This is a genomic window from Pseudomonas sp. W2Oct36 (genome assembly GCF_041060465.1).
GTDB lineage: Bacteria > Pseudomonadota > Gammaproteobacteria > Pseudomonadales > Pseudomonadaceae > Aquipseudomonas > Aquipseudomonas graminis_B.
In genome coordinates, this window is sequence record NZ_JAUERW010000018.1 from 1 (window position 1) to 56,756 (window position 56,756).

General features: G+C 59.3%; 55 protein-coding genes and 2 tRNA genes (1 of these 57 running past the window's edge). 42 read left to right on the forward strand and 15 right to left on the reverse strand.

Annotated elements, in window-relative coordinates:
* The first annotated feature begins 306 nt into the window (after window positions 1-306).
* Window positions 307-1,365: a DNA polymerase IV gene (dinB, locus tag QWI18_RS20295; protein WP_369319703.1), complete on the forward strand. Its 1,059-nt coding sequence runs from the start codon at window positions 307-309 to the stop codon at window positions 1,363-1,365.
* Window positions 1,366-1,382: 17 nt separating this feature from the next.
* Here the strand turns inward: dinB and QWI18_RS20300 are convergent, their stop codons facing one another.
* The 3 genes from QWI18_RS20300 to QWI18_RS20310 all read right to left on the reverse strand — a co-directional run bounded on the left by QWI18_RS20300 (window position 1,383) and on the right by QWI18_RS20310 (window position 5,658).
* On the reverse strand, window positions 1,383-2,339 hold the full coding sequence (locus QWI18_RS20300) for a hypothetical protein (RefSeq protein WP_296306194.1): 957 nt from the start codon (window positions 2,337-2,339) through the stop codon (window positions 1,383-1,385).
* Between the two features lie 83 nt (window positions 2,340-2,422).
* The gene (locus tag QWI18_RS20305) at window positions 2,423-4,138 is read right to left on the reverse strand and encodes a proline--tRNA ligase (RefSeq protein WP_369319704.1); all 1,716 of its coding nucleotides are present in this window, start codon (window positions 4,136-4,138) and stop codon (window positions 2,423-2,425) included.
* Between the two features lie 173 nt (window positions 4,139-4,311).
* Window positions 4,312-5,658 carry an OprD family porin gene (locus tag QWI18_RS20310; RefSeq protein ID WP_065989754.1) on the reverse strand — a complete coding sequence of 449 codons (1,347 nt, stop codon included), beginning with the start codon at window positions 5,656-5,658 and terminating at the stop codon, window positions 4,312-4,314.
* A 981-nt stretch (window positions 5,659-6,639) separates the two neighbouring features.
* Here QWI18_RS20310 and QWI18_RS20315 point away from each other — a divergent pair.
* Window positions 6,640-7,065: an HIT domain-containing protein gene (locus tag QWI18_RS20315; protein WP_369319705.1), complete on the forward strand. Its 426-nt coding sequence runs from the start codon at window positions 6,640-6,642 to the stop codon at window positions 7,063-7,065.
* A 2-nt stretch (window positions 7,066-7,067) separates the two neighbouring features.
* Entirely contained in the window at window positions 7,068-7,274 is a 207-nt protein-coding gene (locus tag QWI18_RS20320; protein ID WP_133772807.1) for a SlyX family protein, read from the forward strand.
* Window positions 7,275-7,349: 75 nt separating this feature from the next.
* Here the strand turns inward: QWI18_RS20320 and QWI18_RS20325 are convergent, their stop codons facing one another.
* Window positions 7,350-7,955: a cold-shock protein gene (locus QWI18_RS20325; RefSeq protein ID WP_065989747.1), complete on the reverse strand. Its 606-nt coding sequence runs from the start codon at window positions 7,953-7,955 to the stop codon at window positions 7,350-7,352.
* Window positions 7,956-8,380: 425 nt separating this feature from the next.
* Between QWI18_RS20325 and QWI18_RS20330 the strand changes: the two genes are divergently transcribed.
* The 18 genes from QWI18_RS20330 (at window position 8,381) to QWI18_RS20415 (ending at window position 23,705) form a co-directional block, all read left to right on the forward strand.
* Window positions 8,381-8,854 (forward strand): Dps family protein, encoded by a 474-nt coding sequence (locus tag QWI18_RS20330; protein WP_037014103.1) that lies wholly within the window; start codon window positions 8,381-8,383, stop codon window positions 8,852-8,854.
* A gap of 436 nt (window positions 8,855-9,290) precedes the next feature.
* On the forward strand, window positions 9,291-9,638 hold the full coding sequence (locus QWI18_RS20335) for a ribbon-helix-helix domain-containing protein (protein ID WP_065989744.1): 348 nt from the start codon (window positions 9,291-9,293) through the stop codon (window positions 9,636-9,638).
* Window positions 9,639-9,900: 262 nt separating this feature from the next.
* The gene (aspS, locus tag QWI18_RS20340) at window positions 9,901-11,676 is read left to right on the forward strand and encodes an aspartate--tRNA ligase (protein ID WP_065989742.1); all 1,776 of its coding nucleotides are present in this window, start codon (window positions 9,901-9,903) and stop codon (window positions 11,674-11,676) included.
* 138 nt (window positions 11,677-11,814) lie between these two features.
* Window positions 11,815-12,561: a YebC/PmpR family DNA-binding transcriptional regulator gene (locus tag QWI18_RS20345; RefSeq protein WP_369319706.1), complete on the forward strand. Its 747-nt coding sequence runs from the start codon at window positions 11,815-11,817 to the stop codon at window positions 12,559-12,561.
* 124 nt (window positions 12,562-12,685) lie between these two features.
* Window positions 12,686-13,210, forward strand: a complete 525-nt coding sequence (gene ruvC, locus QWI18_RS20350) for a crossover junction endodeoxyribonuclease RuvC (protein ID WP_065989739.1) — start codon at window positions 12,686-12,688, stop codon at window positions 13,208-13,210.
* A 61-nt stretch (window positions 13,211-13,271) separates the two neighbouring features.
* Complete coding sequence (ruvA, locus tag QWI18_RS20355) at window positions 13,272-13,880, forward strand: Holliday junction branch migration protein RuvA (RefSeq protein ID WP_065989737.1); 609 nt, start codon at window positions 13,272-13,274, stop codon at window positions 13,878-13,880.
* Window positions 13,881-14,936 (forward strand): Holliday junction branch migration DNA helicase RuvB, encoded by a 1,056-nt coding sequence (gene ruvB, locus QWI18_RS20360; protein ID WP_065989736.1) that lies wholly within the window; start codon window positions 13,881-13,883, stop codon window positions 14,934-14,936.
* 137 nt (window positions 14,937-15,073) lie between these two features.
* Window positions 15,074-15,544 (forward strand): tol-pal system-associated acyl-CoA thioesterase, encoded by a 471-nt coding sequence (gene ybgC, locus QWI18_RS20365; RefSeq protein ID WP_369319707.1) that lies wholly within the window; start codon window positions 15,074-15,076, stop codon window positions 15,542-15,544.
* Window positions 15,534-16,229, forward strand: a complete 696-nt coding sequence (tolQ, locus tag QWI18_RS20370; protein WP_037014076.1) for a protein TolQ — start codon at window positions 15,534-15,536, stop codon at window positions 16,227-16,229. The genes ybgC and tolQ overlap by 11 nt, the downstream gene beginning before the upstream one ends.
* A 23-nt stretch (window positions 16,230-16,252) precedes the next feature.
* Window positions 16,253-16,708: a protein TolR gene (tolR, locus tag QWI18_RS20375; protein ID WP_172613049.1), complete on the forward strand. Its 456-nt coding sequence runs from the start codon at window positions 16,253-16,255 to the stop codon at window positions 16,706-16,708.
* Window positions 16,708-17,799 (forward strand): cell envelope integrity protein TolA, encoded by a 1,092-nt coding sequence (tolA, locus tag QWI18_RS20380; protein WP_065989723.1) that lies wholly within the window; start codon window positions 16,708-16,710, stop codon window positions 17,797-17,799. The genes tolR and tolA overlap by 1 nt, the downstream gene beginning before the upstream one ends.
* Window positions 17,800-17,816: 17 nt before the next feature.
* On the forward strand, window positions 17,817-19,097 hold the full coding sequence (tolB, locus tag QWI18_RS20385; RefSeq protein ID WP_369319732.1) for a Tol-Pal system beta propeller repeat protein TolB: 1,281 nt from the start codon (window positions 17,817-17,819) through the stop codon (window positions 19,095-19,097).
* A 53-nt stretch (window positions 19,098-19,150) separates the two neighbouring features.
* On the forward strand, window positions 19,151-19,654 hold the full coding sequence (gene pal / locus QWI18_RS20390) for a peptidoglycan-associated lipoprotein Pal (RefSeq protein ID WP_065989719.1): 504 nt from the start codon (window positions 19,151-19,153) through the stop codon (window positions 19,652-19,654).
* A gap of 6 nt (window positions 19,655-19,660) precedes the next feature.
* Window positions 19,661-20,479: a tol-pal system protein YbgF gene (gene ybgF / locus QWI18_RS20395; RefSeq protein ID WP_065989717.1), complete on the forward strand. Its 819-nt coding sequence runs from the start codon at window positions 19,661-19,663 to the stop codon at window positions 20,477-20,479.
* 179 nt (window positions 20,480-20,658) lie between these two features.
* Window positions 20,659-21,306 carry a 7-carboxy-7-deazaguanine synthase QueE gene (gene queE, locus QWI18_RS20400; RefSeq protein WP_065989715.1) on the forward strand — a complete coding sequence of 216 codons (648 nt, stop codon included), beginning with the start codon at window positions 20,659-20,661 and terminating at the stop codon, window positions 21,304-21,306.
* Between the two features lie 15 nt (window positions 21,307-21,321).
* Window positions 21,322-21,996: a 7-cyano-7-deazaguanine synthase QueC gene (gene queC, locus QWI18_RS20405; RefSeq protein ID WP_167355802.1), complete on the forward strand. Its 675-nt coding sequence runs from the start codon at window positions 21,322-21,324 to the stop codon at window positions 21,994-21,996.
* 63 nt (window positions 21,997-22,059) lie between these two features.
* Window positions 22,060-22,135: transfer RNA gene (locus tag QWI18_RS20410), tRNA-Lys, on the forward strand.
* A gap of 658 nt (window positions 22,136-22,793) precedes the next feature.
* On the forward strand, window positions 22,794-23,705 hold the full coding sequence (locus QWI18_RS20415) for a DMT family transporter (RefSeq protein WP_192132114.1): 912 nt from the start codon (window positions 22,794-22,796) through the stop codon (window positions 23,703-23,705).
* A 396-nt stretch (window positions 23,706-24,101) separates the two neighbouring features.
* Here the strand turns inward: QWI18_RS20415 and QWI18_RS20420 are convergent, their stop codons facing one another.
* Entirely contained in the window at window positions 24,102-24,416 is a 315-nt protein-coding gene (locus QWI18_RS20420) for a hypothetical protein (protein ID WP_192132112.1), read from the reverse strand.
* A gap of 113 nt (window positions 24,417-24,529) precedes the next feature.
* Here QWI18_RS20420 and QWI18_RS20425 point away from each other — a divergent pair, with 113 nt between their 5' ends.
* The 4 genes from QWI18_RS20425 to QWI18_RS20440 all read left to right on the forward strand — a co-directional run bounded on the left by QWI18_RS20425 (window position 24,530) and on the right by QWI18_RS20440 (window position 30,130).
* Complete coding sequence (locus QWI18_RS20425) at window positions 24,530-25,351, forward strand: NADPH-dependent oxidoreductase (RefSeq protein WP_192132110.1); 822 nt, start codon at window positions 24,530-24,532, stop codon at window positions 25,349-25,351.
* A gap of 385 nt (window positions 25,352-25,736) precedes the next feature.
* Complete coding sequence (locus QWI18_RS20430; RefSeq protein ID WP_065986019.1) at window positions 25,737-27,764, forward strand: FIST N-terminal domain-containing protein; 2,028 nt, start codon at window positions 25,737-25,739, stop codon at window positions 27,762-27,764.
* Between the two features lie 53 nt (window positions 27,765-27,817).
* Window positions 27,818-28,627 carry a helix-turn-helix transcriptional regulator gene (locus tag QWI18_RS20435; RefSeq protein ID WP_192132108.1) on the forward strand — a complete coding sequence of 270 codons (810 nt, stop codon included), beginning with the start codon at window positions 27,818-27,820 and terminating at the stop codon, window positions 28,625-28,627.
* Window positions 28,628-28,732: 105 nt separating this feature from the next.
* Window positions 28,733-30,130: an NAD-dependent succinate-semialdehyde dehydrogenase gene (locus tag QWI18_RS20440; RefSeq protein ID WP_369319733.1), complete on the forward strand. Its 1,398-nt coding sequence runs from the start codon at window positions 28,733-28,735 to the stop codon at window positions 30,128-30,130.
* A gap of 114 nt (window positions 30,131-30,244) precedes the next feature.
* On the opposite strand, the gene QWI18_RS20445 is transcribed toward QWI18_RS20440, so the two are convergent.
* From QWI18_RS20445 to QWI18_RS20460, 4 genes are all read right to left on the reverse strand, one after another.
* On the reverse strand, window positions 30,245-31,738 hold the full coding sequence (locus QWI18_RS20445; RefSeq protein WP_192132104.1) for a M10 family metallopeptidase C-terminal domain-containing protein: 1,494 nt from the start codon (window positions 31,736-31,738) through the stop codon (window positions 30,245-30,247).
* A gap of 281 nt (window positions 31,739-32,019) precedes the next feature.
* A complete protein-coding gene (locus QWI18_RS20450) occupies window positions 32,020-32,709 on the reverse strand; it encodes a type 1 glutamine amidotransferase domain-containing protein (protein ID WP_065986742.1) in 690 nt (229 codons plus the stop codon).
* Between the two features lie 224 nt (window positions 32,710-32,933).
* A complete protein-coding gene (locus tag QWI18_RS20455; RefSeq protein WP_065986744.1) occupies window positions 32,934-33,536 on the reverse strand; it encodes a TetR/AcrR family transcriptional regulator in 603 nt (200 codons plus the stop codon).
* A 141-nt stretch (window positions 33,537-33,677) separates the two neighbouring features.
* Window positions 33,678-35,537: an ABC transporter ATP-binding protein gene (locus QWI18_RS20460; RefSeq protein ID WP_296312397.1), complete on the reverse strand. Its 1,860-nt coding sequence runs from the start codon at window positions 35,535-35,537 to the stop codon at window positions 33,678-33,680.
* Window positions 35,538-35,796: 259 nt separating this feature from the next.
* Here QWI18_RS20460 and nadA point away from each other — a divergent pair, with 259 nt between their 5' ends.
* Complete coding sequence (gene nadA, locus QWI18_RS20465; protein ID WP_369319709.1) at window positions 35,797-36,855, forward strand: quinolinate synthase NadA; 1,059 nt, start codon at window positions 35,797-35,799, stop codon at window positions 36,853-36,855.
* Between the two features lie 172 nt (window positions 36,856-37,027).
* Here the strand turns inward: nadA and QWI18_RS20470 are convergent, their stop codons facing one another.
* The gene (locus QWI18_RS20470) at window positions 37,028-38,464 is read right to left on the reverse strand and encodes a M48 family metalloprotease (protein WP_065986750.1); all 1,437 of its coding nucleotides are present in this window, start codon (window positions 38,462-38,464) and stop codon (window positions 37,028-37,030) included.
* A gap of 146 nt (window positions 38,465-38,610) precedes the next feature.
* On the opposite strand from QWI18_RS20470, the gene QWI18_RS20475 reads away from it, so the two are divergent.
* Window positions 38,611-38,862 (forward strand): sulfurtransferase TusA family protein, encoded by a 252-nt coding sequence (locus QWI18_RS20475; protein WP_065986752.1) that lies wholly within the window; start codon window positions 38,611-38,613, stop codon window positions 38,860-38,862.
* A gap of 37 nt (window positions 38,863-38,899) precedes the next feature.
* A complete protein-coding gene (locus tag QWI18_RS20480; RefSeq protein ID WP_065986753.1) occupies window positions 38,900-39,970 on the forward strand; it encodes an AI-2E family transporter in 1,071 nt (356 codons plus the stop codon).
* Between the two features lie 113 nt (window positions 39,971-40,083).
* Here QWI18_RS20480 and QWI18_RS20485 read toward each other — a convergent pair whose 3' ends face one another.
* Entirely contained in the window at window positions 40,084-40,557 is a 474-nt protein-coding gene (locus QWI18_RS20485) for a peroxiredoxin (protein WP_192132097.1), read from the reverse strand.
* Between the two features lie 10 nt (window positions 40,558-40,567).
* Window positions 40,568-41,131: a glycine cleavage system protein R gene (locus tag QWI18_RS20490; protein WP_037014004.1), complete on the reverse strand. Its 564-nt coding sequence runs from the start codon at window positions 41,129-41,131 to the stop codon at window positions 40,568-40,570.
* A gap of 313 nt (window positions 41,132-41,444) precedes the next feature.
* Between QWI18_RS20490 and dapA the strand changes: the two genes are divergently transcribed.
* The 6 genes from dapA (at window position 41,445) to QWI18_RS20520 (ending at window position 46,065) form a co-directional block, all read left to right on the forward strand.
* Window positions 41,445-42,323, forward strand: coding sequence for a 4-hydroxy-tetrahydrodipicolinate synthase (dapA, locus tag QWI18_RS20495; protein ID WP_192132095.1), 879 nt, complete (start codon window positions 41,445-41,447; stop codon window positions 42,321-42,323).
* 17 nt (window positions 42,324-42,340) lie between these two features.
* A complete protein-coding gene (gene bamC / locus QWI18_RS20500) occupies window positions 42,341-43,456 on the forward strand; it encodes an outer membrane protein assembly factor BamC (RefSeq protein ID WP_296311001.1) in 1,116 nt (371 codons plus the stop codon).
* Window positions 43,457-44,215: an MBL fold metallo-hydrolase gene (locus QWI18_RS20505; protein ID WP_065986758.1), complete on the forward strand. Its 759-nt coding sequence runs from the start codon at window positions 43,457-43,459 to the stop codon at window positions 44,213-44,215. It begins immediately after the preceding gene.
* A 60-nt stretch (window positions 44,216-44,275) separates the two neighbouring features.
* A complete protein-coding gene (gene purC / locus QWI18_RS20510) occupies window positions 44,276-44,989 on the forward strand; it encodes a phosphoribosylaminoimidazolesuccinocarboxamide synthase (RefSeq protein ID WP_065986760.1) in 714 nt (237 codons plus the stop codon).
* A gap of 104 nt (window positions 44,990-45,093) precedes the next feature.
* Window positions 45,094-45,183: transfer RNA gene (locus tag QWI18_RS20515), tRNA-Ser, on the forward strand.
* Window positions 45,184-45,387: 204 nt separating this feature from the next.
* Window positions 45,388-46,065 (forward strand): class I SAM-dependent methyltransferase, encoded by a 678-nt coding sequence (locus QWI18_RS20520; RefSeq protein WP_192132091.1) that lies wholly within the window; start codon window positions 45,388-45,390, stop codon window positions 46,063-46,065.
* Window positions 46,066-46,110: 45 nt separating this feature from the next.
* Here QWI18_RS20520 and QWI18_RS20525 read toward each other — a convergent pair whose 3' ends face one another.
* Entirely contained in the window at window positions 46,111-46,341 is a 231-nt protein-coding gene (locus tag QWI18_RS20525) for a DUF6555 family protein (RefSeq protein ID WP_065986976.1), read from the reverse strand.
* 396 nt (window positions 46,342-46,737) lie between these two features.
* Here QWI18_RS20525 and QWI18_RS20530 point away from each other — a divergent pair, with 396 nt between their 5' ends.
* Both QWI18_RS20530 and QWI18_RS20535 read left to right on the forward strand, forming a co-directional pair.
* A complete protein-coding gene (locus QWI18_RS20530) occupies window positions 46,738-48,426 on the forward strand; it encodes an NAD-dependent malic enzyme (protein ID WP_192132089.1) in 1,689 nt (562 codons plus the stop codon).
* 129 nt (window positions 48,427-48,555) lie between these two features.
* Window positions 48,556-50,217 carry a GMC family oxidoreductase gene (locus tag QWI18_RS20535; RefSeq protein ID WP_369319710.1) on the forward strand — a complete coding sequence of 554 codons (1,662 nt, stop codon included), beginning with the start codon at window positions 48,556-48,558 and terminating at the stop codon, window positions 50,215-50,217.
* Between the two features lie 40 nt (window positions 50,218-50,257).
* Here QWI18_RS20535 and QWI18_RS20540 read toward each other — a convergent pair whose 3' ends face one another.
* Together QWI18_RS20540 and QWI18_RS20545 are read right to left on the reverse strand one after the other, a co-directional pair.
* The gene (locus tag QWI18_RS20540; protein ID WP_192132085.1) at window positions 50,258-50,575 is read right to left on the reverse strand and encodes a DNA-binding transcriptional regulator; all 318 of its coding nucleotides are present in this window, start codon (window positions 50,573-50,575) and stop codon (window positions 50,258-50,260) included.
* Window positions 50,572-50,916 carry a toxin gene (locus QWI18_RS20545; protein WP_192132083.1) on the reverse strand — a complete coding sequence of 115 codons (345 nt, stop codon included), beginning with the start codon at window positions 50,914-50,916 and terminating at the stop codon, window positions 50,572-50,574. The genes QWI18_RS20540 and QWI18_RS20545 overlap by 4 nt, the downstream gene beginning before the upstream one ends.
* Window positions 50,917-51,174: 258 nt before the next feature.
* Between QWI18_RS20545 and QWI18_RS20550 the strand changes: the two genes are divergently transcribed.
* The 6 genes from QWI18_RS20550 to QWI18_RS20575 all read left to right on the forward strand — a co-directional run.
* Complete coding sequence (locus QWI18_RS20550) at window positions 51,175-52,824, forward strand: phosphoethanolamine transferase (RefSeq protein ID WP_192132491.1); 1,650 nt, start codon at window positions 51,175-51,177, stop codon at window positions 52,822-52,824.
* Complete coding sequence (locus QWI18_RS20555) at window positions 52,817-53,476, forward strand: class I SAM-dependent methyltransferase (RefSeq protein WP_192132081.1); 660 nt, start codon at window positions 52,817-52,819, stop codon at window positions 53,474-53,476. Before QWI18_RS20550 ends, QWI18_RS20555 begins: the two co-directional genes overlap by 8 nt.
* A gap of 140 nt (window positions 53,477-53,616) precedes the next feature.
* Window positions 53,617-54,750: a ribonuclease D gene (rnd, locus tag QWI18_RS20560; protein WP_369319711.1), complete on the forward strand. Its 1,134-nt coding sequence runs from the start codon at window positions 53,617-53,619 to the stop codon at window positions 54,748-54,750.
* Window positions 54,747-55,040 carry a YcgL domain-containing protein gene (locus QWI18_RS20565; RefSeq protein WP_369319712.1) on the forward strand — a complete coding sequence of 98 codons (294 nt, stop codon included), beginning with the start codon at window positions 54,747-54,749 and terminating at the stop codon, window positions 55,038-55,040. Before rnd ends, QWI18_RS20565 begins: the two co-directional genes overlap by 4 nt.
* A gap of 131 nt (window positions 55,041-55,171) precedes the next feature.
* Window positions 55,172-56,104 carry a D-2-hydroxyacid dehydrogenase gene (locus tag QWI18_RS20570; protein ID WP_369319713.1) on the forward strand — a complete coding sequence of 311 codons (933 nt, stop codon included), beginning with the start codon at window positions 55,172-55,174 and terminating at the stop codon, window positions 56,102-56,104.
* Between the two features lie 352 nt (window positions 56,105-56,456).
* Window positions 56,457-56,756, forward strand: the 5' portion of a protein-coding gene (locus QWI18_RS20575; protein WP_369319714.1) for a YcgN family cysteine cluster protein. The gene runs 150 nt beyond the window's last position; the window shows 300 of its 450 coding nt (coding positions 1-300); it begins with the start codon at window positions 56,457-56,459; its stop codon lies off the right edge, out of view.

The window sequence follows — 56,756 nt, forward strand, 5'->3', positions numbered from 1 at the left end:
GGAGCCGGATTTGAACCGACGACCTTCGGGTTATGAGCCCGACGAGCTACCAGACTGCTCCATCCCGCGTCTGTGTGGCGGCATTCTACAGAGGATCGCCGGGGTGTCAAGCAATCGGCAGAAAAAAATGCTTTTTCTTCAAGCGGTTAGCGTGGCGGGTGGGACGGATATCGGTGGCGCGCCTCGGTTTAGGGGTATTTTGGCTGGTTGGGTGGCGCGCACATTCCGTGGGGAGCGAGGCTTATTAAGTGTCAGAAAGTCGCGTGAATGAGATACTGCGCGACCGTTTTCCTACGACCCCATGTGATGCCGCAGCGCAAAATCATCCATATCGACTGTGATTGCTTCTACGCCGCGATTGAGATGCGCGATGACCCGCGCCTGGCCGGCAAGCCCCTTGCAGTGGGTGGGTCGGCAGAACGGCGGGGTGTGATCGCCACCTGCAACTATGAGGCCCGGGCCTACGGCATTCGCTCCGCGATGTCATCCCGTCATGCGCTGACACTGTGCCCGGACCTCACCATCGTCAAACCGAGGATGGACGCCTATAAAGAAGCATCGAAAGAGATCCAGACGATCTTCCGCGACTACACCGACCTGATCGAGCCGCTGTCGCTGGATGAGGCTTATCTGGATGTCACGGAATGCGAGCACTTTGCGGGCAGCGCGACGCGCATCGCCCAGGACATTCGGCGGCGGGTCTCCAATCAGCTGCACATCACGGTTTCCGCCGGCGTTGCCCCGAACAAGTTTCTGGCCAAGATCGCCAGCGACTGGAAAAAGCCCAACGGTCTGTTCGTGATCACGCCTGATCAGATCGAAGACTTCGTCGCCCAGTTGCCGGTGTCCAAATTGCACGGTGTCGGCAAAGTCACCGCGGACAAGCTTGGCCGCCTCGGCATCATCACCTGCACCGATCTACGCGGCTGGAGCAAGTTGTCGCTGGTGCGGGAATTCGGCTCGTTCGGCGAGCGGCTGTGGAATCTGGCCCATGGTGTGGATGAGCGTCCCGTGCAGAACGACAATCGGCGGCAGTCGGTCAGCGTCGAAAACACCTACGACACCGATCTGCCGGACCTCGCCAGTTGTTTGCTGATGCTGCCGGCGTTGCTGGAAACGTTGAACGACCGCATCGGTCGGATCGACAGCCTCTACCGCCCCGGCAAGCCGTTCGTGAAGGTCAAGTTTCACGACTTCACCCAAACGACGCTGGAACAGGCGGGGGCAGGGCGCGACTTGAACAGTTACGAGCAACTGCTGACCCAGGCGTTCGCACGCGGTGGCAAGCCGGTGCGATTGCTGGGAATCGGCGTGCGTCTGCATGACCTTCGGGCTGCCCATGAACAGCTGGAGTTGTTCAGCTGAGGCTGGTTCAGGCCAGGTTATTCGCCGCCCGGCGGCACTGCGACCAGTCGACCGGCGTCTTTTGCCAGTGACCGAAGGAATTCGTGCTGCAGCTGCGGATCGTTGCGGGTCAGCTCGATCAATGACTGTTCCAGCTCACTGGCTTCTTCTTCCAGGCCCAGCTCTGACAGACGCTTGACGCGATGCACCCACTGGCTGACTTCGTCGTCTTCCAGATCGTCGTAAATCAGGTCGTGGGCTTCAATCAGCTTGCCGCGCAGTGATTTGCTCAACGGCAGCGTGGCAGTTGCCTGGACGTTGCTCTGATCATCCTGAACCTTGATGTTCAACTGGGTGACATAACTCAGGTTCTGCTCGGCGAACGGGCTGTCCAGCAGATTCACCCGCAGCACGCCGTTTCGGTCCGTATTCAGCTCGTGGGCCTCTTTGCCCGCAGTGACTTCAACCGGCGCTTCACTCCACGGCAGGCTCGAATGCTCGACGCGATGATCGCGCTGCACCTCGTCGATACCGGCCAGGTTCTGTTGAGCGCGTCCATGGGAGGGCGCATTCATGAACGGGTTGACGCCCGCGACCCCGTAAGTGAGCCAGTCCTTGGTGACGCTGTCCGGCAGGCTGCCGAACGTCAGTACGTTGACCACGTTGGCGCCGACGCCCGCGACGATGGCCACGGCGCCCAGGGGGATTTCATAGACTTCCCGCCAAGGCTGATACGGCGTGTACCGGTCGTAGTGGCGGGTGACTTCGAATTCAGTGATGTCGAAGGTTTTCAGCTCGTGGACGCGTATCCGGCGCTGGGGCAATTCCAGCGTCTTGGGCTCGCCAAGGTCGACCTGAAAACTGTGGTCGAGCAATTTGCGCTCGACACGTTCTTCATGCTCGCTGCGCTGGGACAGATGATTGGCACAGCCGCCGAGAACCAGGCTGGTGCACAACACAGTGCCCGCGAGACGTGAGGTATTTCGCTTGAACATGAGATCTCTAGGTGCAGGTAAGGCGCATCGCAGAGGCGTGGCGGATGAAAGCGCGCCTGCACAATCGCAGGCGCGCCATCCGGTCAGCGCTTGATCCGGTCCTTGATGAAAGACAACACATCGGCAACAGGCAGGGCCTGCGCTTCGGCTTCGGTGCGGCTCTTGTATTCGAGGTTGCCCTCGGCAAGGCCACGGTCACTGACCACGATGCGATGCGGAATGCCGATCAGTTCCATGTCGGCGAACTTGATCCCCGGGCTGGTCTTCTTGTCGCGATCGTCCAGCAGCACTTCGAAGCCCGCCGCCGTCAGTTCGGCGTACAGCTTGTCGGTTGCCTCTTTGACCGCATCGGTTTCGTAGCGCAGCGGCACGAGGGCGATCTGGAAAGGCGCGAGCGCGTCGCTCCAGATGATGCCGTTTGCGTCGTTGTTCTGCTCGATCGCAGCCGCCACAACGCGGGACACACCAATGCCGTAGCAACCCATGGTCAGGGTGACCGGCTTGCCGTTCTCGCCCAGCACCTGGCACTTCATCGCGTCGCTGTACTGGGTGCCCAGCTGGAAGATGTGCCCGACTTCGATGCCGCGCTTGATGATCACGTTGCCCTGACCGTCAGGGCTTGGGTCGCCGGCGACGACGTTACGCAGGTCAGCCACGGCCGGAACCGGCAGGTCCCGTTCCCAGTTGACGCCGAAGTAGTGCTTGTCATCAATGTTCGCGCCAATGCCGAAGTCGCTCATCAGTTCCACCGAGCGGTCGATGATGCACGGCAGCGGCAGATTCAGCGGGCCGAGGGAGCCCGCGCCGGCGCCGATGGCGTCACGCAGTTCGGCTTCGGAGGCCATGACCAGCGGGCTGGCGACTTGCTCCAGATTGGACGCCTTGATTTCGTTGAGCTCGTGATCGCCACGGATGATCAGCGCAATCAGCTTGCCTTCCTCGGCAGCATGCACAACGAGGGTCTTGACGGTCTTTTCGATCGGCAGATTGAACTGCTCGACCAGGGCCGCGATGGTCTTGGCGTCGGGGGTGTCGACAAGGCGCAGTTCTTCAGTCGGGGCAGGGCGGCTGGCCTCGCGCGGAATGGCTTCGGCTTTTTCGATGTTGGCGGCGTAGTCGGAGGTGTCGCTGAATACGATGTCGTCTTCGCCGGACTCCGCCAGTACGTGGAACTCATGGGAGCCCGCACCACCAATGGAGCCGTTGTCAGCCACCACAGGGCGGAAGTTCAGGCCCAGGCGGGTAAACACGTTGCAGTACGCCTGATGCATACGGTCGTAGGTTTCCTGAAGGGAATCCTGGGTCGCATGGAAGGAATAGGCGTCCTTCATGATGAATTCGCGGCCGCGCATCAAACCAAAGCGCGGGCGGATTTCGTCACGGAATTTGGTCTGGATCTGGTACATGTTGATCGGCAGCTGTTTATAGCTGTTGAGCTCGTTGCGGGCCAGATCGGTGATGACTTCTTCGTGGGTCGGGCCCGCGCAGAATTCGCGATCATGACGGTCTTTCAGGCGCAACAGCTCAGGGCCGTACTGTTCCCAGCGGCCCGATTCCTGCCAAAGCTCTGCCGGTTGAATGCCCGGCATCAATACTTCCAGCGCGCCCGCTGCGTTCATTTCTTCACGAACCACCGCTTCGACCTTGCGCAATACCCGCAGGCCCATGGGGAGCCAGGTGTAGAGACCGGAGGCAAGTTTGCGAATCATGCCGGCACGAAGCATCAGCTGATGGCTGATCACGACCGCATCGGATGGCGTTTCTTTCTGTGTGGCGAGCAAATATTGACTGGTACGCATGGTCGGCCGTTGTCGGTTGCGGTGACTGGGAAATGACCCGGCATTGTACGGTGGTGGTATCGCTGAGTACAGGCCGGACGGGCGCCGCAAGGGGAGGGATTGTCAACCGTGCGCCCATGAAAAAGCCCGGCGCGAAGGCCGGGCTTTTCGATAACGAGTGTCAGACAGTGCGATTACAGGACCGAAATCGGGTAGTCGACGATCAGACGGAACTCGTTGATATCACCTTCGCCTTCGTCGGCATTGGCGCGGTGCCACGCTTGACGAATACGGAACGACAGGTCTTTGGCCGGGCCAGCTTGAACGACGTATTTGGCCTCGACGTTGGTTTCATGGTGGCTGCCGTCAGCACCATAAAGACCGGTGTAAGAGCTGTTGGATGGAGTATGAGTACCATCAATGTTGGTACCGCTGACGTAACGGGCCATGAAGCTCAGGCCGGCCACACCGTAGGGCGCCATGTTCAGGTCGTAACGACCTTGCCACGATCTCTCGCCCGGGGCGTTGAAGTCGGAGTATTGAATCGAGTTCGCAAGGAAGATCGAGTCGCCGCCTTTATTATTGTCGCCGATACCGATGTAGTCGAACGGCGTATCACCGTTAACTTTCTGGAACGCCAGTGTCAACGTATGCGCAGCCAGGAAGGAGTAAGCAGCCGAGCCCGACCATGCGGTGTTGCTGATAGTGCCAGCTTTGGCACTGCCGGTATCTTTTGTGTTGTAGATGTTGAAGTCGAACGCCAGGGCTTGGTCGTCAGTTAAAGGCAGCGCGTAGTTGATGTTGCCGTAGTACTGGTTCCAAACGTCTTCCAATTTGGCGTAGTAGAAACCAACGCCCAGATTGTCGGTGATGGAGTATTTACCACCGCCGAAGTCGGCAGTTTTCGCTTCCACCGCTGCGTAAGTTGCAAAAATGCCGCCATCATGGCTGGTATCGTTCTGGCTGGTGCCCGAATAGAAATGCCCGGCTTCAACATCGAGACCTTTGATCTCGCTGCTCTGCAGGCTCAGGCCGCTGGCAGTCTGTGGCAACAAGCGAGAGCCACCCACCGCGAACACTGGGTTCTGAGGCTGCATGTCCCCGATCTTGAGTTCGGTTTTGGAAATCCGGAACTTGGCGGCGGCACCGGCTTTGCCGAAGCTGTCGTGGTTGTCGCGGAAGCCGTCGGAATTGGGTGTGGTGTCCAGCGTCAGGTTGCCAGAACCCGAGTGCTTGTCGTCGCCGCTGAGTTTGAAGCCTGCGTAACCAAAGGCGTCGACACCTACGCCGATCAGACCCTGGGTGTAACCCGAAGTGAAGTTGCCCCAGAATCCCTGAGTCCAGTCACGTTGGTCTTTGCGACCTTCGTCGTGCAGGATGTGGCGGTTGAAATAGTAGTTACGAGCCTTAACATCCAGCTTGCTCCCCTCTACAAAACCAGTTGCTTCGGACTGATCGCTTACGAATGCCGCAGCCGATGCCAATTGGGTGCTGGCTGCAGTAACTGCCAGTGCGATTGCGCTCCACTTCATCACTCTCATCGTGACTTTGCTCCTTTGGTTTTTAAGAAGAGTACTGCCGTCCACCTGTTTTTTTATCTGGCCGGCTTCTTTCTTTTTGGTGTCGGCGAAATCTACAACACGCTGACATTATTGGCGATAGTGACAAACCTATCCTTTCAGTTTCTTTACGGCCTTGTCGCCGCCAGCTTTGTCCATGTCGCTACTGAACAGCTCCTGTTTATTCAACCGTGCGCTACCGGGTCACCGTGGACGCTGAATTCATTCAACACTCATCGAATCCAGCCGCTCCAGCTACCTTGTCAAACGACGCTGAGTCCGTTCGGGTCCGGCCTGTCTTTCGACGCGCTCGTCTTCAAGCTTGTGTGTGACAGAGCAACAACCGTGCACAAAATTTCGACGAACATGAAAAAAATGTCGAAAGCGGTGAGGAAACATTCGATGTAGCCCTTAACCCACTGAATTAAAACGATAAAAATATTTTAGATAGCCTGCTTTGTAACATCAGTTGCCTTGAGGATAACGCGCGCAAATGTCACTGGCGTTACCTGTTACCCCTCCGGAGTGGGTAAATCGCGGATAGCTGTCACATATTCGCGCCTCATCTGAGTCTTTTTGGTGCGTCGTCCGGCGAAGTTGCCTGCGTTTGGTTCTCTCGGATCGGAGTCGGCTTGATGCCAGGCGTTATGCCGGTAGGGTCAGTGTCTAAAATTGAGCGTGAGGCCCGAGTTCAAAGGGTTCGTCCGAAATCCGGTGCTTGATTTGCAGCGATCAACGCGGGCCTTGATCTGCTTCATGAGCGTGCGCTGCGGTTTTTTATGCGCGCTTATGGTGCGAGGCGGGGGCGTACTGCTCGCCGATCAACACCAAATCCGCAAAATGCCTTGAACCGCACTGCCAGATGAATCATGCGGAATTCACGAGTATCCTTCCGTCTCCCACGACCTCCATCGGGCCGGTGACTTGGCTCGATAAATCTAATCGGCGATCAGGAGTATCAACGTGTTTGATCTGGATCCGCGCTTGCTGCAAGACACACTGCCGATTGGCGATTTCCCGCTGTGCACGCTGCTGCTGTCCAATGATTCCAATTACCCATGGTTCATCCTGGTGCCAAAGCGTCCGGACATCAGTGAAGTGTTTCAGCTTTCAGAGACGGAGCAGGCCCAGTTGTGGAGGGAAACCACCTACCTCTCGGCCATACTTGATCGTACTTTCAAGGCTGACAAAATGAACGTTGCTGGCTTGGGTAATGTGGTCAATCAGCTGCATATGCACGTCATTGTTCGCCGGGTCGGCGACGCGGCGTGGCCTGCGCCGGTGTGGGGCAAGCACCCCGCCAAGCCTTACTCGGCGGAGGAGGTGGCCCGGATTACCACGCTGTTGAAGCCGGAATTGACCGAAGCATTCACCTTTAAGGAGGACTGACCATGGATCTCGAATCTCGGGTCATGGAGCTGGAAAGTCGACTGGCTTTTCAGGACGATACGATTCAGGCCCTCAACGACGTATTGGTTGCCCAGCAGCGCAGCCTTGATCGTCTGGAATTACAGATCGCCGCCCTGATCAAGCGTCAGGAGGAAATGGGCGGGCAGGGCGACGGCTTTGCTGAAGACTCGCGTCCCCCTCACTATTAAGGGAAAGGGCGCTAAGGGCAGGAATTTCAGCCAAAAAAACCGCGCCTGTGAGCGCGGTTTTTTTTTGCGGCGACGTTAACGGCGCGGGAGCGCAGCGATGACGTCTTCCGCTTGCAGGCCTTTGTCGCGGTTCATCACCGAAAACTCGACACGCTGGCCTTCGACCAGAACGCGGTGACCTTCACCGCGGATAGCGCGAAAGTGCACGAAGATATCATCGCCCGAATCACGGGAAATGAATCCGAAGCCTTTGGATGTGTTGAACCACTTTACCGTGCCGGTATCGCGGTTGCCCAAGTCCTGAGACTGCGCGGCGGGCGCGGGAGAGGAGCGATAAAAGCTGACAGCCAGGTGCAATGCCACGGCAACCACGACAGCGAGCAGACTGACCAGAACGGCCGGTTGGCCGGCGATGGTTTCAAGTGGAACGACCAGCGTGAGGATTTGAAGCACGACGGCCAGCACGAGCAAGCCGCTGACCAGGTTTTGCAGTTGATGACGTGGACCTTTATTCCAGTAGGGAATCACTGGCGCGAGCACCAGGTTGATGAGGCCGAAGAGCGCCAGGTACAGCGCATCCGGTTGGGACAGGTAAGAAGACAGCGCTTCACTACGCAGGCTGGGGATGAAAGACAGCAGCAGGGCAGCTGCGCCCGTTAGCAGGTGGACTATTTTCAACATTTCGATGACTCACATTAAGATGGATCACAAGGAAATAGCGGGTGACCTTCGGTACGCTTCGGGAAAAAAGGGAGGCGTGATGCACGAGTGTCGGTCCTGCCTATGCACTGCCGCCGGACGGCACTTTGGTGGCAGCGCGTCTGTATTTAACAGCAAAGCCGAGAGCTACTCAAATCAAGCGCTTAGCGCCCGTGCAGGCGGATGATTGCCGCCGTATGCCGGTTTTTTTTGATTGCGATCAAAAGCTCGTTCCAGAGCGGCCGCCATAAACAAACCGTTACGCCCATCGTTGCTATTAAATGAAGCGGGTCTGACCGCGGCCGTCGTGGCCGAACTAATCCCGACAGATGGCTGCGCAGGGTCAATGGTCTTGGTAGAGTGGTCGGCAGTCGTTTGAAAAAAACCATCATAGAAGAGGGCTGAACATGGCAATCGATATCGGCATCAGCGAAGAAGACCGCAAGTCCATCGTGGACGGTCTTTCCCGCCTGCTGGCAGACACCTACGTGTTGTATCTGAAAACCCATAACTTTCACTGGAACGTGACTGGCCCGGCTTTCCGTACGCTGCACCTGATGTTTGAAGAGCAATACAACGAACTGGCGCTGGCGGTGGATCAGATCGCTGAACGTATCCGCGCACTGGGATTCCCGGCCCCGGGTACCTATTCGACCTATGCACGTTTGTCGTCGATCAAGGAAGAAGAGGGCGTACCTGCGGCCGAGGACATGATTCGTTCGCTGGTTCAGGGGCAGGAAGCGGTCACCCGTACGGCACGGGGCATCTTTCCGTTGCTGGACAAAGTGAGCGACGAGCCAACGGCGGACTTGCTCACCCAGCGCATGCAAGTGCATGAGAAAACGGCCTGGATGCTGCGCTCGATGCTGGAAACCCAGTAACCAGACACGCAGTAAGCGACAACTGATCAACGAAACACAGGCGCGGGCAACGTAACGAGTGCCCGCCCCGCACTGCCGCTACCCGCCTCGCACGACTGTCCCCTCCTGATTCATCCTCTGTGTCAAATCCATCCGCTCATCGCGCTCATCTGTATAACGCATTCGCCGGGTTTTTCGAGTCGGGCTGACTGCAGTCGTCGGCTAAACGGGACGAAATAAATCGGCAAAAAATACATATCTAACACCCCGAGGGAGATAGGGTCTGGGCCGTTTGCCGCCTCTCGAAAATCACCCCTGCAGCGTGGCGATCTCCTACAGGTTCAGAGTGCTCCTTCTGCTGGTTGCGCCTTTTGGAATACGGCTTGATAGACACCTCTTTTCAACTGATTGCGAAGGTGCCGATGCCAAATCCGTAATCGCAACAAGGGGGACCTGCATGAACCTGAATACTGCCCGAGAGGGATGGGAGCCGACCCAGTGTCTGAACGCCCGGGGCGACCCTTTTATCGAAAATTTCAACATGAGCCTCGCCCAGCCGCACGCCAGATCGGTGAGGCTCAATGGGCTGGCCACGTGCCTGCGACTTGAGGAGGTGTACTGGAATATTCTGTCCGAAATGGCCCGATTCAACGATTGCTCCATCAATGCCGTGCTGTCCTACGTCGATCGCGAGGTTCACCTGCGTTACGGCGGCGTCAAGAACTTCAGCGGTCTGATCCGCGTCGTGTGCGTAGCGCACGTATTGAGTGCCGAGGGCTTGCGGTTGACGCCGTCCCCGACATGACCTGATTTCAGCGGGCCCGTTGCGGCGGGCCTGCATTCGCTGGCGGCACCGCGCCATCCACGCGCCGCGCCGACATCTTCTTGCCCGGTATCGGGCTGCGCGGCTGCACAGCGATGATTATCCCTATATAATCCCCCGCCTTACTGTGGAAGGCAGGAACTGACCGTCAGGTCGGACTGCATGCCAAAGCTTGCGCACCCTTGCACCGGCGACGGGCGAAAGCTCCATCGAATTCCGAATTACGAGAAGTGAACACACGATCATGATGCGCAGCCATTATTGCGGCCAACTGAACGAGAGCCTGGAAGGTCAGGAAATTACCCTTTGCGGATGGGTCCATCGCCGTCGCGACCACGGGGGGGTGATTTTCCTCGACATTCGCGATCGTGAAGGTCTGGCCCAAGTGGTTTTCGATCCGGATCGTGCTGACACCTTCGCCATCGCCGACCGTGTTCGCAGTGAATACGTGGTCAAGTTGACCGGTAAAGTGCGCGCGCGTCCTGCCGGCGCCGTCAACCCGAACATGGCGTCGGGCGCAATCGAAGTGCTGGGCTACGAGCTCGAAGTGCTCAACGAGTCGGAAACCCCGCCGTTCCCGCTCAATGAATACTCCGACGTCGGCGAAGAAACCCGCCTGCGTTATCGCTTCATCGACCTGCGTCGTCCGGAGATGGCTGAAAAGCTGCGTCTTCGCTCGCGTATTACCTCGAGCATCCGTGGCTTCCTGGACGGCAACGGCTTCCTGGATGTCGAGACGCCGATCCTCACCCGCGCCACGCCCGAAGGCGCCCGTGACTATCTGGTTCCAAGCCGCACCCATGCGGGCAGCTTCTTCGCCCTGCCGCAATCGCCTCAGCTGTTCAAACAACTGCTGATGGTTGCCGGTTTCGACCGTTACTACCAGATCGCCAAGTGCTTCCGCGACGAAGACCTGCGTGCCGATCGTCAGCCTGAGTTCACTCAGATCGACATCGAGACCAGCTTCCTCAACGAAGAGGACATCATGGGCATCACCGAGACCATGATCCGCAAGCTCTTCAAGGAAGTGCTGGATGTGGAGTTCGACGACTTCCCGCACATGACCTTCGAAGAGGCCATGCGCCGCTACGGCTCCGACAAGCCGGACCTGCGCAACCCGCTGGAGCTGGTTGACGTTGCCGATCAGCTTCAGGCTGTGGACTTCAAGGTGTTCAGCGGCCCTGCGAACGATCCGAAGTGCCGTGTCACGGCGCTGCGCGTTCCCGGCGGCGCAAGCATGCCGCGCAGCAAGATCGACGAGTACACCAAGTTCGTTGGCATCTACGGCGCCAAAGGTCTGGCCTACATCAAGGTCAACGAGCGCGCCAAGGGCGTCGAAGGCCTGCAGTCCCCGATCGTCAAGAACATCCCGGAAGCCAACCTCAACGTGATCCTTGATCGCGTGGGTGCAGTGGACGGCGACATCGTGTTCTTCGGCGCTGACAAGTTCAAAATCGTCAGCGAAGCACTGGGCGCTTTGCGCATCAAGCTGGGCCACGACCTGAACCTGCTCACCTGTGAGTGGGCACCGATGTGGGTCGTTGACTTCCCGATGTTCGAAGAGAACGACGACGGCAGCTTCTCCGCGCTGCACCACCCTTTCACCGCGCCGAAATGCTCCCCTGAAGAGCTCGAAGCCAACCCTGCGACGGCGCTGTCCCGCGCCTACGACATGGTGTTGAACGGCACTGAGCTGGGCGGCGGTTCGATCCGTATCCACCGCAAGGAAATGCAGCAGGCCGTGTTCCGTCTGTTGGGTATTTCCGAAGACGAACAGCAAGAGAAGTTCGGCTTCCTGCTCGATGCGCTGAAGTACGGCGCGCCGCCCCACGGTGGTCTGGCGTTCGGTCTGGATCGTCTGGTCATGCTGATGACCGGCGCTCAGTCCATTCGTGAAGTCATTGCCTTCCCGAAAACCCAGAGCGCTGCGGACGTGATGACCCAGGCGCCGGGCGTGGTTGATGCCAAGGCATTGCGTGAGCTGCACATCCGCCTGCGCGAGACGCCGAAGGCCGAGTAAGCCGTGTAGACAAGGGCTCGGCGGACCGACCATTCGGTCCGCCCTGATCCCCGCCCATTCCGGGCACAGATTCGAGTGAAGCGTCTGCGTGTGAGCGATCAAGCGCGGGCGTGCGTGTTTCAAGGTTTGGAGCGTGTTATGGCTGGTCATTCCAAGTGGGCGAACATCAAGCACCGCAAAGAGCGTCAGGATGCCAAGAAAGGCAAGATCTTCACCAAGTGGATCCGCGAGCTGACCGTCGCTGCCCGTCAGGGCGGTGGTGATCCGGCGTCGAACCCGCGTCTGCGTCTGGCGCAGGACAAGGCCCTCGGCGCGAACATGAGCCGCGATATCATCGACCGCGCCATCGCTCGTGGCGCCGGTGCGGCCGATGCCGATGACATGATCGAACTGGGCTACGAAGGTTACGGCCCCGGCGGCGTCGCGGTCATGGTCGAAACCATGACCGATAACCGCAACCGGACCGCGGCTGCCGTACGCCATGCGTTCAGCAAATGCGGTGGCAACCTGGGGACTGACGGTTCGGTGTCCTATCTGTTCGAGCGCAAGGGGCAGATATCCTTTGCACCGGGCGTTGATGAAGACGCGCTGATCGAAGCTGCCATGGAAGCGGACGCTGACGACGTGGTGACCCACGAAGACGGCTCCATTGACGTGTTTACCTCGTTCTCCAGTTTCTACGCTGTGCGCAATGCGCTGGAAGCCGCTGGTTTCACGCCCGCCGATGCGGAAATCGTGATGCAACCGACCACCAGTGCGGTGCTCGATCTGGAAATGGCGGAGAAGGTCCTCAAGCTGATCGATATGCTGGAAGACCTGGACGACGTGCAGAACGTCTATTCCAATGCAGAAATCCCGGACGAGGTACTGGAGCAGCTTGGCTGATCCTTCGCCCGCTCGGACTTGAGGCCGGAGCGCACGAAGCGTTGATGATCAACGCTATCGGCCTCCGGCTTCTGCCTTTATGCTGCGTCCAATTGTTCGCGTTACCTCTCAAGCTGCAGGCGTTATGACTCTTATTTTAGGTATCGACCCCGGTTCACGAATTACCGGGTTTGGCGTGGTGCGTGATACCGGGCGTGGCTGCGAGTACGTGGCCTCGGGTTGCATTCGTACGGGCACAGGCTTGCTTCATGAACGGCTGCAGATTGTGTACCGCGGCGTGCGCGAGGTCATTCAGACGTACGGCCCGGTGACCATGGGCATCGAAAAGGTGTTTATGGCGCGTAACCCCGACTCGGCCTTGAAGCTGGGTCAGGCCCGCGGTGCCGCTATTGTTGCGGGCGCCGAAGAGGGGCTGGAGATCGCCGAGTACACTGCGACCCAGGTCAAGCAGGCCGTCGCCGGAACAGGCGGTGCCAACAAGGATCAGGTGATGATGATGGTGATGCATCTGCTCAAGCTGACCACCAAGCCTCAGGTGGATGCTTCGGATGCACTGGCAATTGCCATGTGTCACGCGCATACCCGATCCAGCCTCATCCCTCACGGCCTGAACACCGCGCGCAGTCGTGGCGGTCGTCTGCGGCTCTGATGGCATTATTTGCGTTAGCACGGCCCGTCGCAGCGACGGGCATCTGGAAAGGATTTGATTCGTGATTGGACGTCTACGCGGTACGTTGGTCGAGAAGCAGCCGCCGCATCTGGTACTGGATGTCAACGGCGTGGGTTATGAAGTCGAAGTGCCCATGACCACGCTTTATCGCCTGCCTCATCTGGGCGAAACCGTGACGCTGCACATCCATCTGGTGGTCCGCGAGGACGCGCACCTGTTGTTCGGGTTCTACGAGAAGCGTGACCGCGAGATGTTCCGCGAGCTGATTCGTCTGAACGGGGTCGGACCAAAGCTGGCGCTGGCCCTCATGTCGACGCTGGAAGTGGATGAGTTGGTGCGCTGTGTCCAGGCGCAGGACACCTCCGCGCTGACCCGCGTCCCGGGCGTTGGCAAGAAGACCGCCGAGCGTCTGTTGGTTGAACTGAAAGATCGCTTCAAGGCGTGGGATTCGCTGCCGGGCACCTTCGCCCTGGTATCGGACGGACCAGGCGCGCCGATGGCAGTGGCGACGGCGGAGTCGGATGCAGTCAGCGCCTTGATTTCCCTGGGCTACAAACCCCAGGAAGCGAGCAAGGCAGTGACCGCGATCAAGGACAAGAATCTCAGCAGCGAAGACCTCATTCGCCGCGCATTGAAGGGGATGCTGTAAGTGATAGATGCCGACCGTCTGATCGCCGCCACCGGGCGTGACCGTGACGAGCAACTGGACCGTGCCATCCGGCCGCTGAGCCTGGCCGACTACATTGGTCAGCCTACCGTGCGTGAGCAGATGGAGCTGTTCATCCAGGCGGCGCGCGGGCGCAGTGAAGCGCTGGACCACACGCTGATCTTCGGTCCGCCGGGCCTGGGTAAAACCACGCTGGCGCATATCATCGCGCAGGAAATGGGCGTTTCGATCAAGAGCACGTCGGGGCCCGTGCTCGAACGGCCGGGTGATCTTGCGGCGATTCTCACCAATCTTGAGCCGCACGACGTGCTGTTCATCGACGAAATCCACCGTCTGTCTCCCATTGTCGAGGAAGTGCTGTACCCGGCAATGGAAGATTTCCAGCTAGACATTATGATCGGTGAGGGCCCTGCGGCACGCTCCATCAAGCTCGACCTGCCGCCGTTCACGCTGGTGGGGGCGACCACCCGTGCGGGCATGCTGACCAATCCGCTGCGTGACCGCTTCGGTATCGTGCAGCGTCTTGAGTTCTATAGCACCGCGGATCTGGCCACAATCGTGTCGCGCTCGGCGAAAATTCTCGGGCTGTACATTGAGGACGAAGGCGCATTCGAGATTGCCCGCCGTGCACGGGGCACGCCACGGATCGCCAACCGGCTGCTGCGTCGGGTGCGGGATTTCGCCGAGGTGCGCGCCAAAGGCGAGATCACCAAGGCGATTGCGGACCTCGCGCTGAACCTGCTGGACGTCGACGAACGCGGTTTCGATCATCAGGACCGGCGCTTGCTGCTGACGATGATCGAGAAGTTCGATGGCGGGCCGGTCGGGGTGGACAACCTTGCGGCGGCGATCAGCGAAGAACGACACACAATTGAAGACGTGCTGGAGCCCTATTTGATTCAGCAAGGCTATATGATGCGCACACCTCGCGGCCGCATGGTCACGCGGCATGCGTACCTGCACTTCGGTCTGAACATTCCCTCGCGGATGGGCGACCGGGCAGTGATGGATGAACCCGTCGAAGACCCTGACGAATAAATGCACAATTGACCGATTTATTCGGGTGATTGAGGGTCTGAAGGGCAGTCACCGCTAAGTGATGTGACGCGGGCAGTAAAAACGATGAAAAACAGTTGCCTGGCCGGATTGGCAACCTGGGGAGTAAGCACTAGAGTATGCGCGCGCAAAACGGGGCTCAGTCGTTCGCACATCGTTGTCGCGTTTATTACGAGGACACCGATGCCGGCGGCATCGTTTACTACGTCAATTACCTGAAATTCATGGAGCGGGCTCGAACCGAGCGACTGCGGGAACTGGGCTTTGCCCAATCCGCAATGGCGGGTGTCGATAACCTGTTGTTCGTCGTGCATTCAAGCGAGGCTCGATACCACAAGCCCGCGCGGCTGGACGACGAACTGCTGATCAGCGCCGAAGTAATCGAATTGAACCGCGCCAGCCTGCGCTTTCAGCAACAGGTTAGGCGGGCTGCGGATGATGTACTGCTCTGCGAAGGGCAGTTTTTGGTGGCGTGTGTGCGCGCCGACAGTTTGAAACCCCGGGCCATTCCCGAAGCTCTGCGCACGGCCTTTGCCGGGCAGGGCGGCGCGGGTACACATTCAGAGCAGGAGATACAGCGTGGAAGCTAACGTCGTCGACCATTCCTCCATGTGGAGTTTGGTCAGCAATGCCAGCGTGGTTGTACAGTTGGTGATGCTGATCCTGGTGGCCGCCTCGGTCACCTCGTGGATCATGATTTTTCAGCGCAGCGCCATGCTGCGCGCCGGTCGTCGCGCATTGGACAGCTTCGAGGAGCGCTTCTGGTCAGGTATCGATCTGTCCAAGCTCTACCGTCAGGCCGGCAGCAATCCGGACCCGGACTCCGGCGTAGAGCAGATCTTCCGCGCGGGCTTCAAGGAATTCTCCCGTCTGCGTCAGCAGGCTGGCGTCGATCCGGATGCCGTCATGGAAGGTGTTGCACGTGCCATGCGCGTCGCGATCTCCCGTGAAGAAGAGAAACTCGAGCAGAGCCTGCCCTTCCTGGCAACCGTGGGTTCCACCAGCCCGTACATCGGTCTGTTCGGTACCGTCTGGGGCATCATGAACTCCTTCCGCGGCCTCGCCACTGCGCAACAAGCCACTCTGGCCACGGTTGCACCGGGTATCGCCGAAGCGCTGATCGCCACTGCCATCGGCCTGTTCGCCGCGATTCCTGCGGTCATCGCTTACAACCGTTTCGCCGCTCGTGGCGAGAACCTGATCGGTCGTTACTACACATTCGCCGACGAGTTCCAGGCGATCCTGCACCGTAAAGTGCACACCAGCGAAGAATAAGCAGGTATTTCCCAATGGCTTTAATCGCTCGCGGCCGACGCAACAAGCGCAAGCCGGTCGCCGAAATGAACGTGGTGCCGTACATCGACGTGATGCTGGTGCTGCTGGTTATCTTCATGGTGACGGCTCCGATGATCAACCAGGGCGTGAAAGTTGATCTGCCCAAGGTCTCCAGCGAGGCTTTGCCGCAGGACAACAACAATCAGGTTCTGACGATCTCGATCAAGGCTGACAAGACCTATTACTGGAACCTTGGCAGCGAAGTCGACACCGACAAGCAAATGGACAAGGCAATGACCTTGCCCCAACTGACCAGCGCCGTGACCAAAATCATTGCAGCCGGTCGTGACGCGGGCAAGCAGACCCAAGTGTTCATCCGTGGCGACAAGACGGTCGACTACGGCGCTGTCATGGGCACGATGGGCGGGTTGCAGAAGGCCGGGGTCGGGAACGTTGGTTTGATTACCGAGGCCCCCTGATGCAGCCGATTCGAGAGCCGTCCGCCTCGGAAAGCTACTTCTGGCCGTCCGTCTGGGCGGTAGGACTGCACGTCCTGATTTTTGGTTTGTTGTTCGTCAGCTTCGCAATGACGCCCGAGCTTCCTGAAGCCAGGCCGATTGTTCAGGCCACGCTCTATCAGTTGAAATCAAAAAGTCAGGCAACCACCCAGACCAACCAGAAGCTTGCCGGTGAGGCGAAGAAGTCCGCTGCGCGACAAACCGAAGTCGAGCAGATGGAGCAGAAAAAAGTTGAGCAAGAGGCGGTGAAGGCGGCGGAACAAAAGAAAGCCGATGCCGCTCAAAAAGCCGAAGAACAAAAGGCCGAAGAAGCGAAAAAAGCTGACGACGCCAAGAAAGCCGATGACGCCAAGAAAGCTGCGGACGACGCTAAGAAGGCCGAAGCCAAAAAAGCGGATGACGCGAAGAAAACCGCTGAAGAGAAGCAATTGGCTGATATAGCCAAGAAGAAAGCCGAAGACGACGCGAAGAAGAAAGCCGAAGAAGACGCTAAGCGCGCGGCCGCCGAGGAAGCCAAGAAACAGGCTGCCGAGGACGCGAAGAAGCAGGCTGCAGACGACGCCAAGAAAAAGGCTGCCGAAGACGCGAAGAAAAAAGCGGCTGAGGACGCCAAGAAGAAGGCTGCGGAAGACGCGAAGAAGAAAGCCCAGGACGCGGCTCGCAAATCAGCGGAAGACAAGAAGGCGCAAGCACTGGCCGACCTGCTTTCCGACAAGCCGGAACGCCAACAGGCGCTGGCCGATGAGCGTGGCGACGAAGTGGCTGGCAGCTTCGATGATTTGATTCGCTCTCGGGCGGCTGAAGGTTGGGCACGTCCCCCTTCCGCGCGCAAGGGCATGACGGTCGTCTTGCAGATCAACATGTTGCCGGACGGCACCGTGACTTCGGTCAACGTGAGCAAGTCCAGCGGCGATGGTCCTTTCGACAGTTCAGCAGTAGCGGCGGTCAAGAACATTGGTCGTTTGACAGAGATGCAGGGAATGAAGCCTTCGGACTTCGCACCTTACCGTTCATTCAAGATGACATTCACACCTGAGGACCTAGCCTTGTGATTAACCTTCTTCGAGGAATGCTTGTCGTTCTGTGTTGCGCAGCGGGTTTCGCCGCTGCCGACGAAAAGAACATTCTGGTAACAAGCGGCAGTGACCGCGCCACGCCAATCGCGGTGGTGCCGTTCGGCTTGCAGGGCGGCAGTGTGCTGCCGGAAGACATGGCCAAGATCATTGGTAACGACCTTCAGAACTCGGGCTACTACTCGCCGATTCCAAAGGAAAACATGATCAGCCAGCCACGCCAGGCCAGCGAAGTCATCTTCCGTGACTGGAAGGCGCTGGGTGCCCAGTACGTCATGGTCGGCAGCATTGTTCCTTCGGGCGGTCGCTTGCAGGTCCAATACGCGCTGTTCAATGTGGCCACCGAGCAGCAGGTCCTGACCGGCAACGTTTCGGGCACCACAGACCAATTGCGTGACATGTCGCACTACATTGCCGACCAGTCATTCGAGAAGCTGACCGGCATCAAGGGTGCGTTTTCGACCCGCATGCTGTACGTGACTGCGGAACGTTTTTCGACTGACAACACGCGCTACACCCTGCAGCGTTCGGATTATGATGGCGCCCGTGCTGTCACGCTGTTGCAGTCACGTGAGCCGATCCTGTCGCCTCGCTTTGCGCCCGACGGCAAGCGTATTGCCTATGTGTCGTTCGAACAGAAGCGCCCACGGATCTTCGTTCAGCACATCGACACCGGTCGTCGCGAGCAGATCACCAACTTCGAAGGCCTGAACGGCGCCCCTGCGTGGTCCCCGGATGGCACTAAGCTGGCCATGGTCTTGTCGAAAGATGGCAACCCGGAAATCTATGTGATGAATCTGGCGTCGCGTCAATTGTCGCGAGTGACCAACGATTCTTCCATTGATACAGAACCGTTCTTCGGTAAAGACGGCTCCACGCTTTATTTCACGTCTGACCGCGGCGGCAAGCCACAAATCTATAAAACCAATATTAATGGCGGAGGGGCAGAGCGCGTTACTTTCATCGGTAACTACAATGCCAACCCTAAGTTATCGGCGGATGAAAAGACTCTGGTGATGATCCATCGTCAAGATGGCTTCACTAACTTCAAGGTGGCAGCTCAGGATTTGCAGCGCGGTAGCGTAAAAATCCTCACAGACAGCAACCTTGATGAGTCGCCTACTGTTGCGCCTAACGGCACCATGGTAATCTACGCCACCCGCCAGCAGGGCCGGGGAGTCTTGATGCTCGTGTCCATTAATGGACGCGTAAGGCTCCCGCTTCCTACCGCTCAAGGCGAAGTCAGAGAACCTTCCTGGTCCCCTTACCTGAACTGACGCGGCGCTTTACGTTGTACTTAACACACTTGGGGTTCATTAGGAGTTTTACGATGGAAATGCTGAAGTTTGGTAAATTTGCTGCGCTGGCTCTGGCCATGGCTGTAGCTGTAGGTTGCTCGTCCAAAGGCGGCGACAATGCCGGTGCTGGCGGCGCTGCTGTTGATCCTAACGCTGGTTACGGCGCTAACTCTGGCGCTGTTGATGGCAGCCTGAGCGAAGAAGCTGCTCTGCGCGCTATCACCACTTTCTACTTCGAATACGACAGTTCCGACCTGAAGCCAGAAGCCATGCGCGCTCTGGACGTTCACGCCAAAGACCTGAAAGCCAACGGCGCTCGCGTAGTTCTGGAAGGCAACACCGACGAACGCGGTACTCGCGAATACAACTTGGCCCTGGGCGAGCGTCGTGCGAAAGCCGTTCAACGCTACCTGGTTCTGCAAGGCGTTTCGCCAGCTCAGCTGGAACTCGTTTCCTACGGTGAAGAGCGTCCAGTTGCTACCGGTAACGACGAGCAATCGTGGGCTCAAAACCGTCGCGTCGAACTGCGTAAGTAATTTGACATGCGAACGTGCCGACGTGCTTTAACCGTTTTGGCTCTCACCCTTCCTCTTGCAGCGATGGGTGCGGTTCCTGTGGTCGATGACAACTCTGGCTCTGCTGGTAGCAGTTATCCGCCATCGGGTTATGGCACGTCTGGCGCCTACGCCGGGGGTGCGGCTACGGCCGCGCCTTCGGCGCAAGGTCAGCTGTTCATGCAATTGCAGCAAATGCAGGACGAAATTTCGCGCTTGCGCGGAATAGTGGAAGTTCAGCAGAACGATATCCAGCAGATGAAGCAAGAAGCGCTGGATCGTTACAAAGATCTCGATTCCCGTATCGGAGCTGGAGGCGCATCTGCCCCATCAGCTACCAACAATTCCGCATCCGACGGTGGCAGCAATGCCGGCGGAGCACCCGCGTCATCAGCCGCTCAAGCGCCTCAGGCGAGCAGCGAGCCCGGTGACCCAGCGAAAGAAAAGCTTTATTACGACGCTGCTTTCGACCTGATCAAGGCGAAAGACTTCGACAAGGCCAGTCAGGCTTTTGCGGCGTTCCTGCGCAAATACCCGAACAGCCAGTACGCGGGCAATGCTCAATACTGGTTGGGCGAAGTCAATCTGGCCAAGGGTGACCTTCAAGGTGCCGGTCAGGCCTTCGCAAAGGTCAGTCAGCTTTACCCAAAGCACGCCAAAGTGCCTGATTCCCTGTACAAGCTGGCGGACGTTGAACGTCGACTGGGTCACACTGACAAAGTGAAGGGTATCCTTCAGCAAGTGGTTGCTCAATATCCGGGCACCTCAGCCGCTCAGCTGGCTCAGCGAGACCTGCAGCGTCTCTGATTGCTACTCAATCTGACCGCTGATTCAAGAAAGCCGCGCATTGCGCGGCTTTCTTCGTTAGAATTCCGCCCCCGAAATTCCGGTATTGATTACGCTTCTGTGGATTCTGCGTGCGCAGGGTGTACAGAAGTGCCTGACGGAGGCGGATGGCCTGTTTAGCCGTTACGCCCGTGGCCCCTATGCAAGACACATTACGCATCACCGAAGTTTTCTACTCTCTGCAGGGTGAAACGCGCACGGCAGGCTTGCCTACCGTTTTCGTGCGACTCACCGGCTGCCCATTGCGTTGCGGTTATTGCGATAGCGAATACGCCTTCACCGGCGGAACCATCCAGACCCTCGATTCACTGATGGAGCAGGTTGCCAGCTATCGCCCGCGCTACGTCTGCGTCACAGGCGGCGAGCCCCTTGCTCAGCCGAACGCTATTCCTTTGCTTCAGCGGCTGTGTGACGCGGGCTACGAGGTTTCTCTGGAAACCAGTGGCGCGCTGGACATTTCGAAAGTCGATCCCCGCGTGAGCCGCGTCGTCGACTTGAAGACCCCAGGTTCAAAAGAAGTGGCACGCAACCGATACGAAAATATTGACCTGCTCACGCCCAACGACCAGATCAAATTCGTGATTTGTTCGCGGGAAGATTACGACTGGGCCGTCTCCAAGATCATTCAGTACGGTCTGGACCGTCGCGCCGGCGAAGTGCTTTTTTCCCCTGTGCACCGCGATTTGAACGTCAGAGACCTGGCCGACTGGATCGTTGCCGACAACCTCCCGGTGCGTCTGCAATTGCAGTTGCATAAAATCCTCTGGAACGACGAGCCGGGGCGCTGAATGAGTGAGCAATCGATGACTGAGAAAAGAGCGGTAATCCTGCTGTCCGGCGGCCTGGATTCGGCCACCGTGGTGGCAATGGCCAAGGCCGATGGTTTTAGCTGCTACACCATGAGCTTCGACTACGGCCAGCGGCATCGCGCCGAGTTGCAGGCGGCGGAGCGGGTAGCGGCGGATATGGGCGTCGTTGAGCACAAGGTCATCGGCCTTAACCTCAACGGCATCGGCGGGTCTGCGCTGACTGACAGCAGCATCGCGGTGCCGGAGACGCCGGGCGAAGGCATACCGGTGACATACGTGCCGGCGCGCAATACCGTTTTCCTCTCTCTCGCGTTGGGCTGGGCCGAAGTGCTCGGCGCACGGGATATCTTCATCGGGGTCAACGCCGTGGATTACTCCGGCTACCCGGATTGCCGTCCGGAGTTTGTCGAGTCGTTCGAGCGCATGGCCAATCTCGCCACCAAGGCTGGCGTTGAAGGGCAGGGATTCAGGATACAGGCGCCGCTGCAGATGCTGAGCAAGGCCGATATCGTCAAAACCGGTACGCGTTTGGGTGTGGATTACGGGTTGACGGTTTCCTGCTATCAAGCCGACGAGCAGGGGCGTGCGTGCGGAAAATGCGACAGCTGCCGCTTGCGCGCTGAGGGCTTCGCGGCGGCGGGTGTGACGGACCCGACGCGTTATTTTTAAATTATTTTCGCTTGGGTGTTGAATTACTGTGAAATATCAGTAATATACGCGCCACAACGAAGCGGGTCGTTAGCTCAGTTGGTAGAGCAGTTGGCTTTTAACCAATTGGTCGTAGGTTCGAATCCCACACGACCCACCATTTCGAAAATCTGGAAGGCCCATGAAAATGCGGATTTCCAGATTTTTTTTTGCCTGTCTGAAAAGCAGTAGGGCGTGAGTAAAGCTGCGAACTGAGGCGATGCAACTGGGAACTGGGCACGACTATTCCCTCAGTTTCGCTGTGTGCCAGGCGACTGCAGCTTGTTGAAGTTGTCCACCTCCTTTCGCCCTGTGCATCCAATCACCTGATGCGCGCCGCATCTGACTGGCCGTCTACCGAAGCGCGATGTGATGCTTTTGTGGGTCACCCCTTCCAGCGACATCCGGATAGCTCAGCTGGCCTCGCTGGAAGTCGCAGACGTGCGGTATCCCATCGGAGCCATCAAGCCTGAGGTGTAGTCACGCGCAGACTTCACCACGGGCCGTCGGCCGCGCATTGTCTACCTGACCCCACCTACGATCCCTTCCTGCCTTGCTCCAACGATCGACCCAGTGAGAATTCGGCACGCCTTCGCGGTTGCGCTCTCATGGCGACATCAGTAATGATTGTTGGATCCAAGTGTGCGCAAGAATCGTAGTTGCCCCCTCAGCCTGCTTAAACGGCGGGCTTTGGCAGCATCTTCACATCCTCGAATTTCGCCCCGTCAATACGGGCCAACATCTCCTCGGACGACAAACCAGTACAGGGAACGACATCAATGCAATCTAATTTCAGCAAAGGCGTTATTTTCGCGCTCTCCGCTGCCGCACTGAACGCAACCATTGGGGTGCTCAGCAAGTTGCTCATGAGCAATGGCTTCACTTCCAGCAGCGTTGCCGTCATCAAAACGATAGTGGGGTGCATCCTGCTCTCGATCGTGCTGCTTTTTCTCAAGCGTCCGACCTCAGCCGCCAAATGGAGCCAGGCGGCGATCTGCGCGTTCCTTGGTATTTTCGTGCTGTTCCATTTCGAGACTTCCGCCTACCGGCATTACGCCGCCGCGGGTGTCGTCGTCGTACTCATGGCCAGTGCCTCAATTTCGTCGATCATTCTGGGGCGCCTGTTCCTGAAGGATCCCATCACTGCAAACGCAACCGTGGGTGCCGCACTTGCCATCTCAGGGATTGCAGTGATATTCGGCGCTGATTTGCAGCAGGGTTTCACTCTGGAAGGCGCAGCGCTGGCCTCCGTCGCAGGCTGTGGCTACGGAGCGTTTTCAGTTGTGATGAAAAAAATGGGTGTTTCAGGTGGCTTGCATTTCACTCGTCAACTGCTCTTCTTCGGCAGCCTGTACCTGCTGATGCCTGCCGCTGGCGATGGCTTCGTGATAGGCGAGCTGTCATCCATGGCGATTGCCGCACTGCTGGCGCTGGCCGCGCTGCCGACCATCCTTGGCTTTTTCTGCACGACCAAGGCGATCGAATACCTCAAGCCATCCCAGGTGCAAGCGCTTGAACTGACCGAACCGCTCTTCGCGGCACTGCTGGCATTTGTCGCCCTCAATGAAGTACCGCGCGAAAGCCTTTATCTGGGAGCGGCCCTGATCATCGCTGGTTTGTGTTTCTCCAACGAACTGATACGTCTGGGTCACAAAGCGTCGGCCCAGGCGGAGCGGGTCAGTCGCATTTAATGGGGATTCATTAGGGGCTGCGTTGCCGAATGCCTTGGGCTAAGCGCGTTATGTCACGGGGGCTTGGAGCGAGTCTTACGCCCGCTTGTCTCTAACAATGGGTCGTAGGTTCGAATCCCACACGACTCACCATTTGAAAATCTGGAAGGCCCATGAAAACGGGTTTTCCAGATTTTTTTGCCTGTCTGAAGGTAGGTGGTCGGGTTGAGTCAGTAAGTCAGAGCCTTCCAGCCCATCTCACGCCTTGCCTTGCGCACTGCCACTGCCTTGAGAAGACGCACCCGTATCGCTCCGGACGTTATACCGCTTGAGTGGCAACTGATCCGCTTTGGTTCCGTCATCCCACGCTATGGGGCCGAGCCCGTTTCTTTTGACGCGCGGTGTATGAGCGTTCGCTTAGATGAGGGAGAGCAGCGTTTCCAGCTGACCGCGTTCCCACGTGCTCAGCAGCTCAAGGGGATCAGTGCCGTAACGCTGGCGGGCGTCAAACATATAAGTCCGGCCTTCGGGGCTGAGGCAGCGGTCGCAGTGGTCCAGGGCGTTGTGCTCTTTGTAAAACGTGATCAGCCAGCCATCGGCATCGACGGTCATCAGTCCGCTGTCGGTCTGGACTTGAGCGTTGCCGTCCACCCGACGCATCACCCGAATGCCGAGGGCAATGTCACGCAGGACCTGACAGGTGTCACGCGCAGTAAGAGGCTCTGCTGACAAATGGCTTTCCTCGGATGGCTCAGTTTGAAGGGCGGTCGCATGAAAATGCCTACCCAAGGCATGCGCCTGTGGCATCGATTTGGTAGCCTCGCATCACTTTTTTGGAGAGATTTATGACCACAACCAGCCAATCCAGAATGGCGGCGCGGTACGGCGAACCCGATGCGTCTGCGCTCACCACCTGGAACGATACCATCGATCAATTGCTCGACCATCGCAGCGTTCGCGCTTTCAGCACCGAGCCTCTGCCGGATGGGCTGGTGGAAACACTGGTCGCTGCTGCGCAGTCTGCAGCCACCTCTTCAAACCTGCAGGTCTGGAGCGTGGTCGCGGTGCGGGACACGGATCGCAAGGCGCGCCTCTCGGCGCTGGCCGGCAACCAGGCTTACATCCGACAGGCGCCGCTGTTTCTGGTATGGCTTGCCGACCTTTCTCGCGTCTCCCGTGTAGCCGAGCAGCAGCACGCCGAACTGCACGCGCTTCCCTACCTCGAAAGCCTGTTGCTGGGCACGATAGATGCTTCGCTGGCGGCTCAAAACGCCGTTGTGGCACTCGAATCGTTGGGGCTTGGCAGCGTTTACATCGGCGCCATTCGCAATGACATCGAGGGGGTCGCCAAGGAGCTAGAACTGCCTCCACACGTTTACCCCGTATTTGGCCTCTGCGTCGGCTATCCCTCCAGCGAACTGCCCGCGAAGGTCAAACCGAGGCTTCCACAGGCCGCGGTGCTTCACCACGAAACCTACGCGGCGGAGCCAGAGCCGGCCGCAGTCGCCGCGTATGATCAGCGGTTGGGGGCTTTCTACCAGCGCGAGGGGATGAGGGCAAACGGTTGGTCTGAACAAGTCGTCAACCGACTTCGTGACACCTCCAACCTCCATGGCCGTGAACATTTGGTTGAGCAATTGATCCGGATGGGGTTTGGCCTTCGCTGACGACGGGGCTCCAGGATTCAGCGATGGGATGAGCGCGCCTTGATTGCGCATGACAGATGCAGGCCTCAGCATCAGTGCGGCGGGCAGGACGTCGTTTTGATCGTCGAAGCAATGAGGTCGCGCCGCCACAGGTGGGCGTCGACAGAACGCCGGAGATTATGAAATCCCGGCGCTCACGCTAAAGCCCCCTTCGCGGCGGGCGCCACGGCTTTCGCATCCATCGCACCGACGGCGATTGAAACTGAAGCAATCATGCGGGCTTAGGTTCGCCCCCCCCGACCAATCCCGCGGGTTGTCCTTCAAGTCAGATTTTCCACGGCCGATACAGAGGAAAGCTGCCGCGTATGCAGTCATGCGCTCAGCGATCCCTTCTAGTGAGCCGACGATGAACCCACTCAAACTCTTCAACCGATCCCGCGCGAACCGTCAGGAAGCGATCAGCATTAACTGCACCGCTGGTGAACTGGATCGTGCCTTGGCAGGCGTGCGTTCGGTTCCCGTTCTGGTGACGGGTTTCGTCTCTCCCCATCTGGACATCGATCAGGTCGCGGCGCGTATCAAGCAGCGCTTTCCCGGCAGCGCGCTGAGCCTGTGCACCACCTCCGGCGAGCTGTGCAACAGTGCGACCGGTTTGTATTGTGCGACGGGCGATCGCTGGGACCGCATCGTCTTGCAGCTTTTCGAAAAAAGCGTGATTGCCTCCGCTGAAGTGGTGATGGTGCCGCTGGAATGCGAAGACATCCGCAGCGGCGGCAAGCGCATGGAAATGCGTGAGCGTATTGAAAAACTGGTCAACAATATCAAGCGTGCCCAGGTCAGCACGGCCATCGACCACCGCGACACCCTGGCCTATGTGGTGTTCGACGGCTTGTCGGCGTCCGAATCGTTCTTCATGGAAGCGCTGTACGAGTCCGGTCGCTTCCCATGCCTTTTTGTCGGCGGTTCGGCTGGTGGCAAGTCGGATTTCAAGAAGACGCTGATCCACGACGGCCAGCGCAGCTATCAGAATCATGCGCAGATTGTCTTCATCAAGACCGCTGCCGACATACGGTTCGGCGTGTTCAAAAGTCAGAACTTCAAACCCGCCGGGCTGACCTTCAGTGTCCTGACTGCGTCGGTCGAAGACCGCACCATCGACCAGGTGATCGACAGCCAGGGCAACATCATGAGCATGGTCCAGGCCCTGTGTAACGCCTTCAGTTGCGACGCTCACGCCCTGGAAAAGAACCTCGCGGAGTACTCCTTCGCCATTCGCGTGGGCAGCGAACTGTTCGTGCGATCGATCGCGCGCATCGACCATGCACAGCAAATCATTCAGCTGTTCTGCGACGTGGCCCCCGGCGAGGAGCTGGTGATGGTCAAGCGCACCCCGTTGCGCGAAGCCACCCAGGTGGATTACGAGCAATTCCTGCGCGGCAAGGGCGGGCAGCCCGTGGCGGCGATCCTCAACGACTGCATCTTGCGTCGGGCCAACAACGGCAAGGACCTGGGCAGCATGACCGGATTGTTCGGTGACGTGCCGGTGGTGGGGTTCTCGACCTTCGGCGAAATTCTCGGCCTGAACCTGAACCAGACGCTCACGGCGATCTTTTTCTTCCGGGTGGCAAAAGGCGCGTCATTCACTGATGAGTACGTGGACAATTTCATCGCCCACTACGGAGAGTTCAAGGCGTTTTTCCTGCGCCGCCAGCTGAAAAAGATGGTGGGTTTGAACCACGTCATCGTGAAGCAGATCGAGGCGTTCAAGCTCAACGATTTCAACAATGCGCTGGACACTCGCGGGCTGGATACCAAAGTGCTGCCCGTGTTCGAGGGCCTGGCCGCACTGGGTAGGGTCCTTGCCCAGGCCGGTCAGCAGCAGGAAGAGATGTCCACGCAAATCAAGCACTATTCCGGCGAGCTGCACCTGTCCATGGACGATCTGGCCGGAACGATTGACCAGCAGAACACTGTCTCGACAAACGCCGGTAATACCGTGGTAGCGCTGGTCAGCCAGGCGGACGAAGCGGTGGTCGGCGCACGAGCCCTTGCGGAATCGAGCCTGCGGATCCAGTCCATCGTGCAGGTGATTCAGCAAATCGCCGGACAGACCAATCTGCTGGCGCTCAACGCCGCGATCGAGGCCGCGCGGGCAGGGGACCTGGGCCGAGGCTTCGCCGTGGTCGCCGACGAAGTGCGCAAGCTGGCGGAAATCACCCGCAAAAACGCAGCGGAGATTGGCGTCGACATCGACCTGCTCTCCAGCGAGATTCAGCGGGTGGCGCAGCAGATCGAGGACCAGTCCACCGGCGTCGGCGCGTTGCGCGAAATGCTCGATTCCCTGGAACACTCGAACCAGGCCACCGAAGGCACGGCGCGGCGTACTAAAGCCATCGCCGATACCTTGACCGGCTTGACCCACGCCAGACCATGACCCACGATGCCTGATTGTCGGCGATAAACGACAGCATGGATCACGAGTGAGTTATGGCGAAAAGACCGTCGATAGAGCAGCGCCGCGAGTTCGGCAATTTCCTGTCCAGCCGGCGGGCGCGCCTTGATCCGAAGGACTTCGGTCTACCGGAGGGGCCCCGGCGCACGCCGGGATTGCGCCGCGAAGAAGTGGCGGCGCTCGCCGGGGTCAGCGTCAGTTGGTACACCTGGCTTGAGCAGGGCCGTGACATTCAGCCCTCGCCGGACGCGCTGGAACGGATATCCAAAGTCCTCAAGCTCGACCGTGTGGAGTCCGCGCACCTGTACGCGCTTTCCGCGCTGGAAGTGCCGGTTGCTGCGACCGGCGGCGGGGTGACGGCCGGGCTGGAAATGCTGGTGCGCGCGATCAACCCGATTCCGGCGTATGTGCGCAACGCCCGACTCGACATCCTGGCGTGGAACGACGCCATCGCCGAGCTGTTCGTCGACTACGGTTCGTTGCAACCCCATGAGCGCAACACGCTGCGTCTGCTGTTTCTGTACATTCCGTACCGAACCATCATCCTGGATTGGGAGCAAATGGCGCGGGGCATGATCAGTGCGTTTCGGGCATCGCGCGCGTTGGCTCAGGACAAGGCACCGTTTGATAGCCTGATCGAAGAACTCTCGGCCGTGAGCCCCGAGTTCAAAGAGTGGTGGCAGGACACCGAGGTCAAAGGCTTCGAAGAGGGTCGCAAGCGCCTGCTGCACCCCATCAGCGGCCATATCGATTTCACCTACGTCGCATTGACGCCAGAAGGGCGGCCGGACCTGTCGCTGGTGACCTACATTCCCCGCCACACTGCCTATGACTCACGGTCATAGGATAACAACACGCCTTCCTGGCTATTTCGGGCTTGCCTAGAGTGACGGTCATCGCAGCGCACATGTGCTGCACCGATCGCCAACGAGGTAATCACGATGTCTGACCTGAGCCCGATCTCCACCGCAAACGTCGCCACATCACGCGACCCGGCCACCGGTGAGCTGATCGCCACTTATCTCTTCCAGACGCAGGCTGAAGTCGAGCAGTTGCTGGACGTGAACGCTGCGGCGTTTCGTCTGTGGCGCGCCACTCCAATGGCTGAGCGAGTGTCGGCTTACCGTCGTCTGGCAGCCATCCTCCGTGAGCGGTCGGAACCCTTCGCTGCGCTGATCACCGCTGAAATGGGCAAAACCCTGGCGGCGGCCCGTGGTGAAGTGGAGAAGTGCGCGGCCACGATCGAGTGGATTGCCGACAACGGCCCGGCGATTCTTGCCGATGAGCCGGTCAATGTAGACGGCGACGATGAAGTCCATGTGTCCTTCCTGCCGATCGGCACCGTGCTGGCGGTGATGCCCTGGAATTTCCCGCTGTGGCAGGTGATTCGTGCCTCCGGGCCGATCATGTTGTCGGGCAATGGCTTCATGCTCAAGCACGCGCCGAACGTCATGGGCTCGGCTTACGCGCTGCAAGAAGCCTACGAGGCGGCGGGCTTTCCAAAAGGGCTGTTCACCAACCTTATTGCCGACAACGACACCGTGGCCCGCACCATTGAAGACCCGCGCATCGCTGCAGTGACGCTGACGGGAAGCATGCGCGCAGGTTCTGCCGTCGCCGCCACCGCAGGCAAGGCACTCAAGAAGAGCCTGCTGGAGCTGGGCGGTTCGGACGCCTTTATTGTGCTGGCCGACGCGAACATCGACCTTGCGGTGAAAGCCGCCGTCGAAGCGCGTTTCCAGAACGCCGGCCAAGTCTGTCTCGCGGCCAAGCGCTTCATTCTCGAGGCGCCGATCGCCGAGCAATTCACCCGTCAATTCGTTGCGGCGGTCGAACAACTGAAAGTGGGCGATCCGTTGGACAGCGCCATCAATGTCGGCCCGATGGCTCGGGCTGATCTGCGCGATGAGCTGGATGGTCAGGTTCAACGCACTGTTGCAGCCGGCGCGACGTTGCTGCTGGGCGGGAAGAAAATCGACGGCCCCGGCAACTTCTACGCGCCTACCGTGCTGGCCGATGTGAAGCCAGGCATGGCCGCATTTGATGAAGAAACCTTCGGGCCGGTGGCCGCGATCACCATCGCCGCCAACGCCGAAGACGCTATCCTGCTGGCGAACACCAGTGACTACGGACTGGGCGGCAGCCTGTGGACCCAGGACATTCCGCGCGCGCAACGCATCGCCCGGCGTCTGGAAACCGGCGGCGTGTTCATCAATGGGTTTCCGGCCACTAACGCGCGCATCCCGGTGGGAGGCGTCAAAAAGAGTGGCTACGGTCGCGAGCTGTCCCACTTCGGGTTGCGCGAGTTCACCAACGCCCAGGCGGTGTGGGCCAAAAGCGTTGACTGAGAGTCAGTGAGCAGTACCCGCATGGGAGAAGCTGTGTCACCGCCCATGCTGCAAAAAGCCGTCGCACCTGCGACGGCTTTTTCGTACCTGCCATTTGGAAGGGCGCTTCTCGATTCAACCGATCGGGTGCAGGTCAGCGGGTGCCAGGCCCACAAGCTCGATATGCGCAGCGCTCGCGTCAGCCACGATCAGGTTATCGGCGGTGAAAGTCTTGGCGACGTTTTTGTCGATACTGATCTCGAATCGGTTACCGTCAGCGTCCGCTTCGTAATCCTTGAGGTAGGTGCGGTGCAGAGCCGTGTCATAGATCACCTTGAGCGTGCCATCGGTGCCATCGCCAAGGCCTGTGTAACCCAGCGCTGAAACATCGATGCGGTCCTGAGTGGCGTCGAAGTTTTTGATGAAGTCCGAATTGCCCCGGAAGCTGTCGCTCTTCTCGACATATCGGAAGGTGTCGACCCCGGTGTTGCCCACCAACAGATCATCATCACCGCCTCCGACGAGGATGCCGCCCGCGGTCGAATTGGTGAACGTGTCACGGTGGTTATCGCCAGTCAGCGTCTGGTTGGCGCGGTCTGCTGCGTTGTCCCCGGCAAAGGTGAAGCGATCCATGTCCTGCAGGCCGGTAAGCGGATCCCGGTCGTATTGCGTCAGGTGCACGGCGAATCGGTTGCCGTCCTCATCGGCCTCGAAGGATTGGGCAATCGCGTAACCAGCTTCATTGTCGTAGCTGTAATTGAGCGTGCCGTTGTAGCCATTGCCAAGGCCGGTGAACCCCAGTGCCGAAACGTCCAGCAGATCACCGTCACCGAGGCTGAAGCTGTGGATGAGATCAACGCTGGACTGGCCTGTGCCGTCGTTCACGAAGCTATCGGTGAGATGCTCGAAGACAAACGTGTTACGGGAGCCGCCGCCATACATCTCGTCCGCTCGGCCTCCACCGGTCACGATGTTGCCGGAGCGGGGAACGACCAGAATGTCATCGCCATCGGTCCCGGTGATGACGTATTGCTTGTTGCTTAGCCCATGTTCGCGGCCATTGCTTTCTGCAGTCAGGTCGTAGCGCAGGGCGAAATTTTGCGTGCCAAGCTCAGCGGCGTGATCGCCTTCAAGTCTGACTTCGAATGCCTGGCCTTGGGCGTTTTTATCCAGAGAGCGAACATAGGTAATGTCCTCGTCGGCGTTGTAGGTCACTGCCAGATCGCCGTTGTGGCCATTACCAACGCGCTCCAGCCCGAGGGCTGTCAGGTCAAGTACGTCAGTGGATTGGAAGTTTTTGATCAGGTCCGAGTGGGAGCCCTGTTTGTCGAAGTAACTGTCCGTCACCGAGGTGTAGACGAACGTGTTCCCGTAGACATAAGCGGAGTGGCTGGTGATCGTATCGACGCCCGCGCCGCCGTTGTAGCGATCCTGCGCGTTGCTGAACGGGTCGGGATCCCCTTCCTGACCGATGAGGATGTCGTCGCCATCGCCGCCAGAGATGAAGTCCCGCTTTGTGGTGCCCGTGATGGTGTCGTCATCCGCCGTGCCCACGTAGCTGTCATAGGTGCCATGAGCAGTCATGACAACCGCTTCACTCTGCAATGCCGCTTTCGTTCCCTGAGCCATTTTTTCTCTCGCGATAGAGGGGTTGGTACTGCGATCGCCGTAAACGACAGATCCAGTTGCAATGGGCACCATGGGTGTTCATCAATGCCCGCCACTACCGTGGTAGACCCGTTAAAGCCGTGTTTGTTTGGTTATTCGCCTTCGCCCAGAAACGACAAAGCCCGACATAAAGTCGGGCCTGGGGTCGGGTTGAATCCGTTCATTACCAGTTCATGGCAGTTATCTCGTTGCGAAGGTGAGAAGCGGGGAGGGGTGCGAACACCCCTCGCGCTGGGCGGTGATCAGGCCGATTTGTTCTGCAGTGCTTCGATCAGCACGTCTGCCGCAGGACCGGAGGAAGCAGGGTTCTGACCGGTGATCAACAGACCATCGGTGAGGACGTACGAGCCCCAGTCCGGACCTTTGGAGTAGACGCCGCCGAGTGATTTCAGCTCGTCTTCCACCAGGAAAGGCACCACATTGGTCAGGCCGACCGCTTCTTCTTCGCTGTTGGCAAAGCCGGTGACCTTCTTGCCTTTCACCAGTGGCGTGCCGTCGGCGCTCTTCACGTGGCGCAGCACGCCAGGGGCGTGACAGACGACAGCGACGGGCTTGCCGGCTGCGATGAACGACTCGATGAGCTGAACGGAATTTTTGTCTTCGGCCAGATCCCACAGAGGGCCATGGCCGCCTGGGTAGAACACAGCGTCGAAATCTGCCTGGGACACGCTGTCCAGGCGAACGGTGTTGGCGAGCAGGGCTTTGGCGGTTTCGTCTTTTTCGAAACGACGGGTCAGGTCGGTCTGGAAGTCGGGCTCGTTGCTCTTCGGGTCCAGCGGAGGTTGGCCACCTTGTGGCGAAGCCAGAACGATTTCAGCGTTGATGTCGCTGAATGCGTAGTAGGGCGCGGCCAGCTCTTCCAGCCAGAAGCCGGTAGGACGGCCGGTGTTGCCAAGGGTGTCGTGGGAAGTCAGAACCATGAGAACTTTCATCGGGTGTATTCCTTGTGACGGGCTAAAGTAGGTACACCATAGCCCTGAGTAGACCAGTCGTCTAGAGTTAATTCAAAAAATTATTTGCGCGTTGATTGAGCGATGGAGAGGTCCGCGCAAATGAGGTGCATGGGCTGGGCCGCACGAGGCCGGCAGGCGTCATGGCGGCGTGAACCAGGGATGAGGGGTTGCAGATGGTGCGGCGCACGGTTGCCGTGCGCCAATCAGGCCAGGCGCAGAATCACACGCGTGGTCGCCATGGCTGTTTCAAAAGGGGCAAGGCTTCTTTCAATCTTGACCATCACGCTGGCCCCTACCCACAGTTGATACAGGCTTTGCGCAACGGCGAAAGGATTCTCGCAGGCGGGCAGCGAGCCGTCGGCAACGCCAGCCTCGATCGCGCTGCCAAGCCGGTCGGTGATCCCGGCAGTGCCTCGCTTGAGAACGGCGCGCATGGTTTCCGACAGATCGGCCACTTCAACGCCGAGCTTCACGGCGAGGCATTTGCCCTGGCATTCCTGAAACGACTGCGTGTCCTGCCAGACGCGCCAGTAGTTCATCAAGCGCTCGCCCATGGGCAGGCCGGGCTCGCCGAGGATGCGATCAATGTCAGCGAGGTAGTCGTCGAAGTAGTGCTCAAGCAACGCTTCCCCGAAGGCATCCTTGGAGCCGAAATAATGATAGAAGGAGCCTTTCGGCACGCCCGCAGCGGCCAGAATTTCGTTCAGGCCAACGCCGGAATACCCCTTGGCGGCCATGATGCGCTGGCCGACGTCGAGGATGCCTTGACGAACATCAGATGAACCACGTGTTTGGGGAGTATTCATAGCGTCGGAGAATACATCCTAGTAAGTCGGTCTACTAGAGGATTCTGATGGACGATGCTGTCGTGGGTCGGCGCGGCCCGCGTCGAACGACGGCTGCGCCCCAAGCCGTCGTTCAGCGCGTTTATACCGCGAGTCTGCCCGCTATACCTGATCCACCGCTTCAGGCACGCCCTGATCCTCACCCAGAAACCCACCGCTCTGGTGATGCCACAGACGCGCGTAAGTACCGTTCTTGGTGAGCAGTTCAGCGTGGGTGCCTTGTTCGATGATGCGCCCGTCGTCCATCACGATCAGCCGGTCCATGGCTGCAATCGTCGACAGCCGGTGGGCGATGGCGATCACGGTTTTGCCTTTCATCATCTCATCGAGGCTTTCCTGAATCGCCACTTCGACTTCCGAATCCAGCGCGCTGGTGGCTTCGTCCAGCAGCAAAATCGGCGCGTTCTTCAGCATCACGCGAGCAATGGCAACCCGCTGGCGCTGGCCGCCCGAGAGCTTGATGCCACGCTCACCGACCAGCGTGTCATAGCCGCTGTGGCCATGCTTGTCGCTGAGCTGACTGATGAACCCATCCGCCTGGGCATTGACCGCAGCGGTGTGGATTTCCTCATCGGTGGCGTCAGGCCGACCGTACGCAATGTTGTCGCGGATGGACCGATGCAGCAGCGAGGTGTCCTGAGTCACCATGCCGATGGCGCTGCGCAGGCTGTCTTGCGTGACCTGCTTGATGTTCTGACCATCGATGCGAATCTCGCCGCTGTCCACGTCATAGAAGCGCAGCAGCAGATTGATCAGCGTGGATTTACCGGCGCCTGAACGGCCGACCAGGCCTATCTTCTCGCCCGGGCGGATGGCCAGATTCAAACCCTCCAGCACCTGGCGCTCGCCGTTGTAGTTGAAGCTGACGTTCTCGAAGGTCACCGCGCCGCCGGTGGTTTTCAGCGAGTTTGCATTCGGCGCGTCCTGTACTTTAGGGCCCTGAGTCAGGGTCGCCATGCCGTCCTGCACCGTGCCGATGTTCTCGAACAGCGAGGTCATCTGCCACATGATCCAGTGGGACATGCCGTTGATGCGCAGCGCCATCGCGGTAATCGCCGCCACCGCGCCAGTGCCGACGTCACCCTGATGCCACAGCCACAGGGCGTAACCGCCTGCGCCCAGAATCAACGCGACGACCAGCGCCTGATTGACGATTTCGAACTGGCTCACCAGACGCATCTGGCGAAAGCCCGTGTGCTTGAAGTCCTCCATCGCCGCGCGGGCAAACTGCGCTTCGCGTTTGGAGTGGGAGAACAGCTTCACGGTGGTGATGTTGGTGTAGGCGTCGGAAATTCGCCCGGTCATCGACGACCGCGCGTTGGCCTGCTCCTGACCGACTTTGCCCAGGCGCGGCACGAAGTACACCATCGCCAGGCCGAACAGCACGATCCAGGCAAGGAACGGCAGCATCAGCTTCAAGGCGAAACCGCCCGCCAGCGCGATGATCGCAATGAAATAAACGCCGATGCCGGGCGCGATTTCAATCAGGGTGAACAGCACGTCCCGCACCGCCAGCGCGGTCTGCATGACCTTGGTGGTGACCCGGCCGGAGAATTCATCGGAAAAGAACGACAGGCTCTGCCGCAGCATCAGCCGGTGAAAGTCCCAGCGCAGCCGCAACGGCAGGTTGATCGCCAGCACCTGATGCTGAACCATCGTGCGCATGGCCACCAGCCCGACGCTGATCACCAGCACAATACCGATGCCCCACAGCGCTCGGCTTTCTTCGCCTGCGGTGGCGCCGCCGTCCTTCCAGGTCGACAGCAGATCGACCACTTGGCCGAGAAACGAGAAAAGCCAGGCTTCGTAAATCGATACACAGGCGCTGAGCACTGCCAGGGCGAGGATGTAGCCACGCGCACCCCGGGTGCAGGCCCACAGAAAACGTACCAGACCCACAGGTGGCGGCGGCGCTTCGTCGGGTGGGAAGGGGTCGAGGCGTCGTTCAAATACGCGCAGCATGAGGGTCTCCAAAACTGTCCAGTGACGCAGATTCTGCCATTGAATGGCGGGCTTGAGGGTTTCGGTGCTTTTTTGACTGACTCGTTCCAACCATTGCGGACGTGTTTTTACGATGCCCTCGCTTGAGGCGATGGCGATGGCGCTAACATTGAGGGCGGGGACTGCCGGTAAGTGATCGCTCAACAGAACCCGTGCTAACTTCCCGGGCGTTTTCTACCCTGCGGACTTTTGCTCCGTACGCGCATTCAGGTTCATCGACATGACACACATCTCCGAACGTCTTCTGGTCCAAGCGCACCTGGACGCCAAACAGCCCAAAACCCTGAGCCCTGACGAGGAAGCGGAATACCGCCGCTTGATCGCCGCCGAGCTCAAGGCCCAGGACGCCGTGCTGGTCGCTCATTACTACTGCGACCCGGTGATTCAGGCACTGGCGGAAGAAACCGGCGGTTGCGTCTCGGACTCTCTGGAGATGGCGCGATTCGGCAAAAACCATCCGGCGAAAACCGTGCTGGTGGCCGGGGTGCGTTTCATGGGCGAAACCGCAAAAATTCTGACCCCTGAAAAACGCATCTTGATGCCGACCCTCGAAGCGACCTGCTCACTGGACCTCGGTTGCCCGGTCGATGAGTTTGCTGGGTTCTGCGATCAGCATCCCGAGCGCACCGTGGTGGTTTACGCCAATACGTCGGCCGCCGTAAAAGCCCGTGCCGACTGGGTGGTGACGTCCAGTTGCGCGCTGGAGATCGTCGAAAGCCTGATGGACAACGGCGAGAAAATCATCTGGGCGCCCGACAAGCACCTGGGCCGTTACATCCAGCGCGAAACCGGGGCGGACATGCTGTTGTGGAACGGCGCCTGCATCGTGCACGAGGAGTTCAAATCCCGGCAGTTGGAGGACATGAAGGCCTTGTACCCGGACGCGGCCATTCTGGTGCATCCGGAGTCGCCCGAGTCAGTCATCGACCTGGCCGATGCTGTGGGCTCTACCAGCCAGTTGATCAAAGCGGCGCAAACGCTGCCGAACAAAACCTTCATCGTCGCCACCGACCGCGGCATCTTCTACAAGATGCAGCAGCTGTGCCCGGACAAGGTCTTCATTGAGGCGCCCACTGCGGGCAACGGCGCCGCCTGCCGCAGTTGCGCGCACTGCCCGTGGATGGCGATGAACACCCTGGCACGCACGCTTCAATGCCTGCGCGAAGGCACTAACGAGATCTTCGTTGACCCGGCGGTCATCCCTCACGCCGTCCGGCCGTTGCAGCGCATGCTGGACTTTACCCAGGCGGCGCGGATGAAAAACTCGGGTAATGCTTGAGTAACAGCCGCAAGCCGCAAGCCGCAAGCCGCAAGCTTCAAGCTTCAAGCTTCAAGCTTCAAGCGAAAAGCGAAAAGCGAAAAGCGAAAAGCGAAAAGCGAAAAGCGAAAAGCGAAAAGCCAACTCGCCGCATTTCAGCTTGCAGCTTGCAGCTTGCCGCTCGTAGCTCGCTTCAGTTCATCATGTCCTTCACCGCCCGCTCCTGAGCGATGATTTCCTGCTGCCGCGCGTCGATGCGTGAGGCCAGCTGGAAGTTGTTGTTCGCCCGTCGCTTGGCAAATTCGAGCTGTTGAATCGCCTGCTTGAAATCGCCCATCAGCGCAAAATATTCCGCACGGGCCTGATGCAGGCCGATGGTGTTGCCGGACAGGCCGCGGGTGTCGGCCACCTGATTCCAGATGTCTGGATCGTCGGGGCGGCTCTTCAACAGAATCTCCAGAGACTTCAACGCCTCGGGCGCCTTGGACTGCTTGAGCAAGACGTCGACTTTCGCCTGATTGAGCGGGTAGTTGTCGGGATACAGATTCAGCATTCGGTCCACCCGCTGTTGAGCGTCAGGCAGGCGATTGTTGGAGATGTCCAGGTTCACGGCGGCGAGGTTGTAGGGAATATTGTCCGGCGCCTTGTCGAGCAAAGGCTTCAGCGTCTCACGGCCTTCGTTGAGCTGACCCGCCTTGGTCTGGGCAAGCGCCAGACCGTAGCGAGCCGCGTCGTTTTTCGGGTTCTCGGCCAGTTGTGCACGGAAACGCTTGGCGGCCATGCCGGGGGTTTCTTCGTAAATCAGCACGGTGCGTGCGCGCATCAATTGATACGCCGGGCTGTCTTCCTTGCCGCCGGGCTTGGCTTGTTCGGCGCGGTTGCGCGTGTCGGCGATACGGGATTCGGTCACCGGGTGGCTCATCAGGAATTCCGGCGGCTTGGCGTCATAGCGATACTGGCGTGCCAACCGCTCGAACATGGTGGGCATGTTGCGCGGGTCGTAGCCGGCCTTTTCCAGATTGAGGATGCCGATGCGGTCGGCTTCTGCTTCGTTCTGCCGGGAGAATCGCGCCTGCTCCTGAATCGCGGCAGCCTGGGTGCCGGCGATCGCGGCAATCCCCGCATCGCCCGCGCCCGCAGCGGCCATGACGATGCCGGCAAGCATCGCCGCCATTACCGGCACTTGCATGCGCTGTTGCGCCTGTACGCCCCTGGCAAAGTGCCGCTGCGACAAGTGAGCCAGTTCGTGGGCGAGGACCGCAGCGTATTCGCCTTCGGTTTCAGCGTGGAGGAACAACCCGCCGTTGACCCCGATGATCCCGCCGGGCGCTGCAAAGGCGTTGATCTCCGGGGTGTTGATCAGGATGAACTCGAGACGGCGGTCCTGCACCTGGCTGGTTTCGGCGAGCCGGTAAACCGACGATTCGACGAAGTCCTTGAGCAGCGGGTCGGACAGCTGTGCCACTTCAGAGCGCAGCAGCCCGAGCCAGGCACGCCCCAGGTCGTGTTCCTGCTGCGGAGAAACGATGGATGAACTCGCGTCGCCGAGGGAGGGCAGGTCGTCTTCTGCGAAACTCGGCGCTGCCAGCAGGCAGGCGAGGGTCAGCAGCGTGGGGCGCAAAAAATTCATGCACGAAACTCTGGGGCAGAAAGGCGTCACTGTAGCTGGCTCAATGGCTTGCTGACCAGAGTGGGGTATTCTGGAAAACTTGTAAGAATGTTCTTCCGCCCGTTGGCTTTTATGCGGGGGCGGATGTGTCTATCCGGAGAGAAACGATGTCTGACGCTGTAGGACACCCCGCGGCCTGCGATGCAGAGCTGGACGCCAGCGGCCTCAATTGCCCGCTACCCTTGCTCAAAGCCAAGATGGAACTCAACCGTCTGGCCAGCGGCGCGGTGCTCAAAGTGACGGCTACCGACGCCGGCTCGCAGCGTGACTTCCGTACTTTCGCAAAATTGGCCGGGCACGCGCTGCTCCACGAAGAAAACGCTGACGGCATTTATCGGTATTGGCTACGCAAGGCCTGAGCGTTTCTGACCCCTCGCAACCCCCTTAGGATTCTTGATGTTCAAAGTGCTTCGCGACTGGATACAGCGCTACTTTTCCGACGAGGAAGCGGTAGTGCTGGCGGTGTTGTTGGTTCTGGGATTTACCGTTGTCCTCACCCTCGGCGGCATGCTCGCGCCGGTGCTCGCCGGGTTGGTGCTCGCCTTTCTGATGCAGGGGCTGGTCAACCTGCTCGAGCGTTTGCGGGTGCCCGAAGGCGGCGCCGTCGGGCTGGTCTTCGCTTTATTCATGGGGGCGCTGGCGCTGTTTCTGCTGGTGCTCGTGCCTTTGCTGTGGCGCCAGCTCATTACCTTGTTCAACGAATTGCCCGGCATGCTCGCCAAATGGCAGTCGCTGCTGTTGCTGCTGCCGGAGCGTTATCCGCACCTGGTGTCGGACGAGCAGGTCTTGCAGGCGATAGAAGTGGCTCGCGGCGAGGTCGGAAAGTTCGGGCAATGGGCGTTGACGTTTTCCCTGTCCAGCTTGCCGCTGCTGGTCAACATGATGATCTACCTGGTGCTGGTGCCGATCCTGGTGTTCTTCTTCCTTAAAGATCGTCGGATGATCAGCCGCTGGGCGAGGGGCTATCTGCCACGCGAACGTACGCTGATTACCCATGTGGCCGAGGAAATGAATCGGCAGATCGCCAACTACATTCGCGGCAAGGTTATCGAGATTTTCATCTGCGGCGGGGTGACCTACATCGCCTTCGTGACCATGGGCCTGAATTACTCGGCGTTGCTGGCGATGCTGGTGGGGATTTCGGTGGTGGTGCCCTATGTGGGCGCGGTGGTGGTGACGGTGCCCGTGGCGTTCATCGCGCTGTTCCAGTGGGGCTGGAGCGATCAGTTCATCTATCTGATGGCGGTCTACGGCATCATCCAGACCCTGGACGGCAACGTGCTCGTGCCACTGCTGTTCTCCCAGACCGTGAGCCTGCACCCGGTGGCAATCATCTGCGCCGTGCTGTTGTTCGGCGGGCTGTGGGGGTTCTGGGGGATTTTCTTTGCGATCCCGCTGGCGACCCTGTTCAAGGCCGTGCTGGATGCGTGGCCACGAAACGAACCGACGGTGGCGCCGTTGCTGTAAATGTTGCCGTGCTTTTGTAGGAGTGGGCTTGCTCGCGATCGGCGTCGTCATGGTCAACCTACGATGACTAAACGAACCCGATCGCGAGCAAGCTCACTCCTACATCATGGCGATCAAGCCTGGTTAAGCGCCTGAGCCGCTTCAAGCACCGCCGCCACATGCCCCGGCACCTTCACGCCGCGCCATTCCTTGCGTAGCACACCGTCCTTGTCGATCAGGAAAGTGCTGCGGTCGACGCCCAGGTATTCCTTGCCATACAGCTTTTTCAGCTTGATGACATCGAACAGCTGGCACAGCGATTCGTCCTTGTCCGAAATCAGCTCGAACGGGAATTCCTGCTTGGCCTTGAAGTTCTCGTGGGATTTCAGGCTGTCCCGCGACACACCGAACACCACCGTGTTGGCTGCCTTGAAGTCGGCGTGATGATCGCGAAAGCCCTGGCCCTGGGTGGTGCAGCCAGGGGTGCTGTCCTTCGGGTAGAAATAAAGGACGACCTGCTGACCCTTGAGCGCCGACAGGCTGACCGCCTGTTCGCTCGTGGCCTGCACTTGAAAGTCGGCAACGGGTTGGTCGAGTTCTACAGCCATTCGGGATTCCTTACATCGGTGCTTGAGGGCGCCATGGTTCGATCAGCGCATCAAGGTTGAGGGCGTCGGCGAAGTCCAGGAACTGGTCACGCAGCCAACTGATCTGGGTGCCGGCCGGTAATGTCACGGTGAACGTCGCGTTGAGCATGGTGCCGCCGGTCTGCGGTGCCTGATAGGTGTCGCAGATTAGGTTTTCCAGCTCGACGTTGTGATCGATGAAGAACTGGCACAGCTCGTTAATGATGTCCGGGCGATACGCCGAACTGACGTAGGCCACGTAGGGCAGGGCTTCCGGGCGGTTTTCCAGCGAAGCGCTGCGCACCACATTGACGGTGAAGGCGTGTTTCTTGGCCAGATTGGGCAGACCCGTTTCCAGACGCGCCAGGGCGTCCCAGCTGCCGGAGATCTGCAGGATCAGCGCGCTGCACTCACCGTGGCGAGTGAGGCGTGAGCTGACGACCGAGCAACGGCTTTCGTTACTGGCGCGGCACAGGACGTTGGTCAGCTCCATTGGGTTGGCGCCAAGGGCACTGATGACAAGGAATTGTTCGCGAACTGTGGGGATGGATGACATGCAGCATTCCTAAACGATGAGCGGTCGGTACGCAGCAGGCCTTTGCCGGCGGGCTCGACGGACGAAGGCATCGTGACGTCGCCCCGACCCACAGCCGGCAATCGCTGCCATGAGCCTGTCATGGCGCGCGATAACGACGCAGGGCGGGGTAATTGACGTCAAAATCGAGCAGTCGAACGAGCCGGGCAGATGACCCGTACCGATCAAAGACCGAAGGGTAGCGAAAACCGGCGCCGAGGGGAATGCTCGCCTTGTGCAAGGATCATGGCGCCAGTACCATTACCGCTCTCTTTTTCCGGCAGGAGCGGTTTGCATGATTGCGGGCAGTATGGTGGCACTGGTCACACCCATGGATGCACAAGGTCGTCTCGATTGGGACAGCCTGAGCAAACTGGTGGACTTTCACCTGCAAGAGGGCACCAACGCCATTGTTGCCGTCGGCACCACCGGTGAATCCGCGACGCTCGACGTCAACGAGCACATCGAAGTCATCCGCCGCGTGGTTCAGCAGGTCGCTGGCCGCATTCCGGTCATCGCCGGCACCGGCGCCAACTCCACCCGCGAGGCGGTCGAACTGACCACCAACGCCAAGAACGCCGGTGCCGATGCCTGCCTGCTGGTCACCCCGTACTACAACAAGCCGACCCAGGAAGGCTTGTACCAGCACTTCAAGCACATCGCCGAAACCGTCGACATCCCGCAGATTCTGTATAACGTGCCGGGTCGTACTGCCTGCGACATGTCGGCCGAGACCGTCATCCGCCTGTCGAAAGTCAAAAACATCATCGCCATCAAGGAAGCCACCGGAGACCTGCAGCGCGCCAAGGATATTCTTGCCGGCGTGAGCAGCGACTTTCTGGTCTATTCCGGCGACGACGCGACTGCTGTCGAGCTGATGTTGCTCGGTGGCAAAGGCAATATTTCGGTCACCGCCAACGTCGCACCGCGCGCCATGGCCGACCTGTGCAAGGCCGCGATGGACGGTGACGCCGACACCGCCCGCGCCATCCACGAAAAACTGATGCCGCTGAACAAGACTCTGTTCATCGAATCGAACCCTATTCCCGTGAAATGGGCCCTGCATGAGATGGGTTTGATGCCAGACGGTATTCGTCTGCCACTCACCTGGCTCAGCGAGTCCTGCCACGAGCCGCTGCGTCAGGCCCTGCGCCAGTCCGGTGTATTGGTCTAATGAGGAAGCATTACGCAATGAAGCGACTGGCCGGACTTTCCGCACTAGCCTTGATTATCTCCAGCACCAGCGGTTGCAGCTGGCTTTTTGGCCAGGACGGTTATTTCCGCGATCGCAGCAGCGATTACCTGGAAGCGACCCAGAAGCCGCCGATGCAAATGCCCGAAGGCGTTCAGGAAGTCAAACGACTGGACCCCTTGCTGCCGATTCCGCGCAACGTTGCCGACGACACCCAGAAGGGTGAATTCACCGTGCCGCGTCCGCAACCGCTGACCACCGCTCAGGACTCCGGCGACTACACGCTGCAGAAGAGCGGCGACAACCGCTGGATTCTTGCCCAGCGCGCACCGGCTGAAGTCTGGCCTGTGGCGCATCAGTATTTCGAAGACAACGGTTTCCGCATCGCCGAAGATCGTCCGCAAACCGGTGAATTCAACACCACCTGGCAGCGCATGGATGAACTGTCCGCATCGGTGGCCAAGCGCATGGGTTCGAGTGGTGATGCCGCCAGCACCGAGACCCGCGTGCGCGTTCGTATCGAGCCGGGCGTGCAGCGCAACACCAGTGAAATCTATGTGGTCAGCGTGCAACGTCCGGCCGGCAGCCGTGATGATCCTGCATTCCCGTCGCGCAGCACTAACGTCGGCCTCGACTCCGTGCTGACCGATGACATGCTGGCAAGCCTGACCCGTACGGCCGAGAAGGGCGGTTCAGTGTCCCTGCTGGCGGCGCGTGATTTCGACACCCCAAGCCGTGTCTCTCTCAGTGAAGACGGCAGCGGCAACCCGGTGCTGAACCTGGGCGCAGACCTGGATCGGGCGTGGTCGAGCGTCGGCCGTGCGCTTAACCAGGGCGACTGGCGCGTTGAAGACATCAACCGCAGCCTGGGCCTGTACTACATCAACCTGGCGGAAAAAGCCGACAAGCCTGAAAACAAGCCTGGCTTCCTCAGCCGTGTGTTCGGCAGCGAAGAGTCCAAGGAAGAGAAAGAAGCCCGCGCCGAGCGTTATCAGGTTCGCCTGAGCAAGGTCGGCGAGAACGTTCAGGTAACGGTCGAGAAGAACATCAACACCGTGGCGCCGACGGAAGTCGCTCGTCGTGTGTTGAGCGTCATTCAGGACAACCTGGGTTAAGTGCGCTTCGCGGTTCTCGGCAGCGGCAGCCGTGGCAATGCCACGCTGGTTGCGAGCAACGACACGTATGTGCTGGTCGATTGCGGTTTCTCCTTGCGGGAAACCGAACGGCGGCTCGACAGGCTGGGCGTCAGCGGTAAACAGCTCAGCGCCATTCTAGTGACCCACGAACATGCCGATCATGTGCATGGCGTGGGTTTGCTGTCTCGGCGCTACGATGTGCCGGTGTACCTCAGCGACGGTACGCTGCGCGGCATGCGCAAACCGGTCGAAGCCGGTCTTCGGCTGGTGGGCGGGCAGGGGCTGCGCATTGGCGGTCTGGACATTGACGTGGTGTCGGTGGCTCACGATGCGCTGGAGCCCACGCAGTTCGTGTTCAATGACGGGCGCCGTCGCTTCGGCCTGTTGACCGACCTTGGCTCGTATTGCCCGATGGTGCTCGACAGCTACCGCGGCCTCGACGCGCTCATGGTCGAGTCCAATCACTGCCGCGATCTGCTCGCCCGGGGTCAGTACCCGTACTTTCTCAAGCAGCGGGTGGGTGGTGATCACGGTCATTTGAACAATCATCAGGCTGCCAGTCTGGTGAACGAGTTGGGATGGCAGGATCTTCAGCACCTGGTGCTGGCCCATCTGAGCAGCAAGAACAACCTGCCGCATCTGGCCCGGCAATGTTTCGTCGACACCCTTGGGTGCGACGAGGACTGGCTACAATTGGCCGATCAGGATTCAGGGCTCGACTGGCGCGAAATCGCCTAGCGTCCCAAACGGGCGACTCGCCCCCCATTATTCAGCCAGATTCAGCAAGCGGAGCCCATCATGGAAAAACGTGAAGAACTCTACCGCGGCAAAGCCAAGTCGGTTTACAAGACCGATGACGCTGACCGCTTGATCCTTGTGTTCCGCAACGACACCTCGGCGTTTGACGGCAAGCGCATCGAACAGCTCGACCGTAAAGGCATGGTGAACAACAAGTTCAACGCCTTCATCATGCAGAAGCTGGAAGCCGCTGGCATTCCGACCCAGTTCGATAAACTGCTGGCCGACAACGAAGTGCTGGTCAAGAAGCTCGACATGATCCCGGTCGAATGCGTCGTGCGTAACTACGCCGCCGGCAGCCTGGTCAAGCGCCTGGGCGTGGAGGAGGGCGTGAAGCTCAACCCTTACACCTTCGAGCTGTTCCTGAAGGACGACGCCAAGGGCGACCCATTCATCAACGACTCCCACGTCGTCGCGTTCGGTTGGGGCACCGCCGAGCAACTGGTTCGCATGAAAGAGCTGTCCCTGAAGGTCAACGAAGTCCTGTCCAAGCTGTTCGACGACGCCGGCCTGCTGCTGGTCGACTTCAAGCTTGAGTTCGGCGTGTTCAGCGACGGCTCGATCGTCCTGGGCGACGAGTTCAGCCCGGACGGCTGCCGCCTGTGGGACAAAGAAACCCGCAAGAAAATGGACAAGGACCGCTTCCGTCAGGGCCTCGGCGATGTCATCGAAGCCTACGAAGAAGTCGCCCAGCGTCTTGGCGTACCGCTCTGATCCAACGCTTCACGCGTAAAACGCTGCAAGCATCTGAAAGAACGCGAAAAAATCCGTAAAAAGGGTTCGCGTTCTTCGGACGAACTGTTATGATGCGCGCCGTTGGAGAGATGCCGGAGTGGCCGAACGGGACGGATTCGAAATCCGTTGTACTGGCGACAGTACCTAGGGTTCAAATCCCTATCTCTCCGCCATTATTTGAAAAGCCCCAGAAGTTATGCTTCTGGGGCTTTTTTGTTTCCGCGATTTAAAAAAACCCCTCCAAAATCCGAGCTGCGCCCTGCGCACTTTACTTTTTCCAACCCCCGCCTACTCTCGATCTCACGCCCCTTCACGGTACGAGATCGCTCCACGCTCCATCCCCAATCCCTCAGCCCTTCCGGCGAGTCAGAGAAGCCATGACTACCATCCAACAGCTCAACGATTTCATCAGCAACCCGGAGCTCAACGATTCGATCGCGCAGATCTGGACATTCATCGGCGAGCATTTCGAGCAGGCGCAGAGCACGTTGCCGGCAGAGCGGGCGATGCCGCGCAAGGAGTTGTCGTTTCATGATCATGTGCGGCTGCTGGGGTATCTGGCGCTTCTGGTCGAAGGCATCCCCGGTGATGTGGTGGAGATTGGCGTTTGGAAGGGCAAGTCGCTGGTGCTGATGAATGAGGTCTGCAACCGCGAGCGCCGCATCATCGGGATTGACCCCTTTGAGCTGCCCAACCAGTTTGAGGAGTTCAGTTATTACCAGGAGAAGCTGTTCTCGAACGCTCTGGTGCTGAGGGGCTATTCAGAGTTATGCGCCGAGCGTTTCTACAACCTGTCGCCGAAGGTGGCGCTGTTACACGTCGATGGCGGCCATGCCGGGCGCAATGTGCTGTTGGATTTCCTGCTGTATTCGCCCAGCGTCGTACCGGGTGGCTTTATTGTGTTCGACGATTACGGCGACTTCCAGCATTCACCTGAAGTCGGTCCGGCTGTGGACCTGCTTCGCGCGACGGGCTATTTCAAGGGATTCAACGTGATTGGGTGTGTGCATGGCTTTGAGGCGAGCTATGTGATTCAGCGCGTTGGACAGGCCTGACCACGGCGTCAAAAAAGTGGGTAGATCGGCTTGGAGGGCAATCAATCAGACCCACTCCCCCCAGCGCACGTCCGTCAAACCGTAGCGGCGACCATGGGCCATCAACGCTGTCAGCTCCTCCCGGGTCTTGGACAGGTTGTGCAGCACGCCTATGCCTGCGTGCAGACAGGCGTAATACCAGGCGTCTGATTCGTCCAGCACTGAGTCGGGTTGGAGAAATACTCGGTGCTCGCCCAGAAAGCGGTAGTGGATGCGAAAGATGCGCTGGCCTGACATTGATATCTCCGTTTTGATATCAATGTGACTGCAATGGCTCATCGCCAGTTCAATGTGTAAGTCATTTCGTCCATCGGTCGAGGGTGACCGTGGTCGAAAGAGCTTTGCTCGAAACGGTCGATTTCCCATAACGTCGTTTTTACTGTGACCCGCCACGGCCTGCTGGTTCCCAATGCACGGCCAGTTTCTGACCGTTTGGACGACTTGGCTCCATCATTTCGCAATCGTAGGGCGACAAAATGTCGCAATCGTTTTCAGGCGAGTAAGATAGGCACCCTGTTTTTACCCCCTATTTCTTCGGACGGATCCTGCGTTGAGCGTCGTGTACATCGACCTCCGGGGCCTCGTTTCTACGACGTATTGATAGAGCAAACAGAGAAAAGGCGATCACTGCAAATGACCAAGACCTCGCGACCTTTATATATTTCCTATGCCGGCCCTTCGTTGCTGGAAATGCCGCTGCTCAACAAGGGCAGTGCGTTCACACCGCAAGAGCGCATCGATTTCAACCTGGTCGGCCTGCTGCCCCAGAACGTCGAAACCATCGAAGAGCAGGTCACCCGCGTTTACAACCAGTACCAGCAATGTGCGAGCGACCTGGATAAACACATTTACTTGCGCTCGATCCAGGACAACAACGAAACCCTGTTCTTCCGCCTGCTGGATTCGCACCTCGACGAGATGCTGCCGATCATCTACACCCCGACCGTGGGTCAGGCGTGTCAGGAATTCTCGAAGATCTACCGCACCCACCGCGGGCTGTTCATTTCCTACCCTGAGCGCGACCGCATCGACGACATCCTGCGCAGCGCAACGAAAGATCGCATCAAAATCATCGTGGTGACGGACAGCGAGCGCATCCTCGGCCTGGGCGATCAGGGCATTGGCGGCATGGGCATCCCAATCGGCAAGCTTTCGCTGTACACCGCGTGCGGCGGCATCAGCCCGGCGTACACCTTGCCGATCGTGCTCGACGTGGGCACCAACAACAAAGAGCTGCTGGACGACCCGATGTACATGGGCTGGCGCCACGAGCGCGTGACTGGCAAGGAATACGACGACTTCATCGCCCTGTTCATCGAGGCCGTTCAGCGCCGCTGGCCGGACGTGCTGCTGCAGTTCGAAGACTTCGCCCAGACCAACGCCATGCCGTTGCTGGAGAAGTACCGCGATGAGTTGTGCTGCTTCAACGACGACATTCAGGGCACCGCATCGGTTGCCGTGGGTACGTTGCTGGCGGCGTGCAAGGCCAAGCACGAGACCCTGGGCCAGCAGCGGGTGGTGTTCCTGGGCGCGGGTTCGGCGGGTTGCGGGATTGCCGAGCACATCATTGCGGCCATGGTGATCGAAGGCCTGAGCGAGGCTGAAGCGCGCAAGCGCGTGATGATGGTCGACCGCTTCGGGTTGCTGACCGACAGCATGGACAACTTGCTGGACTTCCAGAAGAACCTCGCGCAAAAGTCCGCCGACGTGGCTGGCTGGTCGAGCGGCGAGGGTTCGCCCGAGTTGCTGGACGTGGTCGCCAATGGCAAGCCGACTGTGTTGATCGGCGTCTCCGGCCAACGCGGCCTGTTCACCGAGCAAGTCATCCGCGAGATGCACAAGCACTGTGCCAAGCCGCTGGTGATGCCGCTGTCCAACCCCACCTCGAAGGTCGAAGTCACCCCGCAGGAAGTGCTGACCTGGACCAACGGCGACGCGCTGGTGGCGACTGGCAGTCCGTTTGCCCCGGTCACCGTGGGTGATCGCACGTTCCACATCGCCCAGTGCAACAACTCCTACATTTTCCCGGGCATCGGCCTGGGTGTTGTGGCGTCGAAAGCCACGCGCATCACCGACAAAATGCTGATGGCCGCTTCCAATGCGCTGGCGGAATGCTCGCCGATGGTCACGGGCAAAGGTGACGCTGTGCTGCCGCCGCTGAAGGAGATTCAACAGGTGAGCAAGAAGATTGCCTTGGCCGTGGCCAAGCAGGCTCAAGCTGAAGGCATCGCGCTGGAGACCACCGAACAAATGCTCGTCGAAGCCATCGAGCGTCACTTCTGGATGCCGAGCTACCGCAGCTACCGTCGCAGCGCTGTGTAATCGCACCGCCACTGACGGCAGACGCTTCAACCGGACCGCCCCATGGAAACATGCGGCGGTCTTTTGTTTTGTGGCGAAAAACTTCAGGATGGGGCCTGCATAAAAACAAAAAATATCAGCGAGGGACGCATGCAAATGGACGTCGGTCTTCATGACTACATCATCGTCGGCGCAGGCCCGGCGGGCTGCCTGCTGGCCAATCGGCTGTCGCAGAATCCTGCTCATCGGGTCCTGCTGCTTGAAGCCGGCGGCCAGGACAATTACGCCTGGATTCATGTGCCGGTGGGTTACCTCTACTGCATCGGCAATCCGCGCACCGACTGGTGCTTCAAAACCGAAGCGGAGCCCGGCCTCGGCGGACGCGCGCTCAACTATCCGCGCGGCAAAGTACTGGGCGGCTGCTCGTCCATCAACGGCATGATCTACATGCGCGGGCAGGCCCGGGACTACGACGGGTGGGCGGAGCAGGGCAACACGGGCTGGGGCTGGGGTGACGTCCTGCCAATCTTCAAACGCTCGGAAAACCATTACGCCGGCGACTCGGACCTTCACAGCGCGAACGGTGAGTGGCGTGTCGAGCAGCAGCGTCTTTCATGGTCGTTGCTGGATGCGTTCCGTGAAGCGGCGGCTCAAACCGGCATCCCGTCGATCCCCGACTTCAATGGCGGCGACAACGAAGGGTGCAGCTATTTTCAGGTGAATCAACGGCGCGGTGTGCGCTGGAACGCGTCCAAGGCATTTCTCCGTCCGGCATTGAAGCGGCCGAACCTGACGGTAATCACAGGCGCGGAAGTGTCGCGCGTCGTGTTCGAAAACAGTCGAGCCAGCGGGGTGATTGCTCGCGTCAACGGGCAGGAACAGACGCTTCGCGCGCGACGGGAAATCATCCTTTGCTGCGGCGCCATCGGATCGCCCATGGTCCTGCAACGCTCCGGCATCGGGCCGCGGCCATTGCTGGAAAAGCTCGGCATTGGCGTGCGGCATGAGCTCCCCGGGGTTGGCGCGAATCTGCAGGATCACCTGCAGTTGCGCCTGATCTACAAGGTCACCAATGGCCAGACGTTGAACCAGATGGCCGGCAGTCTGTGGGGCAAGATGAACATGGGCCTGCGCTACGCCTTCAATCGCAGTGGGCCGTTGGCAATGGCGCCGAGTCAGCTGGGTGCTTTTGCGCGCTCGGGGCCGGAGCAGGCGAGCGCTAATCTTGAATACCACGTGCAGCCCTTGTCCCTTGAGCGCTTCGGCGAACCGCTTCACGGCTTCCCTGCATTCACGGCGTCAGTGTGCGACTTGCGCCCGCAGAGCCGTGGGACGGTGGAGGTCCGTTCGGCGCTGGCCGATGCCGCGCCGGTCATTCGGCCGAATTATTTGAGTCACGAGACCGATCTCAAAGTCGCTGCCGAAGCCATTCGCCTGACCCGTCGCATCGCCGCTGCTCCTGCGCTTGCTCGCTTCGAGCCGGTGGAGTACCTGCCCGGCGCGGGCCTGCAAACCGAGGAAGAACTGCGCGAGGCCGCCAGCGTCATCGGCACGACGATCTTTCACCCGGTCGGCACCTGCAAGATGGGGCAGGGCCGCGACGCCGTGGTCGACGAACGCCTGCGCGTGCACGGCATCACCGGCTTGCGCGTGGTGGATGCGTCGATCATGCCGAACATCACCTCCGGCAACACCTGCTCGCCGACCGTGATGATCGCCGAGAAGGCGGCGCAGATGATTATTGAGGATGAATTGAGGAGCGGCATACCGGAGATAACGAGCCTGCCCACCGCTCTTGAATCCCGGGCTTAATAGGGCGAGCGTTGAACGCTAGTGCCCGATAAGCAAACGCCTAAATCGCACTCAGGCGGTCAACCATGTCCGGAAATTTTTCGACCAGTTTGATCAGCAGGGCAGCTTGGGCATTGGGTTTGGATTTTTCCTGCTCCCAGTTGCGCAGGGTGCTCGTGCTGGTACGGATCCGCCGCGCAAATACGTTTTGAGACATGTGCAGTCTTTGCCTCAAGGCCACTATTTCCTGCGCAGAAATATTGGGCGCCGGCCTGTCTTCGAAGGTATCGCTCCGAAGGGTGAGCTTCCCCTCTCGGTGCGCCGTCATCTCTTCAACACCCTCCATCATTTCTGCGAACAGGTCGCGCTTCTTGCTCATCGTTTGCCTCTCTTGCGCAGCTCTGCGTCGATAGCGGCCTTCAATTGACGCTGCTGATCAGCGGTCAAGTTCGAGACCTCATCCTTGTCATAGATCGAAAACATCCAGATCTGGCGATCATTGATTAGCCAATAATAGATAACCCGCAGGCCGCCACGCTTGCCTTTGCCTCGACGTTCATCGTGCCAGCGCAGCTTTCTGAATCCGCCCGTTCCTGGCATGAGATCCCCTGACTCGGGGCCTGCCAAGATATGAATCTGAAGCGCGCGATAGCCATCATCGTCGAGGTAGCCCGGCCTAAGCCGGCTGAAAGTTGTTGTTTCGAAAAATACAGCATCCATAAAAGGGTAGGCAACCTGATTATGTTTGGTCTGACCTCTAAGCTATCGGTCAGAGCGAAACGCTTCACCTCGTTTTCTGCGACCAACTGTTGCATCGATTCGATGCGTCCAATGGAATGCCGCGGCAACACACCAATCCCACCCCACCATTCGTTCTCATCCTTTTCACAAAAAATTGATGGCCAGATGCCTAGAGTTCGCGGCATCGGCGGGGTTTCCTCCGCGTTTATATTCTCATTTCCACCCAAGCAGACTTTTATGCTGAACGTCAAAGCAGTTCGTCCCGAGCTTGTGACAGTGCTTGCCAGTGCCTTTCTATTGATCGGGTTTAACCTGACCCTCTGGCAGCATTTATTTGCAATTACTGACTCTGATGGTAAGGGCCTGTTGTTGCGTTGTGCTTTTGCGCTGATGGTGTTTTGTGCGTTTAATATTTTCTTCACGCTGTTAGCGTTCAAACGCGTATTAAAACCGGTGTTGATCGTTATCTTTTTCGTCAGCGCCGGCGTGGCTTACTTCATGAGCCAATACGGCGTGATGATTGATTCGGGGATGTTTAGAAACTTCGCTGAAACCAATGTCACGGAAGTACGCGATTTGCTCTCGTTGAAGTTGCTCGCTTATTTGTTTTTTCTGGGTGTGGTGCCGTCGTTCATTCTTTTCAAAACACCGATTGCCTATCGCCGCTGGCCCCGTGAGTTGCTCAGCAAGGCGCTGGTGTCCGTGGTGTGCGCGGTCGCCATTGGCGGTGTTGCGTTGATGAATTACCAGGGGCTGTCATCGCTGTTTCGCAATCACCACGAGTTGCGCCTGATGGTGGTGCCAAGCAACTACCTGGCAGCGTCCGTGGGTTACTTGAGCGAGCAGGTCAAGTCGGCGCAGCGGCCGTTCTTGAGCATCGGTCAGGACGCCAAACTTGCCAGCGACTGGCAGCAGCACAAGCGCAAGTCGCTGACCGTGCTGGTGGTGGGTGAAAGCGCGCGGGCGGAGAACTTCGGCATCCTGGGTTACAACCGCGATACCACGCCCCAGCTGAGCAAGGAGCGCGGCCTGCTCACCTTTACGGATGTGCATTCCTGCGGCACGGAGACGGCGGTGTCGGTGCCGTGCATGTTTTCCAACATGGGCCGCAAGGATTACAACGCAACCACCGCGCGCAATGAAGAAGGCATGCTCGATGTGCTGAAACGCGCCGGGCTGGATGTGATCTGGCGGGACAACCAGTCGGGCTGCAAGGGCACCTGCGACCGGGTGACGTTGCAGGATGTCAGCAATCTCAAGGACCCGGCGCTGTGCGCCAACAACGAGTGTCGCGATGAGATCCTGTTGCAGGGCCTGCAGAAGTTCATCGACACACTGGACAAGGACACCGTGCTGGTACTGCATCAGATGGGCAGTCATGGTCCTGAGTACTTCAAGCGTTATCCAAAAGAATTCGAGAAGTTCACCCCGGTGTGCGAAAGCAATGCGCTGAATAACTGTTCCCGGGAAAGTATCGTCAACGGTTATGACAATACATTGCTCTACACCGACCATGTACTGGCGTCGCTGATTGATATTCTGCGCAGCAATCAGGGCAAAGTGGACACGGCCATGGTGTATTTGTCCGACCACGGTGAGTCACTGGGTGAATACAACCTGTTCCTGCATGGCACGCCTTATGTGCTGGCGCCCGATCAACAGAAACATGTCCCGATGATTGCCTGGTTCTCCGAGAACTATCAGCAGTCATTTGCAGTGGATACCCATTGCCTGCAAAAAGAGCGCAATGCCCCTCTCAGTCAGGACAACCTGTTCCATTCGATGCTGGGCCTGCTGGAAGTGCAGACAAAGGTCTATAACCCGGCGCTGGACATGTTCGCGGGTTGTCGGGGGATTTATACGGACGGGGTACTGGCCAATGAGTGAGCCCCTCGGCAAAAAAATACACGTCGACGCGTACGTGGGCGGGCACGAACACACCCTCAGTCGACGTCTGAGTCTGTGGCGCGATGCGCAGTTGGCACGGAGGGCGTTGCGTGATGCGGGCGAGCCTGGACTGGTGCTGGACGTGCCGTCGGGTTCGGGGCGTTTCTGGCCGGTGCTGGCCGAACACGCCAATCGGGTGATCCTCGCAGCCGATCCGTCCACCGACAGGCTGGCGCTCGCCGAGGCGCAGTCATCCAACGAAGTGCGCAAGCGCATCCGCACATTCCAGAGCTCGGCGTTTTCCATCGGCCTGTCCGGCAACGCGGTGGACTGCATTTTCTGCATGCGATTGTTCCATCACCTGGCCGACAGCGAAAAACGCGGCGCGATTCTCGACGAGTTCCATCGGGTAACCCGCGACACGGCCATCGTCGGGCTGTGGGTGGACGGTAACGTCAAAGCCTGGCGTCGCAAACGGCAGCAGGGTCGACTGGACGCCGGCATGTCTGCGCCCCGCAATCGATTTGTGGTGTGCCGCAGCGACATTGAATCCGAGTTCGCGCGGGCGGGTTTCAGAGTCGTCGATCACCACGACTTTCTGCCCGGCTACGCCATGTGGCGCGTGTATGTGCTGCGCAAGGCGGGCCAGTGATCAGTGATCGGATGGACGGTCGTCGCCGCGGCGGCTATTTGCGCGCTCCAAAGATGAAGTTGTTCGAGACTTGCAGGACGGATGCCCGGTAACCGCTTGTAGCGATATATACTGCGCGCCATTCTTCGAGGGAGAGCCGTGTGGCCATCGATATTCACTGGATTCGCGACGACCATAGCCTCGCCGAACATTGCGCACAGTGGCAGACCCTGTCCTACGTCGCGCTCGACACCGAATTCATGCGGGTCGACACCTTTTATCCCATCGCCGCGCTGTTGCAGATCGGCGACGGTTCACGCGCTTACCTGATCGACCCGTTGCTGATAAGCGACTGGAAACCTCTGGCCGCGCTGCTGGAAAACCCTGACGTCATCAAAGTCGTTCACGCCTGCAGCGAGGACCTCGAGGTGCTGTTGCGCCTGACCGGCAGTCTGCCGGCGCCGCTGTTCGACACGCAACTGGCTGCGGCCTACCTGAACCTCGGGTTCTCGATGGGTTATTCGCGTCTGGTCCAGGAAGTGCTGAACATCGACCTGCCGAAAGGCGAGACCCGTTCTGACTGGCTGCAGCGCCCACTTTCGGAAACCCAGATCAGCTACGCCGCCGAAGACGCCGTGCACCTGGCAGAGGTGTACAACCTGCTGCGTCCGCGTCTGTCCGATGAAAAGTACGCCTGGGTGCTGGAGGACGGTGCCGAGCTGGTCGCCAATCTGCGCCGCGAAACCGATCCGTATCACGCTTACCGCGACGCCAAGCTGGCGTGGAAGCTGTCCCGGGCGCAACTCGCCGTGCTGCGTGAGCTCTGTGCCTGGCGCGAGCAGCAGGCGCGCCTGCGCAATCAGCCACGCAACCGCGTGTTGCGCGAGCACTCGCTGTGGCCGCTGGCAAAATCCCAGCCGGACAACCTCGCCGCGCTGGCGAAAATCGATGATATGCACCCCAAGACCGTGCGTCAGGACGGCGAGTTTCTGCTCGACCTGATCAAAAAAGCCGGCAGCGTGTCGCCGGATCTGTGGCCGCCCGCCTTGCCGGAGCCGTTACCGATCGAGGCTTCAAGCGTGCTGAAGAGCTTGCGCGTCATAGGCCAGCAGCAAGCCGAGCGCCTCGACATGGCCCCGGAATTGATGCTGCGCAAAAAGACTCTCGAAGCCCTGCTCAAGACCGGTTACCCAGACGGTCCCTATAAACTGCCCGACTCGCTGCGTGGCTGGCGCCGCGAATTGATGGGCCAGATGCTGCTCGACAGCCTGGCCAATGCCGGAGAACAGCCTTGAAACATATTTGCTCCATCTACCGCAGCCCGCGCAGGAACGAAATGTACCTGTATGTCCTCAAGAGCGACGCACTGGAACGTGTGCCTGAAGAATTGCTGACTGCGTTCGGCAAGCCGCAGCACGCTTTCAACCTGGTCCTGTCGCCAGAGCGCGCTCTGGCCCGTGAAGACATTCATGTGGTGCTCGCCAACCTGGAAAAGCAGGGTTACCACCTGCAGATGCCACCGGCCGAAGACGATTACATCGAGCACCTGCCCGAAGAGCTGCTGCGCCGCAACGATCCGATGTGATCGATTTCTGACCCTGCAATCCACCGCAGGGGTACACCGGACCGTTGCATGCGTCAGACCTGACCGGCTCAATCGAGCGCGGTCCGGAACGCTGTGCGGTCGCATGCCCCGTTTATTCGAGTTTTGAAGCCATGCGCGTTCTGATCGCCGAACACGATTATCCCGTTTACACCGAACTGCTCCGCCAGGCGGCCCCCGAAATCGAAGTGCTGAGCAGCGGTAATTCCGCCGAACTGTCGAAAATGGCCGCCGAGGCGCCGATCTGGCTCGGTCAGCCCGATTTGCTGGCCAATCTGCTGCGCCAGGGACACAAACCGAAATGGCTGCAATCGACCTGGGCCGGCATCACGCCGCTGCTGGCTGACGGGCTGTACCGCGACTATCAACTGACCCGCGCCGTCGGCATCTTCGGTCAGGTGATGGCTGAGTTCGTGCTGACCTACATGCTGGTGCATGAGCGTGAGGTGCTGGCGCGGTTGGTCAGTCAGGTCGAGCGCAAGTGGGACAACCGCATGGGCCGCAGCCTGTCCGGACGCAAGGCGTTGATCGTGGGGACGGGCGACATTGGCCGCTTCGTGGCGCAGTTCCTCGTGCCGTTCGGCGTTGAGCTGTATGGCGTTGCGTCGAGTGCGCGGACCGAAGCGCCGTTCGTTGAGGTGGCTGCGCTGGAGGACCTGCCGCGTCTGGTGGCCGAGGTCGATTTCGTCATCAACCTGCTGCCCAACACGCCGCAGACCCAGGACCTCTACAACGCCAAACTGTTTGCCGGCTTCAAGCCCTCGGCGTTGTTCATCAACGTCGGGCGGGGCACGGCGGTGGTGGATGCGGATCTGGTCGAAGCGCTGAAAGAAGGGCATCTGGCGGGGGCGGTCATTGACGTCTGCCGGCAGGAGCCATTGCCCCAGCGTCACCCGTTCTGGACGGCATGGGGCCTGTTGCTCACCGGTCACAGCTCGGCGCCGACCTCGCCGCCGGCGATGACTCAGCTGTTCGTGGACAACCTCAAGGCCTATACCGCCGGCGAGGCATTGCGCGGCGAAGTGGATTTCGCCAAGGGGTATTGAGCACTTCCCGGCTGAAACCGGTCCTGCTGACACAGCGATGAGTGGGACCGGCTTCAGCCGGGAAGAGGCCCGTGTGTACGCCATCCAGTTTGCGGCGTGCCCCCGACGCCCTCCCGGCTAAAGCCGATCCCACTAAAACCCAGCGTCCAGCCCTTACAAACTGAAATCCCCTTCAGCCGCCCGTTCAGCCAGCGGCCGACGCGGGCTCGGCGTTTCGCGGACCGCATTACCCCGCCAAAGCAGGTCCAGCCGGAGGAACGCGTTTACCGACAGTCGCCAATGCTTGGCCCAAATGACTTGTGCCTCTAGACTGGCGGCCTTTCATTGCCCCACAGCTGTTTGCGCGAGAACCATGGCCGCCATCGTAGAACCCTTCTGGATACGCAAAACCCTTGAACAGCTCGATGCAGTCGAGTGGGAGTCGCTGTGTGACGGCTGCGGTTTGTGCTGTCTGCAAAAGCTCGAGGACGAGGACGACGGCAGCGTTTATTACACGCGCATTGCCTGCAAGCTGCTGGATATGAAGAACTGCGCCTGCACTGACTACTCGAATCGTCGCGCCCAGGTCCCGGACTGCATTCAGCTGACGCCGGGAAAGGCTGATGAATTCAAGTGGTTGCCGCCCACCTGCGGCTATCGGCTGGTCAGCGAG

Bases quoted from the DNA above. Each gene is read 5' to 3' on its own strand.
- dinB (WP_369319703.1), top strand. From the start codon at position 307: ATGCCGCAGCGCAAAATCATCCATATCGACTGTGATTGCTTCTACGCC.
- QWI18_RS20300 (WP_296306194.1), bottom strand. From the start codon at position 2,339: ATGTTCAAGCGAAATACCTCACGTCTCGCGGGCACTGTGTTGTGCACC.
- QWI18_RS20305 (WP_369319704.1), bottom strand. From the start codon at position 4,138: ATGCGTACCAGTCAATATTTGCTCGCCACACAGAAAGAAACGCCATCC.
- QWI18_RS20310 (WP_065989754.1), bottom strand. From the start codon at position 5,658: ATGAGAGTGATGAAGTGGAGCGCAATCGCACTGGCAGTTACTGCAGCC.
- QWI18_RS20320 (WP_133772807.1), top strand. From the start codon at position 7,068: ATGGATCTCGAATCTCGGGTCATGGAGCTGGAAAGTCGACTGGCTTTT.
- QWI18_RS20325 (WP_065989747.1), bottom strand. From the start codon at position 7,955: ATGTTGAAAATAGTCCACCTGCTAACGGGCGCAGCTGCCCTGCTGCTG.
- QWI18_RS20330 (WP_037014103.1), top strand. From the start codon at position 8,381: ATGGCAATCGATATCGGCATCAGCGAAGAAGACCGCAAGTCCATCGTG.
- QWI18_RS20335 (WP_065989744.1), top strand. From the start codon at position 9,291: ATGAACCTGAATACTGCCCGAGAGGGATGGGAGCCGACCCAGTGTCTG.
- aspS (WP_065989742.1), top strand. From the start codon at position 9,901: ATGATGCGCAGCCATTATTGCGGCCAACTGAACGAGAGCCTGGAAGGT.
- QWI18_RS20345 (WP_369319706.1), top strand. From the start codon at position 11,815: ATGGCTGGTCATTCCAAGTGGGCGAACATCAAGCACCGCAAAGAGCGT.
- ruvC (WP_065989739.1), top strand. From the start codon at position 12,686: ATGACTCTTATTTTAGGTATCGACCCCGGTTCACGAATTACCGGGTTT.
- ybgC (WP_369319707.1), top strand. From the start codon at position 15,074: ATGCGCGCGCAAAACGGGGCTCAGTCGTTCGCACATCGTTGTCGCGTT.
- tolA (WP_065989723.1), top strand. From the start codon at position 16,708: ATGCAGCCGATTCGAGAGCCGTCCGCCTCGGAAAGCTACTTCTGGCCG.
- tolB (WP_369319732.1), top strand. From the start codon at position 17,817: ATGCTTGTCGTTCTGTGTTGCGCAGCGGGTTTCGCCGCTGCCGACGAA.
- pal (WP_065989719.1), top strand. From the start codon at position 19,151: ATGGAAATGCTGAAGTTTGGTAAATTTGCTGCGCTGGCTCTGGCCATG.
- ybgF (WP_065989717.1), top strand. From the start codon at position 19,661: ATGCGAACGTGCCGACGTGCTTTAACCGTTTTGGCTCTCACCCTTCCT.
- queE (WP_065989715.1), top strand. From the start codon at position 20,659: ATGCAAGACACATTACGCATCACCGAAGTTTTCTACTCTCTGCAGGGT.
- queC (WP_167355802.1), top strand. From the start codon at position 21,322: ATGACTGAGAAAAGAGCGGTAATCCTGCTGTCCGGCGGCCTGGATTCG.
- QWI18_RS20415 (WP_192132114.1), top strand. From the start codon at position 22,794: ATGCAATCTAATTTCAGCAAAGGCGTTATTTTCGCGCTCTCCGCTGCC.
- QWI18_RS20425 (WP_192132110.1), top strand. From the start codon at position 24,530: ATGACCACAACCAGCCAATCCAGAATGGCGGCGCGGTACGGCGAACCC.
- QWI18_RS20430 (WP_065986019.1), top strand. From the start codon at position 25,737: ATGAACCCACTCAAACTCTTCAACCGATCCCGCGCGAACCGTCAGGAA.
- QWI18_RS20435 (WP_192132108.1), top strand. From the start codon at position 27,818: ATGGCGAAAAGACCGTCGATAGAGCAGCGCCGCGAGTTCGGCAATTTC.
- QWI18_RS20445 (WP_192132104.1), bottom strand. From the start codon at position 31,738: ATGGCTCAGGGAACGAAAGCGGCATTGCAGAGTGAAGCGGTTGTCATG.
- QWI18_RS20450 (WP_065986742.1), bottom strand. From the start codon at position 32,709: ATGAAAGTTCTCATGGTTCTGACTTCCCACGACACCCTTGGCAACACC.
- QWI18_RS20455 (WP_065986744.1), bottom strand. From the start codon at position 33,536: ATGAATACTCCCCAAACACGTGGTTCATCTGATGTTCGTCAAGGCATC.
- QWI18_RS20460 (WP_296312397.1), bottom strand. From the start codon at position 35,537: ATGCTGCGCGTATTTGAACGACGCCTCGACCCCTTCCCACCCGACGAA.
- nadA (WP_369319709.1), top strand. From the start codon at position 35,797: ATGACACACATCTCCGAACGTCTTCTGGTCCAAGCGCACCTGGACGCC.
- QWI18_RS20470 (WP_065986750.1), bottom strand. From the start codon at position 38,464: ATGAATTTTTTGCGCCCCACGCTGCTGACCCTCGCCTGCCTGCTGGCA.
- QWI18_RS20475 (WP_065986752.1), top strand. From the start codon at position 38,611: ATGTCTGACGCTGTAGGACACCCCGCGGCCTGCGATGCAGAGCTGGAC.
- QWI18_RS20480 (WP_065986753.1), top strand. From the start codon at position 38,900: ATGTTCAAAGTGCTTCGCGACTGGATACAGCGCTACTTTTCCGACGAG.
- QWI18_RS20485 (WP_192132097.1), bottom strand. From the start codon at position 40,557: ATGGCTGTAGAACTCGACCAACCCGTTGCCGACTTTCAAGTGCAGGCC.
- QWI18_RS20490 (WP_037014004.1), bottom strand. From the start codon at position 41,131: ATGTCATCCATCCCCACAGTTCGCGAACAATTCCTTGTCATCAGTGCC.
- dapA (WP_192132095.1), top strand. From the start codon at position 41,445: ATGATTGCGGGCAGTATGGTGGCACTGGTCACACCCATGGATGCACAA.
- bamC (WP_296311001.1), top strand. From the start codon at position 42,341: ATGAAGCGACTGGCCGGACTTTCCGCACTAGCCTTGATTATCTCCAGC.
- purC (WP_065986760.1), top strand. From the start codon at position 44,276: ATGGAAAAACGTGAAGAACTCTACCGCGGCAAAGCCAAGTCGGTTTAC.
- QWI18_RS20520 (WP_192132091.1), top strand. From the start codon at position 45,388: ATGACTACCATCCAACAGCTCAACGATTTCATCAGCAACCCGGAGCTC.
- QWI18_RS20525 (WP_065986976.1), bottom strand. From the start codon at position 46,341: ATGTCAGGCCAGCGCATCTTTCGCATCCACTACCGCTTTCTGGGCGAG.
- QWI18_RS20530 (WP_192132089.1), top strand. From the start codon at position 46,738: ATGACCAAGACCTCGCGACCTTTATATATTTCCTATGCCGGCCCTTCG.
- QWI18_RS20535 (WP_369319710.1), top strand. From the start codon at position 48,556: ATGCAAATGGACGTCGGTCTTCATGACTACATCATCGTCGGCGCAGGC.
- QWI18_RS20540 (WP_192132085.1), bottom strand. From the start codon at position 50,575: ATGAGCAAGAAGCGCGACCTGTTCGCAGAAATGATGGAGGGTGTTGAA.
- QWI18_RS20545 (WP_192132083.1), bottom strand. From the start codon at position 50,916: ATGGATGCTGTATTTTTCGAAACAACAACTTTCAGCCGGCTTAGGCCG.
- QWI18_RS20550 (WP_192132491.1), top strand. From the start codon at position 51,175: ATGCTGAACGTCAAAGCAGTTCGTCCCGAGCTTGTGACAGTGCTTGCC.
- QWI18_RS20555 (WP_192132081.1), top strand. From the start codon at position 52,817: ATGAGTGAGCCCCTCGGCAAAAAAATACACGTCGACGCGTACGTGGGC.
- QWI18_RS20570 (WP_369319713.1), top strand. From the start codon at position 55,172: ATGCGCGTTCTGATCGCCGAACACGATTATCCCGTTTACACCGAACTG.